This window comes from Caballeronia sp. SL1002 (assembly GCF_057814995.1).
In genome coordinates, this window is sequence record NZ_JBYMUW010000004.1 from 1 (window position 1) to 57,671 (window position 57,671).

43 protein-coding genes (1 of these 43 running past the window's edge) are annotated in these 57,671 nt (G+C 65.0%); 15 read left to right on the forward strand and 28 right to left on the reverse strand.

Annotation, left to right across the window (positions count from 1 at the left end; genetic code table 11):
* From AC3D25_RS21570 to AC3D25_RS21580, 3 genes are all read left to right on the forward strand, one after another.
* Nucleotides 1-507 (forward strand): hypothetical protein (locus AC3D25_RS21570; protein WP_488890511.1); only part of this gene is annotated, 507 nt, incomplete at its 5' end.
* Between the two features lie 69 nt (nucleotides 508-576).
* Nucleotides 577-1,623, forward strand: a complete 1,047-nt coding sequence (locus AC3D25_RS21575; RefSeq protein WP_488890512.1) for a M14 family zinc carboxypeptidase — start codon at nucleotides 577-579, stop codon at nucleotides 1,621-1,623.
* Nucleotides 1,620-2,387 carry an alpha/beta fold hydrolase gene (locus tag AC3D25_RS21580; RefSeq protein WP_488890513.1) on the forward strand — a complete coding sequence of 256 codons (768 nt, stop codon included), beginning with the start codon at nucleotides 1,620-1,622 and terminating at the stop codon, nucleotides 2,385-2,387. The genes AC3D25_RS21575 and AC3D25_RS21580 overlap by 4 nt, the downstream gene beginning before the upstream one ends.
* 5 nt (nucleotides 2,388-2,392) lie before the next feature.
* Here the strand turns inward: AC3D25_RS21580 and AC3D25_RS21585 are convergent, their stop codons facing one another.
* The 3 genes from AC3D25_RS21585 to AC3D25_RS21595 form a co-directional block, all read right to left on the reverse strand.
* Entirely contained in the window at nucleotides 2,393-3,289 is an 897-nt protein-coding gene (locus AC3D25_RS21585; protein WP_488890514.1) for a fructose bisphosphate aldolase, read from the reverse strand.
* 177 nt (nucleotides 3,290-3,466) lie between these two features.
* Nucleotides 3,467-4,351: a LysR substrate-binding domain-containing protein gene (locus AC3D25_RS21590; protein ID WP_488890515.1), complete on the reverse strand. Its 885-nt coding sequence runs from the start codon at nucleotides 4,349-4,351 to the stop codon at nucleotides 3,467-3,469.
* A gap of 156 nt (nucleotides 4,352-4,507) precedes the next feature.
* A complete protein-coding gene (locus tag AC3D25_RS21595) occupies nucleotides 4,508-4,861 on the reverse strand; it encodes a DUF1428 domain-containing protein (protein ID WP_488890516.1) in 354 nt (117 codons plus the stop codon).
* Between the two features lie 284 nt (nucleotides 4,862-5,145).
* Here AC3D25_RS21595 and AC3D25_RS21600 point away from each other — a divergent pair, with 284 nt between their 5' ends.
* The 3 genes from AC3D25_RS21600 (at nucleotide 5,146) to AC3D25_RS21610 (ending at nucleotide 9,526) form a co-directional block, all read left to right on the forward strand.
* Nucleotides 5,146-5,928, forward strand: a complete 783-nt coding sequence (locus AC3D25_RS21600; protein ID WP_488891051.1) for a class I SAM-dependent methyltransferase — start codon at nucleotides 5,146-5,148, stop codon at nucleotides 5,926-5,928.
* Between the two features lie 56 nt (nucleotides 5,929-5,984).
* On the forward strand, nucleotides 5,985-7,448 hold the full coding sequence (gene zwf, locus AC3D25_RS21605; protein ID WP_488890517.1) for a glucose-6-phosphate dehydrogenase: 1,464 nt from the start codon (nucleotides 5,985-5,987) through the stop codon (nucleotides 7,446-7,448).
* A 167-nt stretch (nucleotides 7,449-7,615) separates the two neighbouring features.
* On the forward strand, nucleotides 7,616-9,526 hold the full coding sequence (locus tag AC3D25_RS21610) for an MFS transporter (protein ID WP_488890518.1): 1,911 nt from the start codon (nucleotides 7,616-7,618) through the stop codon (nucleotides 9,524-9,526).
* Here AC3D25_RS21610 and AC3D25_RS21615 read toward each other — a convergent pair.
* From AC3D25_RS21615 to AC3D25_RS21630, 4 genes are all read right to left on the reverse strand, one after another.
* Nucleotides 9,523-10,944, reverse strand: a complete 1,422-nt coding sequence (locus tag AC3D25_RS21615; RefSeq protein ID WP_488890519.1) for an MFS transporter — start codon at nucleotides 10,942-10,944, stop codon at nucleotides 9,523-9,525. The two genes, AC3D25_RS21610 and AC3D25_RS21615, sit on opposite strands and share 4 nt — an antisense overlap.
* 99 nt (nucleotides 10,945-11,043) lie before the next feature.
* Complete coding sequence (locus tag AC3D25_RS21620) at nucleotides 11,044-11,859, reverse strand: shikimate dehydrogenase family protein (protein WP_488890520.1); 816 nt, start codon at nucleotides 11,857-11,859, stop codon at nucleotides 11,044-11,046.
* Nucleotides 11,860-11,884: 25 nt separating this feature from the next.
* Nucleotides 11,885-13,081 (reverse strand): YncE family protein, encoded by a 1,197-nt coding sequence (locus AC3D25_RS21625; protein WP_488890521.1) that lies wholly within the window; start codon nucleotides 13,079-13,081, stop codon nucleotides 11,885-11,887.
* Between the two features lie 32 nt (nucleotides 13,082-13,113).
* Nucleotides 13,114-13,887 carry an SDR family NAD(P)-dependent oxidoreductase gene (locus AC3D25_RS21630; RefSeq protein ID WP_488890522.1) on the reverse strand — a complete coding sequence of 258 codons (774 nt, stop codon included), beginning with the start codon at nucleotides 13,885-13,887 and terminating at the stop codon, nucleotides 13,114-13,116.
* A gap of 137 nt (nucleotides 13,888-14,024) precedes the next feature.
* Between AC3D25_RS21630 and AC3D25_RS21635 the strand changes: the two genes are divergently transcribed.
* On the forward strand, nucleotides 14,025-14,903 hold the full coding sequence (locus AC3D25_RS21635) for a LysR family transcriptional regulator (RefSeq protein WP_488890523.1): 879 nt from the start codon (nucleotides 14,025-14,027) through the stop codon (nucleotides 14,901-14,903).
* A 50-nt stretch (nucleotides 14,904-14,953) separates the two neighbouring features.
* Here AC3D25_RS21635 and AC3D25_RS21640 read toward each other — a convergent pair whose 3' ends face one another.
* A complete protein-coding gene (locus AC3D25_RS21640) occupies nucleotides 14,954-16,249 on the reverse strand; it encodes an MFS transporter (protein ID WP_488890524.1) in 1,296 nt (431 codons plus the stop codon).
* A gap of 64 nt (nucleotides 16,250-16,313) precedes the next feature.
* Nucleotides 16,314-17,498 carry a M20 aminoacylase family protein gene (locus AC3D25_RS21645; protein ID WP_488890525.1) on the reverse strand — a complete coding sequence of 395 codons (1,185 nt, stop codon included), beginning with the start codon at nucleotides 17,496-17,498 and terminating at the stop codon, nucleotides 16,314-16,316.
* A 112-nt stretch (nucleotides 17,499-17,610) separates the two neighbouring features.
* Between AC3D25_RS21645 and AC3D25_RS21650 the strand changes: the two genes are divergently transcribed.
* The 3 genes from AC3D25_RS21650 to AC3D25_RS21660 all read left to right on the forward strand — a co-directional run bounded on the left by AC3D25_RS21650 (nucleotide 17,611) and on the right by AC3D25_RS21660 (nucleotide 20,700).
* On the forward strand, nucleotides 17,611-18,549 hold the full coding sequence (locus AC3D25_RS21650; protein ID WP_488890526.1) for a LysR family transcriptional regulator: 939 nt from the start codon (nucleotides 17,611-17,613) through the stop codon (nucleotides 18,547-18,549).
* 94 nt (nucleotides 18,550-18,643) lie between these two features.
* Nucleotides 18,644-19,357: a response regulator gene (locus AC3D25_RS21655; protein ID WP_488890527.1), complete on the forward strand. Its 714-nt coding sequence runs from the start codon at nucleotides 18,644-18,646 to the stop codon at nucleotides 19,355-19,357.
* Nucleotides 19,354-20,700 (forward strand): ATP-binding protein, encoded by a 1,347-nt coding sequence (locus tag AC3D25_RS21660; protein ID WP_488890528.1) that lies wholly within the window; start codon nucleotides 19,354-19,356, stop codon nucleotides 20,698-20,700. The genes AC3D25_RS21655 and AC3D25_RS21660 overlap by 4 nt, the downstream gene beginning before the upstream one ends.
* A gap of 22 nt (nucleotides 20,701-20,722) precedes the next feature.
* On the opposite strand, the gene AC3D25_RS21665 is transcribed toward AC3D25_RS21660, so the two are convergent.
* Nucleotides 20,723-21,478: a DeoR/GlpR family DNA-binding transcription regulator gene (locus AC3D25_RS21665; RefSeq protein ID WP_488890529.1), complete on the reverse strand. Its 756-nt coding sequence runs from the start codon at nucleotides 21,476-21,478 to the stop codon at nucleotides 20,723-20,725.
* An 80-nt stretch (nucleotides 21,479-21,558) separates the two neighbouring features.
* On the opposite strand from AC3D25_RS21665, the gene AC3D25_RS21670 reads away from it, so the two are divergent.
* From AC3D25_RS21670 to AC3D25_RS21680, 3 genes are all read left to right on the forward strand, one after another.
* On the forward strand, nucleotides 21,559-22,143 hold the full coding sequence (locus tag AC3D25_RS21670) for an NUDIX domain-containing protein (protein WP_488890530.1): 585 nt from the start codon (nucleotides 21,559-21,561) through the stop codon (nucleotides 22,141-22,143).
* A 219-nt stretch (nucleotides 22,144-22,362) separates the two neighbouring features.
* The gene (locus tag AC3D25_RS21675; protein ID WP_488890531.1) at nucleotides 22,363-23,823 is read left to right on the forward strand and encodes an amino acid permease; all 1,461 of its coding nucleotides are present in this window, start codon (nucleotides 22,363-22,365) and stop codon (nucleotides 23,821-23,823) included.
* Between the two features lie 171 nt (nucleotides 23,824-23,994).
* Nucleotides 23,995-24,147: a hypothetical protein gene (locus AC3D25_RS21680; RefSeq protein ID WP_488890532.1), complete on the forward strand. Its 153-nt coding sequence runs from the start codon at nucleotides 23,995-23,997 to the stop codon at nucleotides 24,145-24,147.
* Between the two features lie 87 nt (nucleotides 24,148-24,234).
* Here AC3D25_RS21680 and AC3D25_RS21685 read toward each other — a convergent pair whose 3' ends face one another.
* The 3 genes from AC3D25_RS21685 to AC3D25_RS21695 all read right to left on the reverse strand — a co-directional run bounded on the left by AC3D25_RS21685 (nucleotide 24,235) and on the right by AC3D25_RS21695 (nucleotide 26,908).
* Nucleotides 24,235-24,585, reverse strand: a complete 351-nt coding sequence (locus tag AC3D25_RS21685) for a hypothetical protein (RefSeq protein WP_488890533.1) — start codon at nucleotides 24,583-24,585, stop codon at nucleotides 24,235-24,237.
* A 20-nt stretch (nucleotides 24,586-24,605) separates the two neighbouring features.
* Nucleotides 24,606-25,175 (reverse strand): BPSL1445 family SYLF domain-containing lipoprotein, encoded by a 570-nt coding sequence (locus AC3D25_RS21690; protein WP_488890534.1) that lies wholly within the window; start codon nucleotides 25,173-25,175, stop codon nucleotides 24,606-24,608.
* Nucleotides 25,176-26,179: 1,004 nt separating this feature from the next.
* A complete protein-coding gene (locus AC3D25_RS21695) occupies nucleotides 26,180-26,908 on the reverse strand; it encodes an OmpW/AlkL family protein (RefSeq protein ID WP_488890535.1) in 729 nt (242 codons plus the stop codon).
* A gap of 367 nt (nucleotides 26,909-27,275) precedes the next feature.
* Here AC3D25_RS21695 and AC3D25_RS21700 point away from each other — a divergent pair, with 367 nt between their 5' ends.
* Nucleotides 27,276-29,177 carry an AAA family ATPase gene (locus tag AC3D25_RS21700; protein WP_488890536.1) on the forward strand — a complete coding sequence of 634 codons (1,902 nt, stop codon included), beginning with the start codon at nucleotides 27,276-27,278 and terminating at the stop codon, nucleotides 29,175-29,177.
* Here AC3D25_RS21700 and AC3D25_RS21705 read toward each other — a convergent pair.
* From AC3D25_RS21705 to AC3D25_RS21730, 6 genes are all read right to left on the reverse strand, one after another.
* Nucleotides 29,114-29,803, reverse strand: a complete 690-nt coding sequence (locus AC3D25_RS21705; protein WP_488890537.1) for a 4'-phosphopantetheinyl transferase family protein — start codon at nucleotides 29,801-29,803, stop codon at nucleotides 29,114-29,116. The genes AC3D25_RS21700 and AC3D25_RS21705 overlap by 64 nt on opposite strands.
* Nucleotides 29,804-29,870: 67 nt before the next feature.
* Nucleotides 29,871-30,812: a GNAT family N-acetyltransferase gene (locus AC3D25_RS21710; protein WP_488890538.1), complete on the reverse strand. Its 942-nt coding sequence runs from the start codon at nucleotides 30,810-30,812 to the stop codon at nucleotides 29,871-29,873.
* 33 nt (nucleotides 30,813-30,845) lie between these two features.
* Entirely contained in the window at nucleotides 30,846-31,688 is an 843-nt protein-coding gene (locus tag AC3D25_RS21715; RefSeq protein ID WP_488890539.1) for a N(5)-hydroxyornithine transformylase PvdF, read from the reverse strand.
* A gap of 24 nt (nucleotides 31,689-31,712) precedes the next feature.
* Nucleotides 31,713-33,071, reverse strand: coding sequence for a lysine N(6)-hydroxylase/L-ornithine N(5)-oxygenase family protein (locus AC3D25_RS21720; RefSeq protein WP_488890540.1), 1,359 nt, complete (start codon nucleotides 33,069-33,071; stop codon nucleotides 31,713-31,715).
* A 70-nt stretch (nucleotides 33,072-33,141) separates the two neighbouring features.
* Complete coding sequence (locus tag AC3D25_RS21725; protein WP_488890541.1) at nucleotides 33,142-38,148, reverse strand: amino acid adenylation domain-containing protein; 5,007 nt, start codon at nucleotides 38,146-38,148, stop codon at nucleotides 33,142-33,144.
* A gap of 10 nt (nucleotides 38,149-38,158) precedes the next feature.
* A complete protein-coding gene (locus AC3D25_RS21730) occupies nucleotides 38,159-47,743 on the reverse strand; it encodes an amino acid adenylation domain-containing protein (protein WP_488890542.1) in 9,585 nt (3,194 codons plus the stop codon).
* A 234-nt stretch (nucleotides 47,744-47,977) separates the two neighbouring features.
* Here AC3D25_RS21730 and AC3D25_RS21735 point away from each other — a divergent pair, with 234 nt between their 5' ends.
* Complete coding sequence (locus AC3D25_RS21735; RefSeq protein WP_488890543.1) at nucleotides 47,978-49,747, forward strand: cyclic peptide export ABC transporter; 1,770 nt, start codon at nucleotides 47,978-47,980, stop codon at nucleotides 49,745-49,747.
* Nucleotides 49,748-49,762: 15 nt separating this feature from the next.
* On the opposite strand, the gene AC3D25_RS21740 is transcribed toward AC3D25_RS21735, so the two are convergent.
* The 9 genes from AC3D25_RS21740 to hcp all read right to left on the reverse strand — a co-directional run.
* On the reverse strand, nucleotides 49,763-50,812 hold the full coding sequence (locus tag AC3D25_RS21740) for an ABC transporter substrate-binding protein (RefSeq protein ID WP_488890544.1): 1,050 nt from the start codon (nucleotides 50,810-50,812) through the stop codon (nucleotides 49,763-49,765).
* Entirely contained in the window at nucleotides 50,743-51,528 is a 786-nt protein-coding gene (fhuF, locus tag AC3D25_RS21745; RefSeq protein ID WP_488890545.1) for a siderophore-iron reductase FhuF, read from the reverse strand. Before fhuF ends, AC3D25_RS21740 begins: the two co-directional genes overlap by 70 nt.
* A complete protein-coding gene (gene fhuB / locus AC3D25_RS21750; RefSeq protein WP_488890546.1) occupies nucleotides 51,525-53,630 on the reverse strand; it encodes a Fe(3+)-hydroxamate ABC transporter permease FhuB in 2,106 nt (701 codons plus the stop codon). Before fhuB ends, fhuF begins: the two co-directional genes overlap by 4 nt.
* Complete coding sequence (locus AC3D25_RS21755; protein ID WP_488890547.1) at nucleotides 53,627-54,478, reverse strand: ABC transporter ATP-binding protein; 852 nt, start codon at nucleotides 54,476-54,478, stop codon at nucleotides 53,627-53,629. The genes fhuB and AC3D25_RS21755 overlap by 4 nt, the downstream gene beginning before the upstream one ends.
* The gene (locus AC3D25_RS21760) at nucleotides 54,475-55,497 is read right to left on the reverse strand and encodes a TauD/TfdA family dioxygenase (RefSeq protein ID WP_488890548.1); all 1,023 of its coding nucleotides are present in this window, start codon (nucleotides 55,495-55,497) and stop codon (nucleotides 54,475-54,477) included. The genes AC3D25_RS21755 and AC3D25_RS21760 overlap by 4 nt, the downstream gene beginning before the upstream one ends.
* 63 nt (nucleotides 55,498-55,560) lie before the next feature.
* Nucleotides 55,561-55,779: an MbtH family protein gene (locus tag AC3D25_RS21765; RefSeq protein ID WP_488890549.1), complete on the reverse strand. Its 219-nt coding sequence runs from the start codon at nucleotides 55,777-55,779 to the stop codon at nucleotides 55,561-55,563.
* Between the two features lie 86 nt (nucleotides 55,780-55,865).
* A complete protein-coding gene (locus AC3D25_RS21770; RefSeq protein ID WP_488891052.1) occupies nucleotides 55,866-56,474 on the reverse strand; it encodes an RNA polymerase factor sigma-70 in 609 nt (202 codons plus the stop codon).
* Nucleotides 56,475-56,614: 140 nt separating this feature from the next.
* A complete protein-coding gene (locus AC3D25_RS21775; RefSeq protein ID WP_488890550.1) occupies nucleotides 56,615-56,839 on the reverse strand; it encodes a DUF3079 domain-containing protein in 225 nt (74 codons plus the stop codon).
* Nucleotides 56,840-56,906: 67 nt separating this feature from the next.
* On the reverse strand, nucleotides 56,907-57,671 hold the 3' end of the coding sequence (gene hcp / locus AC3D25_RS21780) for a hydroxylamine reductase (protein ID WP_488890551.1). The gene runs 888 nt beyond the window's last position; only the last 765 of its 1,653 coding nucleotides appear in the window; the start codon falls outside the window, past its right edge; it ends in the stop codon at nucleotides 56,907-56,909.

Here is a 57,671-nt window from a genome sequence, read left to right on the forward strand (position 1 = left end):
ATGACGACCAAAGCTCAGGCAAAATCCGCCGCCACCGCCGCCAGGAAAGCCGCGCCGATTCCCCAAGCGCCTAAAACCACGGACGCCGCAAACGCGGAATCTGCCGTTCCCGCACGAAAAACGAAGGCGAGCGTCGCCGTCGGTGCAGCGCTCGATCCGAAACCGGTCGATGCACCGCGTCCTGCGCGCACCAAAAAGACGGTGGTGGAAGACCTGGCGGCCAGCGCCGCGCCGGCCAAAGCAGCCAAGAGCGCCCGTCCGTCCGCCGATAAAAGCACGCGCGCGAAGAAGGAAAAAGTGGTCCGCGACAGCTTCACGATGCCGAAGTCCGACTACGCGCGCATCGCCACGCTCAAGCAGAAATGTCTCGCCAATGGCGTGCATATCAAGAAGAGCGAGCTGCTGCGCGCGGGTCTCGTGATGCTCGAAAACGCGACGGTCAAGAATCTGCTCGGCGTGGTCGGCGGGCTCGAAGCGGTCAAGACCGGCCGGCCGGTGAAAGGGTAACGCGATGCCGCGAGGCGGCAACGCCAGTTAGCCAACCGATACGCCAAACGCAAACGAGGGGCGCGTTCCATGAGTACGATAAGGATTGCCTCTCGCGAGACATCGACGCGCTTTGCCGAACTCGATCAACTCGACGCCATCCTCAACGCGGGCGCGCGGCATTTCCGCACGCGAACGGTCTGCGAAGTCCGCGCTGGAGCCGCGACCTTTCCGGTGATCACCGCCTCGATCGGCTCGACCGATCCGCAAGCGCCCACCATCGGCTTCTTCGGCGGCGTGCATGGGCTTGAGAGGATCGGCACGCAGTTGATCCTCGATTACATGCGCTCGCTCCTCTCGCGTCTCGAATGGGACGAACTGCTCGACGAGCAACTGCGTTCGGTGCGCCTCGTATTCATGCCGATCGTCAATCCGGGCGGCATGTGGGCGAAGACGCGTTCGAACCCGAACGGCGTCGACCTGATGCGCAACGCGCCGCAAAGCGCGACCGGCCGCGTGCCCTTTCTCGCGGGCGGCCAGCGTGTCGGCCCGTGGCTGCCGTGGTATCGCGGCTCGGGACGCGGGCCGCTCGAAGCGGAAAGCGCCGCCCTTCTGCAAGTGGTGAAAGACGAACTGCTGACGCGGCCGCTCAGTCTCGCGCTCGACTGTCATTCGGGCTATGGCTGGGACGACAGCATCTGGTTTCCCTACGCGAAGAGTCGCGAGCCGATGCCGCATCTTCCGGAAATGTTCCAGCTCAAGACGATGTTCGAGCAGTCGCATCCGCATCACGGCTATGCGTTCGAGCCGCAAAGCCACCAGTATCTGCTGCACGGCGATCTTTGGGACTGTGCCTACGATCAAGCCCGCGCACCCAACATCTTCCTGCCGATGACGCTTGAACTCGGCTCATGGCGCTGGATCCGGAAGAACCCGAGCCAACTGTTTTCGCGGCTCGGCATGTTCAATCCAGTGAAAGCGCATCGCGTCGAACGCGTGCTGCGTCGCCATACCCATTTCCTCGATTTCTTGACCCGCGCCGCGTTCGCCTCGCCGCGCTGGCTGCCGCAAGGCGACCAGCGCGGCGCGATCCACCTGCGCGCCATGGAACACTGGCATCGCCAGCCGTCGCGATGAGCCACTGGATCCTTTTGCGCGGCCTCACGCGGGAACAACGTCACTGGGGCGAATTCCCGGAGCGATTCCGCGCGACGTTCTCGGACTACGACGCGACCGGCGTCGTTTGCATCGACCTGCCCGGCAACGGCTGCGAAGCGAACGTGCGGAGTCCGGAAAACGTCCGGGAAATGACGGCGTGGTTGCGTGACAAGGCGCTCGGGCTGAATCTGCAACCGCCGTACCGGCTGCTCGCGATGTCGCTCGGCGGCATGGTCGCGACCGATTGGGCGCAGCGCCATCCTGAAGAGATCGACGCGCTCGTGCTCATCAACACCAGCATGCGTCCGTTTTGCGCCGTGACCGAGCGGCTGCGGCCGTCGGCGTGGCCGAATCTCGCACGCGTGGCCGCTTCGTGGACCGAGCGGATGCGATGCGAAGGGTTGATCCACGAACTGACCTGCAATCGCGTCGATACGCTGTCGGACGATCTCATTCAGTGGCGCGCGATACGCGCGGGCGCGCCTGTGAGCGCGCGCAATGCGCTGCGTCAGTTGTGGGCGGCGGCGCGCTTCACCGCCGATGCCGCGCCGCCGCGCTGTCCGGCGCTGCTGCTTTCGTCACAGGCCGATGCGCTCGTGGACCCGCGCTGTTCCACCCGCGTCGCCGCGCGCTGGCAGGCAGCGCACGCGACCCATCCGTGGGCGGGCCACGATCTTCCGCACGACGATCCTCAATGGACCGCCGACGCGATCCTCGCCTGGCAGCGGGCGCGCGTCGGTTAGAAACTTCAGACTTTATCCACCGACGCCTGATAGATTTCGTCGATCGACGTTGCCAGCGTTTTGTCGAATTCGCTGTCGCTCATCGGCTCTTTCAGCTCGTTGATCAGCGCGCGCGAGAAGCTCGCGATCATGCCGTGATTGTGCGAGAGACGCTCGCACGCGTCGGCCCGCGTATAACCGCCCGACAGCGCGACCACGCGGACCACGCGCGGATGCTCGATCAGCGGACGATAAAAATCGGCGACATCGGGAATGGTCAGCTTGAGCATCACGCGGCTGCTTTCCGGGAGCGCGTCCAAACCCTTGAGCAGTTCGTCGCGCAGGATGGCTTCCGCTCCAGCCTTATCCGGGCTCTTGATCGATACTTCGGGTTCGAGAATCGGCACCAGTCCGGCCGCCACGATCTGCGCGCCCAGTTCGAACTGCTGCTTGGCGACCGCCGCAATGCCTTCCTTCGACGCCAGTTTGATCACCGAACGCATCTTCGTCCCGAAGATGCCGAGCGTCACCGCGCGCGATAGCAACGCGTCGAGGCCGGGAATCGGCTTCATGAGTTGCACGCCGTCGGCCTCGGTTTCAAGCCCTTTATCGACCTTCAGGAACGGCACCACGCCACGGTCTTCCCAAAGGAAAGCCGGCACCGGCTTGCCTTGCGCCTGCCCGTCCATCGTGGCCTCGAACAGAATTGCACCGATGATCTTCTCGCCGTTGAACGCGGGCGCGGAAATGATCCGCACGCGCATTTCGTGCATCAGACGGAACATCGCGGCGTCGCCGTCGTAGGCACTTTCCGGAATGCCGTACTGCTTCAGGGCGCCGGGCGTCGAGCCACCGCTCTGGTCGAGCGCCGCAATAAATCCTTGTCCTTCCGACATCTGCACCAGCATCTTTTCATTTGCCACGATTGCTCCCCCTTTTCAACGATCAAACACCGGCAGCACGCAATTTCGATGCCAAACCAGCGCCCTGGATCGCCTTAGTGTAGGGGCTTTTTCGTGCAAGCCGGCGCAAAGTGCGCCATTTTGGCGGCGTAATCCTGCACGTCGGCGGGCTTTTTCGTGTCGCGACGCCCGGTTGCGTCATTTCAGGCGCGCTTCCATGAAGTCAAGAAAGCACTGGATTCGGGATGCGAGCGTGCTGTTGCGGTAATAGACGGCGCGGATCGGCTGCAAATGCGGGACGAGCCGCGCCGTCAGAACCGGCACAAGCCGCCCGCTTTCGATATCCCCCGCCGTCATGAACCCCGCGAGGCACGCGATGCCCTGATCCGCGAGCGCCAATTGCCGGATCGTCTCTCCGCTCGACGCGGCGAGGTCGGGCCGGATCGGCCATGACTCGCCGCCGTCGTGGCGCAACGGCCACGCATTCAGCGCTTCCGGCTCGGTAAAGCCGAGCAGCGTATGCGATGCGAGCGCGTCGACCGTTTCCGGCGCGCCGTGCTTCGCGAGATAGCCGGGACTTGCCAGCACGTTGAGCGCGCTCGCCCCGAGCGAGCGCGCGTGCAGCGTCGAGTCGCTGAGCGGGCCGATCCGAATGGCGATATCCGTGCTCTCGGCGAGCAGATCGATGTTCAGTTCGTTCGTGTTCAGTTGCAGTTCGATTTCGGGAAACTGCGCCCGGAAGGCGTCGATATGCGGCACGATCGCATGCAGCATGAACGGCGTCGCGGCATTGATGCGCAACCGTCCCGCGGGCCGTTGCTGGCGCGACACGAGGCGCTCTTCAAGCGCTTCCATCCGTTGCAGGATGTCCTTCGCCTGCTCGAAGAAAAAGCTGCCTTCCTCGGTCAGGTTCATCCGCCGCGTGGTGCGGTTGATGAGCGTCGCGCCGAGTTTTTCTTCGAGCCGCGACAAGGTTCGGCTCACCGCCGAGGGCGCGAGATCAAGTTGCTGCGAGGCAGCGGTGATCGAACCCGATTCGACGACGGCGACGAACACGCCGAGTTCGTCGGAATGAGCTTTCATAAGGGATCCGGTGAGGTTCAAGGCGCCGCGCAATGGCCCAAGCGAGCACGCGCGGGCGCACAGGCGCCATCATGCCCTGCTTTTGCGACGCGAGCCCTCATGTGAGCCTCCAAGTGAGCCCGCAAGTGAGCCCGCATGTGAGCCGCATGTGTGCCTTCAGGCATCCACGATCACCTCGAATCCGCCGTAGATCAGCCGCGTGCCGTCGAAAGGCATCGGATTCGTTTCCGGCTGCAACCTCGGGTCTTCCATGACCGCTTTCATCCCCTCGTCGCGCGCTTGCCGCGACGGCCAGACGACCCATGAAAACACCACGGTTTCGTCGTCCTTGCGCTTCACGGCCATCGGAAACGAAGTCAACTTTCCTTCGGGCACATCGTCGCCCCAGCACTCGACCACCCTCGACGCGCCGTGCTCCTTGAATACCACCGCCGCCGCCCCGGCATGGCGCACATAGCTTTCCCGATCCTCCGTGCGCACCGCGACGACAAAACCCTCGACATAGTCCATGAACGTTCTCCATTGGCTGACCGACTGCGGGCCGCGCGACGTGGCCGCCCTGCCGATACGACGAACTCCGCCCGCCGGAATCGACACCGGCCGGAAATTTTCCGGTCACGCGGAAAAATTTCCACGGCATTTAGCCGGTTATCATGCTCGTGCGCCAATTTCCGCCCGGCGGCCCGGAGGCTCTCTTGATCGACCGTTTTCCCGATTGCCCGCGACCGCTACGCAAGCGGCCGAAGCTTGCGATCCGCGTCGCGGGCATTCTCGCAATTGCGCTCGCGGGCTGCATGACCGCGCCGCAGCCGACGCCGCCGTCCGCCGCGGACACCGCCGCGCTAACGTCCGCTATCGCCGGAACGCAGCGCAGCGAGAAAGCGCGGGCGCGCGATGTTTATCGCCATCCGCTCGAAACCCTACAGTTCCTCGACATCCGCCCGACTCAAACGGTGCTGGAAATCGCGCCCGGCGGCGGCTGGTACACCGATATTCTCGCGCCGTATCTGCGTGAGCGCGGCCATCTTGCCGAGGCGCAGTACGCAAGCCCACTGGCCGACCTGGCCGCCGAAGACGCCCCGACCGATACCGCCTACCGCGCCAAGCTCGCAGGCGCACCGGATGTCTACGGACCGGTCGCGATCGGCACCTTGCGCGACGGACGCTTCGAGGGATTCGACTCGCAAGGGCGGTTCGACCGCATCCTCACGTTTCGCAATATCCACAACTGGATCAAGGACGGCCAGCTCGACGCCAACTTGCGCGCCTTCTACGCCGCGCTGAAACCGGGCGGCTCGCTCGGCGTCGAAGAACATCGCGCGGCGCCCGGCACCTCTCTTCAGCAGATGATCGACACGGGTTACGTGACCGAGGCATTCGTGATCGAGCACGCGCAACAAGCCGGCTTCGCACTCGCCGCGACGAGCGAAGTCAACGCGAACCCGCTCGACACGAAGAATTATCCCCATGGCGTGTGGTCGCTTCCGCCGACCTACAAGGGCGGCGATACCGACCGCGCGCGCTACGCGGCGATCGGCGAATCCGACCGGATGACGCTCAGGTTCGTCAGGCGCTAGCGTCGTTTCGGCGGACATCTGCAACGCAGGCATTCAACTCAGGAAGGACGGTCGCGATGGCAAAGATAGCTCCCGGAGTCGGTCCGCAGTTCCCGCAAGTCGTTGTCCTGTTCGGCGCCACCGGCGACCTCGCCCGGCGAAAACTCCTGCCGGGTCTTTTTCATCTGTCGAACGCGGGCTTCATTCCGGGCTGCCGGATCATCGCGGTCGCACTCGACGACATCGACCTCGACACGTTCCGGCGTTCCGCGCGCGAAGCGCTCGACGAGTTTTCCTCGCGCAAGATCACGGAAAAAGAATGGGATGACTTCGCGTCCCACCTCGATTACCTGTCGCTCGCCGCTGGCGCGGGCGCGCTGAGAGCGGCCGTCGAGAATGCCGAGGCGACCTTCGGCAGCGAGTGCCGGCGTCTGCATTACTTGAGCGTGCCGCCGAGCGCCGCGCTGTCGGCTGTCCAGATGCTGAGGGAAGCGGGACTGGTCGAGCGTTCGCGCATCATCATGGAAAAGCCGTTCGGGACGAACCTTGCTTCGTCGGTGTCGCTGAACGCGAAGCTCCACGAGGTGTTCGACGAAGAGCAGATTTTCCGTATCGACCATTTTCTCGGCAAGGAACCGGCGCAGAACATTCTGGCGTTCCGTTTCGCCAACGGCTTGTTCGAGCCCATCTGGAACCGCAACTTTATCGATCACGTGCAGATCGACGTGCCGGAAACGCTAGGGCTCGGCAAGCGCGCGGGTTTCTACGAGCAGACCGGCGCGTTCCGCGACATGGTGGTCACGCACCTGTTCCAGATTCTGGCGTTCATGGCGATGGAGCCGCCGACGTCGCTCGAACCTTCGCCCATCAGCGAGGAAAAGAACAAGGTTTTTCGCAGCATGGTGCCGATCCAGCCGACCGACGTGGTGCGCGGCCAATACACCGGCTATCGCGCCGAGGAAGGCGTCAGCCCCGAATCGGAAACCGAGACGTTCATCGCGCTGAAATGCTCGATCGACAACTGGCGATGGGCGGGCGTGCCGTTCTATCTGCGCACCGGCAAGCGCCTCGCCGAAGGACAGCGGATCATCTCGATCGCCTTTCGCGAACCGCCGAAGAGCATGTTTCCGGCGGGTTCCGGCGTGGGATCGCAAGGCCCGGACCACTTGACCTTCGATCTCGCGGATGCATCGAAGATGTCGCTCTCGTTCTATGGCAAGCGTCCCGGTCCCGGCATGCGGCTCGACAAACTCAGCCTGCAGTTCGCGATGCGGGACACTGGGTTGATCGGCGATGTGCTCGAAGCCTACGAGCGTTTGATTCTCGACGCGATGCGCGGCGACCGCACGCTCTTCACCACGGCGGAAGGGATCGAGCGGCTGTGGCAGGTGTCCACCGCGCTGATCGAATCGCCGCCGCCGGTTCGCTTTTACGCGCCCGGTTCGTGGGGGCCGAACGCGATTCATCAACTGGTCGCGCCGCGTGCATGGCGTCTGCCGTTCGAGCGCGCGTGGCGCGATCCGAACAAGCTCGGCAGTTAAGGCGCGCGCCCGGCGCGACGGCATTGTCCGCGCGCCGGGTCCGTCTTGCGTTGCGCGAATTATCGCCTTTACATCCGCGCTTTTCTCGCCTTTGATTAACCATCAAGCGAGCGCGGACGCTCGCTCTCACATCCGACCCAAGCACGCAGCCGACGAGGCCCGAGGTCATGGTCACGACAGATTCCCCGGCCGCCGCGCCGAAGAAAAAGATCATCGTTGCGATTCATGGTGTCGGCAATCAGCAGCGCAGCGCCACCATCCGTTCCGTCGTGCGTCGTCTGGGCAGCTTGTCCGACCCGCCGCTGCCGATCATGCCGCTGGGGTTTTTCAATATCGGTGAGGTGGGCGAAGTCAGCTTCCGCGAACTCGCGGTCGAAAAGGACCATCCGCTGAAGGGAATCGGCTTCGCCGAGGTCTACTGGGCAGACGTGCCGAGGGGCGTGGTCACGCAAGGCGACACGCTGGAGGAAAGCAAGGCGTGGGGCAAAACGATCGTCGGTCATGCGCAGGCGCTTTACAACAGCACGGTGAAATCAGAGCCGCGGCAACTCGACGATGTGGATTTCAATCTCACGGCGGGCGTGGTGGAGGAGATCGTCGAAGCGGTGGCCGTCATGCAGAACCTCTTGTGGATCGTCGGTAAGGCGGGCCTCTTCAAGTTCGACCTGGCGCCGATCCTGACCGACTATGTCGGCGACGTGCAACTGGTGGCTGAATTTCAGGGCTATCGCAAGACGATCGTGAATCGCTTTCACGACGCGATGACGCAAATACTGAAACAGGCCGGCACCGACGATGCAGAAATCTACATCGTCGCGCACAGCGAAGGGACGGTGGTCAGTTTTGTCGCGATGCTGCAGGCGCTCGGCGCTCCGGTGGACACCACGGTTGCCGTCGAGCACGGCCGCACGGCGAACTACGACTGGATCAAGAACGTCAGGGGATTCATGACGTTCGGCTCTCCCATCGACAAACATTTGCTGCTCTGGTCGGCGCTCTGGCCGGCCAAAGGCACGCTGAAAACGCAATTGCAGCCTGACGGCTCGGTCACGACCGCGTCGACAAACGGCAAGAACCGCGTATTGCCGTCGCGAATCCAGTGGCGCAACTATTACGACTTCGGCGACCCGATCGGCTTTCAGCTCGACACCGCGCGCCAGTATCTCAGCGACCACGAGTGCACGGCTTTCGACTTCGAAATGCAGCACGATTACGGATTCAGCCGATATATCCTGCCGGGCGCGGCGCATATCGGTTACTGGAACGACCGGCAAGTCTTCGAGCACTTCGTCAGCAACGTCGTGTTCGCGGACCGGCCGGCTTACGCAGAGAAAAAAATCAGGCCGCCGAAGACAAAACTGATCGCCAGTGTCGCGAGTCTCGCGATCCCGTACCTCTTGTGTTTCGCGTTGCATCTCGCCGCCGTGTACGCGATGTTCAAGGGCATCATCACGTTCTTCAAGGAGCAAGGCGGACCGATTACGCAAACCACGCTCTGCGTCGTCGCGCTCGCGACCCTGCTTGCCAGCGCGACGGTATGCGGACGCTTGCCGCGCCTTGCCAACCGACGCCGTCCGGGCTGGACCGTCCTTGCGCTCGTGATCTTCATCGCGGGCGCGTTTATCACGGTCGAATTGCTGCCCGACGGCGCCGCCGAGTTCCTGGCCGGCCCGCTTTCTCGCGCGACGGCGGCTGGCTCGCCTCATCCGACGCCGAGCGAATTTATCTGCATCGCGGCGGCAGCCATTATCGCGATGTCGGGCTGGCTTGCCCCGCGCGAGCCGAAATGGGGCCGCTGGCTGATGATCGGTCTGGGTTCGATCTTCGTCGTCGTGGCGATCGGGTATGCGTTTGCGTTGCGCCAGAACGAGGGCGCGCAGCACGACGCGCTCTGGCCGCTGGTCCTCGCGGGCGGGATGTTCGTCTATCTGTGGTGGCTCGCCATTTTGCTGTTCGACCTCACGTTCGTGTGGCATCGCTATATCCGCAACTCGGTCGCGCCCGACACGCTGCGCGATTGGCGCAGCGGAAAGGACGCCGAGTTGCGCACCTTCTCGATGCGCAAGCCGAAGAGTTAGGCGCGCGCGTCGGCGACGACGGCCGCATCGGCCGCATCGCGCAGATCGTCCAGATCGCGGCCGCGCGTCTCGGGCGTGTAATACGTCGTCACCACGCCGATCAAACTCAGCACCACGACATACGAAGCGAGCGGAATCCACGAGAGGATCGTGCCTTCCTTGCCGCCCCAGTGGCTCGTGGTCCACGCAATGATCGACGCGCCGATCAGCGGCGCCACGCCGCCCGCGATCACCGCCGATACCTCCCGCCCCGTCGCGACCCCGGCATAGCGATGCTGCGCGCCGAAAAGTTCGGGCAGCAGCGCGCCCTGCGTCGCGAACATGCCCCACACGCCGACCAGCGCGACGCAGAGCGCGGCGATGCTCGCGGTCGCGTTGCCGTGGCTCAGCACCCACCAGACCGGATACGCCATCACCAACTGATAGATCGCGAAGCCGCGATACACCGGAATCCGCCCGAGCCGGTCGCTGAGAAGGCCGGTCACCGGAATCACCAGCGCGCCGGATGCGCCCGCGAGCAACAGCGCCATCGGGCCGATGGATCCCTTGAGACCCGTCGCGGTCGCCATGTAGCTGATCGCGAGCGACTGATAGATCGACGATCCGCCGTTCTCCGCCATCCGCAATCCGATCACCTTCAGCAAGGTCGGCCGCGAATGGGCGACCAGCGATGCGAGCGGATTCTTCTTGACCTGATCGCGTGCTTCGAGCTTCGTGAACGACGGCGACTCTTTCAGCTTGAGCCGGATCCACATCGCCACCGCGATAATCACGACGCTCAACAGGAACGGCACGCGCCACAGCCAGCTCGGCGACGTGTCCTCCATGCGCACGAGCGCAAAGTAGATCGCCGCCGCCATCACCGTGCCGAGCAGCACGCCCATGAACGGCAGCGCGGCGAAATAGCCGCGCCGTTTCGCGGGCGCGTATTCGGCCATCAACACCGCCGCGCCGGCCTGTTCCGCACCCGCGCCGAAGCCTTGCAGCAGACGGCAGCCGACCAGCAGGATCGGCGCCCAGACACCGGCTGTCGCATAGGTCGGCAGCGCGCCGATCAGCGTGCTTGCAATGCCCATCAGCAGAATGGTCGCCATCAGCACGAACTTGCGTCCGTAGCGGTCGCCAAGCACACCGAACACGATCCCGCCGACAGGCCGGATCGCGAAGCCGACGAAGTACGCGCCGAAGCTCGCGATAAGTCCGATGCTCGGATCGGCGGAAGGGAAGAACAACGGCCCGAAAATCAGCGCCGACGCGAGGTTGTACAGCGCGAAATCGTAGTATTCGAGCGCGCTGCCGAGCGACGCCGCCCACGCCGCGCGATAGAGATCGGCGGTCGTTACCGCGCCGTCCGCTGGCTTGTCTGCCGCGATCGCGTCGATATTGCCGGGCTGACCGGCCTGATAAACGTGTTTCATGGTGTCTCCTGAAACCCCGATTGGTTTGCACAGCAAAGAGCCGAGGCGCGTTCCCGTCTGATCGCGGGAATCGCTTTGCCTGAGCTTCGTGTGAGTCAGCTATCCGACGCGCGCGATCTCGTCGAGCAGCGCCGCGCTCATCGCGTCGAGCGGCGCGGGCTTGCCGGTGTACAACTCCACTTGACCGCAGAACTGATGCAGCAACATGCGCGTTCCATCGACTGTGCGGCAGCCCAGTTCGGCGGCATCGCGGATCAGCTTCGTGCGTACCGGGATAAACGCTGCGTCCATCACGACCAGATGCGCCGCCAGTTGGTCCGGGCGCAACGGGCTCGCATCGGGCGCGCGAAAACCCGCCGCCGTCGCGTTCACCACGCAGTCGTAGGCGGCGGGATCGAACTCCGCTGGCGTGCCGCCGAACGCGAGACCGAAGCCCTGCGCGAGCGCGTCGCCGCGCGCCGCCGTGCGATTGAACACGGTGATTTTCGCGCCCGCGCGGCGCGTGCCCCACGCGATCGCCCGTGCCGCGCCGCCCGCGCCGAGCAACGCGATGCGCAGGCCGTCGAGCGGCGTCGCTTCTTCCAGCGCACGCACCGCGCCGATGCAGTCGGTGTTGTAGCCGGTCAAAACGCCATCGCGGTTATCGATCGTGTTCACCGCGCCGATCTCGCGCGCGGTTTCGTCGAGTGCATCGAGATGCGCGATGACCGCCTGCTTGTGCGGCATCGTCACGTTCAGGCCGCGAATGCCGAGCGTGCGCATCGCCTTGACGCCGCCCGCGGCGTCCTCGACACCGAAGCTCACGAACGTATAGTCGACGCCGAGCGTCCGGTACGCCGCGTTATGCACGCGCACGTTGAAGGTGAACGGCTGGCCCGCGAGCGAGCCGCAGAGCGTGGGAATCGAATGTGGCATTTCGGTAAGATCCTCGGTGAAGCGCCTAGCGCGGCGTCGTGCGCAGCGACGAAGGTGCGCCGGTGAGCGCGATCCGGCGGCCCGTATCGCGCAAATGACCGCCGTCCACGGCGTAGAACGCGAGTTGCTTTTCCACGTTGAACTGGACGATCAGATAGCGGCTGTCCGCCGCAAACACGATGCCTTGCGACGCTTCGCCACCCGCGACTTCGGCGGCCTTCACGGCTTGTCCATTGCGGATCGCGAACAGCACGATCTTGCCGCGCGCGCGCCGGCCGGGGTTGTCGGGCGTGAGATTGGAGCCGTCCATCGACTGCACGCCGATCCATTTGCCATCGGGCGAGATCGCCACGCCTTCCGGCAGCGACGGCACGCTCACATGCTGAACGGCGCGGAACGGTTCGTGCGAAACGTCGATCAGCGTAATGGCGTCGGCGTCGCCCGCGAGCTTGCCCGTGTAACCCGCGAGGCCCGCTAATCCCACGTCGCTCACCACGGCCCATTTGCCGTCGCTCGACACATCGATGGTGTACGGCGCGACGCCGCTCGAAAGACGCACGCCGCTGTCGGTCAAGTGGCCGTCGGTTATGTCCAGCACGGCGACGCCCTGCTCGTCGCGCAAACCGACCAGCGCATGTTTGCCGTCGTGCGTGAAGCTCACGCCGGAGAGGCGCTTCTGCGCGATCTTCAGCTTGTCGCCGAGCGTCACGCGATTCCCGTCGATATCCACCGGCGTCACGGTGCCGTCCACGCACGTCACGAGCGCAAGGCGGCCGGGCCGGTCGATGGCGATGCCTTGCGGATGACAACCCAGTTCCAGCCGTGTCGGCGCGGTTCCGGGCGCGGCCTTCAGATCCACGACCTGCAGGAACGTATCGAGCAGCAACTGCTTGGCGGCGAGGTCGTAGCGCGTAGGCGCGGCGACGAGCGCCACGCTCGCGTCGGGCGTCACGGCGACGGCTTGCGGCGGCCCTTGAATGCCGTTCTCCACCTCCACTTGCAGCTTCACTTCGGGCGGGAAATGGCTTGCATCGAGCAGCGTCAGCGTGTCCGGATGCGGATCGGCGGGATACGTGTCGCGGCCTTCCACGCGCTGATATTTACCGTCGTTGCCCGAAACGATCCAGTCGGCCGCCTGCGCGCCGCCCGCCACCGACGCGAGCGTGAGCGTGAAACCCAAGAGCGCGCCCAAACGGCGCGTGCGATGAACGAACGAATGCATGTCGATGTCTCCAGTTTTAGTTTTTGACGGCGTCAGACCACGCTGGTCAGTCCGCCATCGACGAACAAAGTCTGCCCGTTCACGAAGTCCGACGCGCCGGACGCAAGAAACACCGCCGCACCGCACAATTCCTCGACCTTGCCCCAGCGGCCCGCTGGCGTGCGCTTGCAGAGCCAGTCGGAAAAGGCGGCATCGTCGACGAGCGCGCGGTTCAACTCGGTCGCGAAATAGCCGGGTGCAAGTCCATTTGCCTGGATGCCGTGGCGCGCCCATTCGGCGCACATGCCCTTGGTCAGCATCCGCACCGCGCCCTTCGACGCCGCGTAGGGCGCGATGCTCGGGCGCGCCAGTTCGCTTTGCACCGAGCAGATATTGATGATCTTGCCGCGCCCGCGCGCGATCATGTGACGCGCGAGCGCCTGCGAGACGTGAAACACGCCGTCGAGATTGACGCGCATGAGTTCCGACCAGTCGTCGGCGGGGAAATCTTCGAGCGGCGCGCGGCGCTGGATGCCCGCGTTATTGATCAGAATATCGATCGCGCCGATATTCGCCTCGGCCTCGTCGATCGCGGCGCGCGCCGCTGCGCGGTCGGCCACGTCGAACACGGCGATGTCAGCGCTAAAACCCTCGTCGCGCAGATTCCTCGCAGCCGCTTCGGCTTGCGCCTCGCTGCGAGCGTTGATCACGATACTCGCGCCCGCCTTCGCCAGCCCGCGCGCCAGCGTCAAGCCGATCCCGCGTGCCGAGCCGGTGATCAGCGCCCGGCGTCCTGCAAGACTGAACAATGTCTGCGACTCAATCACGCCTGTCTCCTTTATGCGTGCCCGCGCAGTGTCCAGACGCGGGCGTTTTCCGTACTTCAACGCACCCGGGACAATCGCGCCAATGTTGTTTCGTGACCTTGTTATCATGGCTCGTGATAACCGCTAACCGCCTCGCCATGGAACTCAAGCATCTGCGCGCGTTCGTCGCGCTCGCCGACGAACTGCACTTCGGGCGCGCCGCGCAGCGCCTGTGCATCGTGCAGCCTGCGCTCAGTATGCAGATCAAAGGGCTCGAAGACGAACTGGGCGTGCGTTTGTTCGAACGCGACCGGCATAAGGTGGCGTTGAGCGAAACCGGCCGCCTCTTTCTGCCCGAAGCCCGCGCGACGCTCCATCAGGCCACGCGCGCCGAAGAAACCGCGCGGCTGTCCGCGCGCGGGGAAATCGGGACGCTGCGGATCGCGTTCGTTTCGTCCGTGTTGCCGAAGCTGCTGCCCGCGCTGATTCGCGGGATGCACGAGCGGTATCCGCGCATCGTGCTGGAGTTGAAGGACATGCCGACGCCGGATCAGATCGCCGCGCTCCACGACGACAAGCTCGATTTCGGGCTGGTGCGCATGCCGGTGGTCAACGCGGGGCTTGAGACGCGCCTCGTGTTCGACGAACCGTTTGTCGTCGCGTTGCCGGACGCGCATCCGCTCACGCGGCTGGACGCGATCCGTCCGGCCGATCTGCGCGGGCATCCGGCGTTCGTGCTGGCGCGCCGCTACGCGCCCGGCTTCCACGATGAAATGCTGCTTGCGCTGAGCCGTCAGGGACTGACGCTCGACATCGCCGGCGAACTGGGCGAATTCACGACGATGCTCGCGCTCGTCGCCGCCGGTCTCGGCATCGGCTTGATCGCCGCTGAAGCCGCGCGCGCGTTGCCGCCGAACGTGGTCGCGCGGCCGCTGGAGTTGCCCGATCTGCGCGCCGGGATCGGGCTTGCGTGGACGGGGCTCGACAGCGCCGTGAAGCGAGCGTTGTTCGGCGAAATGGAACGGCTCGCGATGTAAACGCGAAAGGCCCGCTTATAGCGGGCCTTGATGAACAGCGAGCAAACGCGTTACTCCAGTTCGCGCCCGCCGGTTTCGTCGAGTTTCGAGACTGCGATCAGGGAAATGATCACGCACGCGATCATGTACCACGACGGCGCCATCGTGTTGCCCGTCACCTTGATCAGCCACGCCACCACGAGTTGCGCGGTGCCGCCGAATACCGACACCGCCACCGCGTAGGCGCTCGCGAGATAACCGGCGCGCACGTGCTTCGGAAAATTCTCTGGCATCAGCGCGTAGGCCGGAGCCGAGCCCATCGTGTAGAAAATCATCAAGAGGACGATCAGGCTGATCACCACCGGCAGCGTCGGAAACTGGTTCATCAGCCAGAACGCCGGATATAGCAACGCGATCAGCACGACGCGCCCGATCACCGTCAGCGGCTTGCGGCGCTGCATCTTGTCGGAGAGCGCGCCCCACACCGGGCACAAGGTCAGCGAGACGAGCGCCGCGCCGATCGACACGAGCATCGAGAGCTTGGCCGGCAGTTTCAGATACTGGATCGAATAGGTCGGGATGTAGTACATCAGCACGTAGGTCGCGACCGTCATGCCCATGATCGCGAACACGGTGAGGAACCACTTGCGCACGAGCGCCGGTTCGAGACGCGAACGCGGGGCCTTGGCGGCCGACGGTTCCTCGACGATATGCCGCCGCAGATAGACGCCAACCGGCATGATGAGCGTGCCGGCCAGAAACGGTACGCGCCATCCCCAGTCCAGAAGTTGCTCGCTCGTCAGCAGGAAACTCAGCAAGGCGGCGAGTCCCGATCCGAGCAGCGCGGCCGCGCCCTGGCTCGCCAGTTGCCAGCTTGCGCGAAAGCCGCGGCCTTTGGCCGTGCCGGTTTCGAGCAAGGTCGCGGTGGCCGCGCCAAACTCACCGCCCTGCGCGAAGCCCTGCAACAACCGGGCAAAAATGATGAGCGCGGGCGCGGCCAGACCGATGGTCGCGTAGACCGGCGCGCAGCCGATCAGCGCCGATCCCACCGCCATCAGGAAGATGGTGAGCGTGAGCGCGGCGCGGCGTCCGTGCTTGTCGGCGTAATGGCCGAGCACGAAACCGCCGACCGGCCGCGCGACAAAGCCGATCGCGAACGCGGACAACGCCAGCAGCGTGGAGACGACCGGATCGTGCGACGGAAAGAACAGCTTCGCGATGGTCAGCGCGAAAAAACTATAGACGGTGAAATCGAAGAATTCGAGCAGATTGCCGATCACGGCGGCAATCACGATCCTTGTTTGCGAGACGGACGCGGTCATGTGCCGCGGCGCAGCGACGGGTGAAGCGACAGGCTTGACGGACATGTTGATCCCTTCTGTGCTTGAAACGTACTGGGTGACGCTTGATTGTGCGATGCGGTTCCGACGCTCACGCCGCGAGAAACCGCTCGACCAGCCGCGTCCAGTACGCCGCGCCGACCGTCAGGTTGTCGTCGTTGAAATCGTAGGACGCGTTGTGCAGCATCGGCGCACCTTCGCCATTTCCGAGGCGCAGGAAACAACCCGGCTTTTCCTGCAGGTAATAGGCAAAGTCCTCGCTGCCCGCGATCGGGCCGAACTGGTCGACTACCCGCTCGTCGCCCACGAGTTCGCGCGCCACCTGCAACGCGAATTGCGTCTCGGCTTCGCTATTGACCACGACCGGATAACCCGGCACGTAGTCGATCTCGACCGTCGCGCCGTGTGCGTCGGCGTGCGCGTTCGCCAACGCGCGGATGCGTGTTTCCAGCAGCGTGCGGACGCCGGCGTCGAACGAGCGCACGCTGATCTGAAGGCGCGCGCTCTCGGGAATCACGTTCGCCGCGTGACCCGCGTTGAACGCGCCGACTGTGACCACGGCGGTCTGCATCGGGTCGACACTGCGCGCCACGACGGTCTGGAGCGCCGTCACGAGTCCCGCGCCGATCACGACCGGATCAATCGCGAGATGCGGGCGCGCCGCATGGCCGCCGCGTCCGTGGATCGTCAGATAGACCGTATCGCACGCCGCCATGAACGGGCCGCTGCGGAACATGAACGTGCCCGCCGGATAGCCGGGATGGTTGTGAAGACCGAAAATCGCATCGCACGGAAAACGCTCGAACAAGCCATCTTCGATCATCCGTTTCGCGCCGCTATCCGCGCCGATTTCCTCGGCGGGCTGGAACACGAGGTGCACCGTGCCGTCGAAGCGCCGCGTGCGCGCGAGATGCCGGGCGGCGCCGAGCGCCATGGTCGTGTGGCCGTCGTGCCCGCAGGCGTGCATCAATCCGGACTCGGCGCTGGCGTAAGGCAAGCCGGTTTCCTCGGTGATCGGCAACGCATCCATGTCCGCGCGGACCGCCACGGCGCGGGTTCCCGTGCCTGCTTTCAGCGTCGCCACCATGCCCGTGCCGCCGAGTCCGCGCGTCACATCGAAGCCCCAGCTTTTCAGACTATTCGCGACGAAATCGGAGGTCTTGAACTCCTGATAAGCCAGTTCCGGATGCTGGTGAAGATGATGGCGGATGCCGCTCAGTTCGTCGCGGAGATCCCGGGTGTCGTCGAGACTGCAAAAGGCCTGGGTAGTGGGCATGGTCGTTGAGCGCGTGCGTTTCGAGGAAAGAGCTCAGTATTTAACCGCAAAATCCGTCTATCAATGACGTTCCTTCACCGATAATGTTGACTTAAATGTCAACATTTGCGTCATGACGAACGACCACTCGCTGAACGCCCGCAGCCTGCGTTATCTCCACGAAATCGACGCGCGCGGCGGCGTGCGCGCCGCCGCCGACGCACTCTCGATCAACGCGTCCGTCATCAGCCGTCAGGTTGCGCAACTCGAACGCCTGCACGGCGTCGCGCTGCTGGAAAGGCACGGCCGCCGTGTCAGCCTGACCGAGATCGGCCTGAGTCTGGTCGAGCATTTCCGCGAGAGCCATCGGCGCGACGCCGAAATGCTCGCGCAACTGGAGGACTACCGGGGATTGCGCCGGGGACGGCTGGGAATTGGCGTGGGCGAGGGTTTCGTCGAGAATCTGCTCGCGACCGTGCTCGAAAAATTCAGCCTTCAGTTTCCTGACATCGTGGTGGAACTGCGCAGCGGCGCGACGGCGGAAATCGTCGCGATGGTGCGCAACGACGACGTCGATCTCGGCTTGTGCGCGGGCGGCGGCAGCGACCCGGCCGTGCGCGCGCGGACCTTCCGCGCCGCGCCGTTTTGCGCGCTCGTGAGTCCGCGTCACGCGCTCGCCGGCGAGCGGCGCGTGCGCTTCGAACAACTGGGCGAGCATCGGCTGATCTTCATGCCCGCGCGATTCGGCGTGCAACAGTATGTGGATTCCATCATCCGCGCCGAGCGCCTGAATGTGACGCCCGCGTATCGCTGCGACCTGTTTTCGGCGGCGCAGGCCATCGCCGCCGCCGGTCTCGGCGTCGCGTTCATGTCGACGGACGCGGCGCGGCAATATCTCGACGCGGGCAAACTGGTCGCGCTGGAACTCGATCACCCGATCGCCCGCGAGTTCAGCAGCCAGGTCGTCCGGCGCGTCGGGCGGCGTCTCTCGCCCGCCGCCGAATTCCTCTGGGGACAAACCGTGCAGGCGATGCAGGCGCGCTGGTCGGCGACGACAAAAAGCGCGTCCTGACTAGCGATCACGAACAGTTCGTGCCATCGTGCTACGTGTTGCGGCAACGGCCCGCCAAACGCGGCGGCGCGCCACTTTTCGAAGGAGACCGGAGATGGAGCGTCTGCCGAAGATCATCGTCCTCGACGACGAAGCCGAACTGCGCAACATGCTGCAGCGGTTTCTGACCGGACACGGTTTCGAGGTACGTGTTGTCGCCGATAGCAAGCAACTCGACCGCTATCTGCACCGCGAACCGTATGACCTGCTCGTGCTCGACCTGATGATGGAACCCGAGGACGGCCTGTCGGTCTGCCGGCGTCTCAGAGCCGAAGGCCAGACCTTGCCGATCCTGATCCTCACGGCCAAAGGCGATCCTGTAGACAAGGTGATCGGCCTGGAAACGGGCGCGGACGACTACCTCGCCAAACCTTTCCTGCCGAACGAACTCGTGGCGCGCGTGCGTGCGCTGCTGCGTCGCCAGAAGATGGCGTCGGGCGCGCCTGTCGCCACTTCGCAGACTTTGCGCTTCGGCGACTACAGCCTCGACATCGCGCGCCAACAGCTTTTCCGCGCGGGCGAACCGGTCGACATGCACTCCACGCAGATGCTGCTGCTCAACGCGCTCGGCGCGACGCCGAACCGGCCGGTCAGCCGCGACAACCTCATTGCGCGCTCGCGCGGACGCGATCACGACGCGCTGGACCGGAGTATCGACGTGCAGATCCTGCGGCTGCGGCAGATCGTCGAAGCCGATCCGTCGAAGCCGCGTTTCATCAAGACGGTCTGGGGCATGGGCTACATGCTGGTCGCGGAAGCGGACGCATGAGCCGCGCCGGCCGTCTTGCGTGGCCGCGTTCCCTCTTCGCGCGCAATGTCGCGCTGCTTGTCGTGCTGGCGGTGATCGGTCAGGCCGGATCGCTCGCCGTGCTGCTCCACTTCGTGCAGCGGCCGCGCATCGAGCGTGCGGCGGAAACCTTCGCGCTCTACGTGAAAACGCTCGATACGCTTCTGAGCGCGCTGCCGCCCGAGGCGCGCGAGCGCGTCGGCGCGCCGCTGCTCGCGAGCCGCGATTTGCCGCCGGGCGCGGACGCCGCGCCGCCCGCGCCCGGCCTTCGCAACTTCTACCGGACCTATCAGCGCGATGTATTCGTCGATGCGTTGCGGCGCTCGCTGCCCGCCGAGTTACTCGTGCGTTGGGAATCGTCGGTTGCGAACGAACAGCGGCTGTGGATTCGCGCGCATCTCGGCCCCAAGCCCTACTGGATCGCGCTGCCGGTGCCGGACGCCGCCAATAATCAGGGCATGGCGTCGGCGTTGCTGCTGTCGCTCGCGCTCGGCGTGCTCGCCATCGCGGCGGCGTATGTGATCCAGCGGCACATCAACCAGCCGCTGCGCGATCTCGCCGATGCCGCGCGCGGCCTCGGCACCGGCGACGCGCCCGAGGCGCTGCGCGTGGACGGCCCGACGGAGATCGCGCAAGTCAGCGTCGCGTTCAACGACATGCTGTCGGCGCTGCGCGACGCCGATGCCACGCGCTCGCTGATGCTCGCGGGCATCTCGCACGACATCCGCACGCCGCTGACGAAGTTGCGTCTCGCGGTCGCGATGACGAGCGCATCGGCGGAAAACACGGCGCTCGCGGCATCGACGGATCATTACCTCGACCAGATCGACGCCATCCTCCAGCAGTTCATGGACTACGCGGGCGCGGGCACGCGCGAGGTGCCGGAAATGGCCGACCTGAACGCGCTGGTCGAGAGTCTCGTCGCCGATTTCGCCGGGCTCGGCCATGTGTTCGACGTCTCGCTCGGCAACTTGCCGCCATTCGCGTATCGCCCGATCAGCATCCTGCGCATTTTGATGAATCTGATGCAGAACGCCGTGCTGTACGGACGCGTCGGGCTTGCCGTGCGGACGTGGGACGACGGCGCAGGCTTCGTGCATGTGGAGGTGGCCGATCGCGGAACGGAAAGCGCGGGCGGCGACGATCTGGACGCACTCAAGGCACCCTTTCGGCGTGGAAGATCGGAACATGCGCAGCCGGGCGGCACGGGACTCGGCCTCGCAATCGTCGACAGGATCGCGAAACTGCATGGCGGCGGCCTTCGGCTTTCGCGACGCGAAGGCGGCGGATTTTCGGCGGTCGTGACGCTGCGGACTGACCGTTAAAAGCGTGGCATGGCGCCCTTCGTCAGGCGCGCACGATCGCGACGCCCGCCTCTTCCAGCGGCTGCGTCAATGCGATATCGGCCGCGCGCTCGACGATGATCGTCTGCGCCAGCGTGATATCGCCGATCGCATACGCCGACGCCGCGTTGAGCTTGTCCGTGGACGCGAGCACTACCGTTTCCGCTGCGCGCGCGGCGAGCGCGCGCTTGACATAGGCCTCTTCGAGATCGCCGGTGCTCAAGCCGGCGCGCGCGTGAACGCCCGTCACGCCCATGAAATACAGGTCGGCGCGGATATGCGACATCGCCTCGATAGCTGCCGCGCCGACCGTCACGATCGAATGCTTGTACAGCCGCCCGCCGATCACGATCACGTCGATGCTCGGGTGATCGGCGAGCGCCACCGCGACGCTCGGACTGTGCGTGACGACCGTCGCCGACAACGCGCGCGGGATGTGCGCGACGAGTTCCGCCGAAGTCGTCCCGCCGTCGACGATCACGATCTGGCCGGTCCCGATCATTGCCGCGGCCGCCGCGCCGATCGCGCGCTTTCCCGCCGATTCGAGTCCGCGCCGCTCGGCGAACGGCACGACGGCAGACGACGCGGGCAATGCGCCGCCGTGGACCCGTTGCAGCAAACCCTCGGACGCGAGTTCGCGCAAGTCACGCCGGACCGTATCTTCCGAGACACCGAAAAGCACCGCGAGCGGCGCGGCCAGCACCTGCCCATCGCGGGCGAGCTGGTCGAGAATCGCTTTCTTGCGTTGGGTGGTCAACATGGTGATTGCACGTTTTTTCTTGATATTGCACGAATATGCACGATACCATGATTGCTCTTTTCCCACCAACAGGAGTGCGCATGGCCGCAACGAAAGACCGGGTTCGAATCGTCGATACAACCGTGCTGTCCGATGACTGGTACGTGCTGAAAAAGACTACCTTCGACTTCCAGCGGCGCGACGGCACCTGGCAACGCCAGAGCCGCGAGACCTACGACCGGGGCAACGGCGCGACCGTGCTGCTGTTCAACCGCGAGCAGCAGACCGTCGTCCTCACGCGGCAATTTCGCCTGCCGGCCTTCGTCAACGGCCATGACGGCATGCTGGTGGAAGCGGCGGCGGGATTGCTGGACAACGCCTCGCCGGAAGCGCGCATCCGCGCCGAGGTGGAGGAGGAAACGGGTTATCGCGTGCAGGACGTGACGAAGATTTTCGAGGCGTTCATGAGTCCGGGATCGGTCACGGAGAAGCTGCATTTTTTCATCGCGCACTACGATGCATCGACACGCATCGGGCACGGCGGCGGCGTCGAAGCCGAAGGCGAGGATCTCGAAGTCATCGAATTGCCGTTGAGCGAGGCGCTGGCCGCGATTACGCGCGGCGAGATCGTCGATGGCAAGACCATCATGCTTCTGCAGTACGCGGCATTGCACCATCGGGCTTAAGCGCTGCACTTTTCGCGCCATTCCTCAGACGCATCGCGCGCCCTTTGCACGAACCCATGCATCCACAAAGCTTTTAATTCGGGATAGACTGAATTCAGCACTCCGCTCATCTCAACGCTTGTCCAACTTTTCGGTAACAGTCGCTTTTGTCGTGCTCCACGAGCCGAGGCAAGCTGCGTCGGTCCGTGTCCAAAACTCATTTGAACAGGACGACTCATCATGGCCGACACCAGTTACATGGCGCGGAAGTCCGTCGCCGACATCGTGGGAAGCGCCGACGCGGAGGGCGGGCACTCGTTATCGAAAACGCTGGGGGCGACGAGCATCACGGCGATGGGCATCGGCGCGATCATCGGCGCGGGCATTTTCGTGCTGACCGGCACGGCGGCCGCACAGTTCGCCGGGCCGAGCATCATCTTGTCCTTCGTGCTCGGCGGGATCGCGTGCGCGTTCGTCGGCCTGTGTTACTCGGAACTCGCGGCCATGCTGCCGGTGTGCGGCAGCAGCTACACGTACACCTACGCGACGCTGGGCGAGATCTTCGCGTGGATCATCGGCTGGGACTTGATCCTCGAATACGCGATGGGCGCGGCGACCGTCGCGGTGGGTTGGTCGGGCTATATCGTGAGCTTGCTGCATAACGTCGGCATCAACATTCCGCCGATCCTCGCCGCCGCGCCCGGCACCGTCATCAAACTCGCGGACGGCACGACGGCGACAGGCGTCATCAATCTCCCGGCCATCCTCATCATCGCGATCCTGACGACCATGCTCGTGCTCGGCACCAAGGAGTCCGCGAGGCTCAACAACATCATGGTCGCGGTGAAACTGGTCGTGGTGGTGGCGTTCATCGCGCTCGGCGTGTTCTTCGTGAAGCCGGCGAACTGGCACCCGTTCATTCCCGCGAACACGGGCGAGTTCGGCAACTTCGGCATGAGCGGAATCTTGCGCGGCTCGGCGGTGGTGTTCTTTGCGTTCATCGGCTTCGACGCGGTATCGACGGCCGCGCAGGAGGCGAAAAAGCCGCAACGCGACATGCCGATCGGCATTCTCGGCTCGCTCGTGATCTGCACCGTGCTCTACATTCTGGTCGCGGGCGTTTTGACGGGCCTCGTGCCGTATGCCCAACTGAACGTGCCGGACCCGATCGCCAAGGGCGTGGATGCAATCGGCCTCAACTGGTTCTCGATCCTCATCAAGATCGGCGCGCTGACGGGCCTGACCACGGTGATTCTCGTGCTGCTCTACGGCCAGAGCCGCATCTTCTTCACGATGTCGCAAGACGGCTTGCTGCCGCGGATGTTCGCGCGCGTGCATCCGCGCCTTCAGACGCCGCACCTGAGCCAGATCATGATCGGCTCCATTGTCGCGATTGTGGCGGCGCTGACGCCGATCAACGTGCTGGGCGAGATGGTCAGCATCGGCACGCTGTTCGCGTTCATCCTCGTGTGCGGCGCCGTGATCTACCTCCGACGCAGCGATTCGGGCGCATCGCGGCCGTTCCGCGTGCCGGGCGTGCCGATCGTGCCGATTCTCGGCATCCTGTTCTGCCTGCTGCTGATGGCGGGATTGCCGCTCGTGACGTGGGTGCGGCTCGTGGTGTGGCTCGTGATCGGCATGGTGATTTATCTTTCTTATGGCCGGAATCACTCTAAGCTGCGGTTTCCGGAACGGCAGTAACCGGTTACTTTGTTGCTACTCGAAGTAAGCGCAATATTTCTCACATAGCCGTGAAAAATGCTCGTTTGGCGCACGCGCCACGCGGCTCTACCATGAAGACGTCTCCTGCCGACCGGACCCGGGTGTTTTTGCCCGGGCGCACCGGCGGCACCCAACGTTTCGGAGCTTTTCATGGACCAGACTATCCTGGAGATTCCAGCGGTCATTCTAATTTTGAGCTTTATCGGTATCGTGCTGATTCGCGCGTTCACGTCGGGTCGCGGCGACGATATCGACGTTTTCATGCGGCGTCACGGCCCGTCGGATCGTCCGACGCGCCGCTGAAGCGCAGCGAGCGCGCGACGCGATTCAGCGTGGCGGCTTAAGCCTTTTCAGCACCGATCAATTCGGCGATCTCGTGCACGTCGATAGTCAGGCCGTGCTTCGTCTTCGCGCCGTTTCCCACGCCTCGACATGCGCGCCGCGCGCGAGATACGCACTCAGTTCGGCGGCGGCGTGCGGCGGCACGCGCAACGACGTGCCGTCATCGAGCAACGCGCCGCGCGGTTCGCCCTTCTGCCCATAGAGCGGCAACACGACTTCACCGCGCACGTTCATCGGACGGCCTTCCGCTTTGGGACGCTTAGGTGCCCCGTGATCGGGGCCGTGGTCGACACTTTCCACGCCCTCTTTCGAGCGCAGCAAGACGGCGGCGAACCTATCCGCTAGCGTCGCGATGAACAAATCGACCCCGCTGCGCGCGACGTTCGCGCACAGCGGCATGGATCGCCGAATGGGACAGATTAGATGTCGAGCTTGCTGACCTTCGTACCTTGCAGCGAAAGATTCGCCATCAGTCCAGCGTTGTTGAGCACGAAACCAAGCACGGGGGCCGAAATGCTGCTGGTATCGATACTCCCGTCCGCGCCCATTTTCGCGAGCGCCACGTTGGCGTCGACGCCCGCAGTCCAGCCCTTGCTGGCGCGGAATTTATCGAATGCGTCCTTGGTCATGAACATGAAGATCACCGCCTTGGACTGCGCGCCGATCTGCAGCCCGAACGACCCGGTCGCGGTGCTGTAATAGCCTGCGGTCGAACCGGCTGCCTGTAGCGAACCTTCGCCGTATTCGCCTCCGATCACGAGACCGGCGGCGAGGACATTCGGAAATACGAGGATGCCCTGCGCTTTGCCTGCGAGTTCGCGGGATCCTTTCACGGATGCATAGAGCTTGTTGAGCGCGGCCGACACGCCCGCGTCGATTTCCTGACGTTTGCTTGCGGCATCGGTTTTTGAACCGCTGGTCGTGCTGCAACCGGTGATCGCCATTGTCAGCGCAACGGCGGAAAGCGATGTAAAGCGACGGCGTTTCATATAGCGCTCCCGAGATAGGATTGTTTGACGCAGGCGCTGGCCGCTTGCGCCAGCAGAACCGGCGCGCACCGAGGGACGCGCACCGTCACGGCTTACAGTCGTTCTGCACAGATACCATAAATTGACGTCATGCGGCGGTTCTGTTGTTGGACGGTGGTGGCGGCCTGCGCGGTGCGCCTCCGATTCCGAACTTCGTTGGTGGAGCGCGCGGGTTGCGGGTTGCTTGGTGTTGATCGCTTTGGTCGTCTGGCGGTTTCTGGGAACTTGCTTTCGTGTCGGTTTATTAGCTCGCCGCTGTGCGCGGCAGCAGTCACTTTCTTTGGCTAGCTGCAAGGAAAGTAACCAAAGAAAGCACGGGATTCGGCGCCGTGGGGCGGCTTGAGGGTGGTCGGGGTAAACCGTCTGATGCTCCGGCGCTCTCTGGGAACTTGCTTTCGTGCAGGCTTATTAGCACGCCGCTGTGCGCGGCAGCAGTCACTTTCTTTGCTGCTGCAAAGAAAGTAACCAAAGAAAGCAGCTTGTCCGTCTAAGTGTCCACCACGAACCGTAACCGGGAGTGGCGCGCAAGCTGATTCGGCCATCGCACCACAAGACAGAGTGGAGCCGCTCATCCACCCCCGCAGGCACGAAGTGCCTGCCGGAACGGCATAACAAAAAAACAAACCCAGCGAACCATACCGACCGCTGGTTGTTAAATACGCCCATCGTCCGAGCGCAGCGAGGATGGACCTGACAAGTGCTGTGCCAATACCAACGAATACGAGTTGCCATAGTCAGCCTGCGTGCCTATCCGCAAGGTTATTCGAGGTGGACACTTAGGCGGATAAGCTGCTTTCTTTGGTTACTTTCTTTGCAGCAGCAAAGAAAGTGACTGCTGCCGCGCATAGCGGCGTGCTAATAAACCTACACGAAAGCAAGTTCAAAAGAAGCGGCCGAACATCAGACGGTGTAACCCACCCACCCTCAAGCCGCCCCACGGCGCCAAACCACCGTGCGCCAGCAAATCAAAACCGATACCCCACCGAAACAAACGAAACGATCGGATTAAGCTTGATCTTCGACGTACTGCTGACAGTCCCAACAGCGGACTGCGTAGTAAGCGTAGCGCGCGTGGAGATCCACATGTAGGACACCGACACCCCCGCTGACCAGTGCTTGTCGAAGTTATACGCGAACCCCGCATTAACGACCGGCGCGAATGAACTGCTCAGCTTGGCGGTAGTCGGGCCTTCGAGCGCGGTCCGATACACAGGCGAATACAGAAACGATCCGCTCGACATCGCCGAACTCAATTTCACGCCGCTATACCAGACATACGCGCCGCCCGCACCGATGAACGGTCGAAAACGGCTCTGCGCGTCGTTGAAGTAATACTTCAGCAACAGCGTCGGACTCCATTCGTACGCCGTGCCCATTTCGCCAAGCCCCGAAAGCGTCCCCGTGCCGTCGAGCGAGAACTTGGGCGGCACGCCAAGAACGGCCTCAAGCGCAACGTGATCGGTAACGAAATACGTTGCGGTCAAGCCGAATGTATCCGCGCCCTCGACCGTCGCCCCGGAACCCGCCGACGTCGTGCTCGCCCCGAGTGCGTTGATCGAAAACGGCTGGCTGGACACCTGCGGGGCAAGATGGAACCAGCCGACGTTCGCCACCCAATTGCCGGCGCTCTGTGCATGAACGGTTGTCGCCATCAACAATCCGCCGGCAATGCCGGCCACCTGTGCGTACTTCATGTGTCTCCTCCATTTTTTTATCAGTCTGGAGACGATTCTATGCGCACGATCGTTCGAATCGCGGTGTCGGCAATGGACGGTTTCCTCTGGAAATTGGTAAGGGTTTGCGCACGCGAAACGGGAAAAATTTCCGTGTCCTTAGCGCGGCGCCAAGGCTTCAAACCGTTGGATTAGCACGCAAACAGGCGCTTTTCCGCCGCTTGGAATGCAGGGGGCGCAAAGCATAATCGTGACGTATCGGAAATTTCGCGCGCCGCGCCGCTCGGCTTTAGCACGCGATCTTGCGCTGTTCGTTCGACGACACCGCTCAGCCGACCTCTATCACGTATCAGGCCGAAAAGAGATTCGGCTGTTTTGGAAGCGACAGATGAAATCGGGCAAGAAATCGTTTTGGGGCAAACACCGCCGTAAAGTCATCATCGGTGCAGCGAGTGCGGCCGTGGTGATGTTGATGGCGCTCGTGCTTTGGCGTTACGTGCAGCACGACGCACGCGCGCCGGAATTGACAGGCGTCGCGAGCCGGATGCGAAGCGATACGACGCTCTGGACGCACCGCGAAAAAGACGCATCGCAGATGCTCGGCGACATTCGCGACGGCAACATCGTTGCAGTCGGCGTAAGTCCGAATGCGATTCTCGTTTCGACGCGGGACGGTCAGCGTTATTTCGTCACCGATCACAACGCGACCTTCTCGCACGCGCTCCTGCTTAGCGAACCGAACGCTCAGGAACGCGCGCCTTATCAACTCGTGTGGCTCCCGGACGCGAACATCCGTTCCGCAAACGCGAAGTGGGCGGGCATCGTGGATCACGCGCGCGACGTGTGCAGCGTACTCTTTCCGCTGCTGATGATCGGCGGCCTCGCGTGGTTCATGCGGCGCGAAATGACCGGCGGCGCGAAGCTGCTCGGCCGCGCGCCCGACATGACCTTCGACGACGTGATCGGTGCCAGCGAAGCCAAGGCGGCGCTCGCGGATATCCGCGCGTATCTCACCGATCCCGCGCAATTTACCGCGCTGGGCGTGCGCGCGCCGTGCGGCATTCTGATGGCGGGCGGCCCGGGCGTCGGCAAGACGCGGCTCGCTCAGGCGCTAGCCGGCGAATGCAATGCGAACTTCATCTCCATCACCGGAAGCTACTTCAGCGCGAAGTATTACGGCGTCGGTATTCAGAAGGTCAAGCATCTGTTCGAACTTGCACGCAAGAATGCACCGACGGTCATCTTTATCGACGAAGCCGACGGTCTTGCCAAGCGTACGGATACGAATAGCGGTCCGGTCGAAGCCGAGAGCAACCGGATCATCAATCAGTTGCTCGCGGAAATGGACGGTTTCGAGTCGAACGAAGGCGTCATCATCGTCGCGGCGACCAACCATCCGGACAATCTCGACGAAGCCTTGCGCCGCCCGGGCCGTTTCGACCGTACCGTGCAGGTGCGGTTGCCCGACCTCGAAGACCGCGCGAAAATTTTCCGCTTCTACGCGGCGAAGCTGACGTCGAAAGCCGACGACATCGACTACACGCAGATGGCGCGCCTGACCACCGGGCTCTCGCCCGCAACGCTCGCGATGGTCGTCAATCAGGCGGGCCTCGTGGCACGCAAGGCGGGTGAAAAGTGCGTGACGTCACAGCACTTTCTCGAAGCAATCAAGATTGCGCGGATCGGCGATGTAAGCGGTGCCGAACGCGCGCTCGACGAAGACGAGCGTGCCCGCATCGCGATCCATGAAGCGGGCCACGGACTGATCGCCGCCTTGCTCGGCACCGGCGTGCTGGAAGAAGTGACCATTCTGCCGCGCGGCGGCGCGCTCGGCGTCGCGTTGATCACCAAACCGCGCGACAAGCATCTCTACCGCGAAACCGAAATGCGCAACGAGATTCAGGTCCTGCTCGGCGGCCGCAACGCCGAACTGCTCGCCCTCTCCGAAGCATCGAGCGGCGCGGCACAGGATCTGCAGGAGGCATCGCGTATCGGACTGGACATGGTGTCGAAATTCGGCTTTAACCGCGATGGAAACTTGTTCAGCCTTGCAGCGCTGCCGACCCAATACGCCGGACTTCAGTTAAAGAATGCCATCGACCACGCCAATATTCTGCTGAAGGAACTCGACGAACAATGCTATGCGCTATTGCATGAGTACGAGCCGGTTCTGCGTGCGATTGCGGAGCAATTGCTCGCTCGCGAAACGGTACCGGGCGAAGCGGTTTATCGGCTGATCGAGGCGCATCGGGGCGTGCCGCAAGTCTCATTCGATTCGATCGCGGCCTGATAGCGCGCAACGTTTAGCTGCGTCCCGAACGCAAGGCAAGCGGAGTATCCGGCGACCCAAGGCAGCCAGTCGAACTGCAAGCCGTGCGCGTCGCCGGGTCGAGTGTCGCTGACAACCGGCGCCTTTAGCGCGCCCATTTCGCCATCGACGGCAAGCGCCACCATGCCGTCGATAATGCCCACGCCTAACGTCTTCAGCAAAGCTTCCTTGGCAGTCCAGCAGCGAAAGAACGCGTCACGCTGTAACGTGGACTGCATGCGCGCGAGCTTGTCCTGCTCCTCCTTCGTGCAGACGATGTCGAGCAACGCGCGCCAATCCACGGCAGCATCGATGCGCTCGATATCCACGCCGACCCGCCGCACATTCGACATCGCGATCAACGCATGCTCACCCGCATGCGAGACGTTGAACGACAGCGCGGGCGCATCGGCCAATTCCGGACGCCCGTGGTGCGACACCGCGAATCGCACCGCTTGCGGGTCGATGCCGAGCCGAACGCCCAGCAACTCGCGCAACGCCGAACGCGTCACGGCGAACCTCACGCGATCTTCCATCCTCCGATAACGCGCGGCGCGCTGTTGCTCCGCCGAATCGAGATGAAGCGTACCCGGCAGCAAGCGGGGCATACGCACATGCCATACGCTCACATCGGAAGGCCAGGTGTCGCTTAGCGGCAAGCGAACCGCAGCGTACCTAGAACCTGAAGTCATTGAAGAACTTCTCGCGCTCGATCACTGTCAATGCCGCGCGTTTGTGCGGGAAATCGAATTCCTTCAGCGTGTGAAATCCCATCCGGTGCATGTACGCGATATGACGCACATGATCGACGCGCGGCTCGCCGACGAGCCGCTGCGTGCGAGGCTCGTCGATAAACATGTAGTGCAGCACGCCGCTCCACCACGCCTTGAGTTTTCCTGCGCTCTGGAACTGCGGATCGCCGATCAAAAGATGCAGCCCACGGTCGAAATCGCCCGCGTCGTAGAACGGCGCGATGCGGTCTTCCTTCGCCCAATAGAACTCGAAGTAACCGAACGGCGTGTCGTCGAAATAGCCGATCATCGGATGCATGTGCGGGTCCGCGAGCCGTTCTGCCAGATAAGCCGCGTGCTCGGCGCGGGTGCCTCGCTGGTCCCAGAACTCGGCAACGCGATCGAGGTTCATCCAGCCGCTGAAGACGTCGGCGTCCGCTTCGGGGTCGACGGTGCGCAGGCTCAACGTCATGTCGATTTGCGGAAAGTAGCGCTCGTAAATCGTGCCGTGCGCGTTCGGCGGGCGCACCGGATGACGCCGCTCCTGCGTGCTCGTGTACTGCAACGGCATCTCGCTCGACGCGGCCGCCTTCAGCCACGGACGCGGCAGCGACCAAAACGTTTGCCGCGACGTCGTCGTCAACATGACGCCATCTTCGACCACAGCGCTGTCGATCACGCCCGTGGCGACAGCGCGTTCCGTGAACGCACGAACCGCCGACGCATCGGCGACACTCAACGGAAGCGCGAGCGTCGCCGACGTGCGCCGTCCATCGTCGCAAAACAGCTCGGCGAGCGCGGGCAACAACGCATCCGGCGCGAGATCGGGACGCCACACGTCAAGCGTGCGATCCGCAATGTCGAGAGGATGGAAGCCGGTATTCATGATCGTGTCTCCAGCGTTTCGTAGGTTCAGCATTCAGGCCGTCTCTTTCGCGAAGCGCGCGGCCATCGTCGCGAGGCCGCCAACGAGCGCGGGAAAGAGGCTCCGATTGAAATTGTTCCAGCGCAATTCGAGGATCGTGTCCGCGACGTCGATCGGCGTATCGAGCACGTCGAAGATCACCTCGCCGGAATCGATACCGTTGTCCACGTAATGGAACGACGCACCCGTCATATCGACACGCGGCGCCGGCCGCGTTTCCATCGTGCGCCAGTCCACGACTTTCTCGCCGCGCGCGCCGTACATCGCATCCAGCGTCGCCCACGCGCCACGCCGTTCGTACGGGGAATCGAGACGCGTAATGCCCGGATGAATATTGGCAATGCGACGATGAAATCGCGCGCCCGGACGCACCAGTTCATCGAGGATCACGAGCAGTCCGTCGAGCACCACGACATCCGCTTCGAGCGCGAGCAGTTTGTCGAGCAAATGCCGTTCGAATACGCTCTTTTGCGCAGGACGCGCGCTCGCGCCAATCGGCAGGCGGCGATACGTCGAAGGAATTGCATGTAGCAAACTGGTGACGCGTTTGCCCTGTACGGTGAGCGCGGCCGGATGGATCCACTGCTTGCCCGGTTGGCACGAAAAGCCGTAATGCTGCAGCTTTTCACGGTCGGCGGACGACTCTTCGTCGTCGTCGTAGATCACGCCCGCGAGCGAATACGTGTCGCCCAAACTGGAATTGTCGAGCCGCTCAACGAGAAATTCAAGCGGCGACTTCATGTAGCGCAGACCGCCCTTGTACTCGATGTCTTGCCCTGCCCGATCGGCTGCGGCGTTTCTTAGCGACAAAATATAGACGAGTTTTTTCTTCGACATAGAGGTTAGATTTCAGGCTCGATTTCAGACCGCGAACGCCATGCGGCCGCCGTGTGCTTTCTTCTGTTGCGACCCGGCAGAACGTCGCGCCGAATGCTCCGCGAGCGACGCCGCGATTTCATCGGATCGAAGCGCGAGCACGGACAATAACGTGTCCGACAAGCCGTGCGACTCTTCGCAGCAGCCCTGAAGATAGATCCGCGGCTTGAAGTGATCCGGCGTCGAGAGCCGATAGTCGCGTTCGACATTGCCCTCGGACAGCGCTTCATCCAGATGGGGCGACAGTCCATTCAGCAACGCGATATGCGTATCGCGCCGATAACCCGTCGCCAGCACGATCGCATCGAAACGTTCGGCCCGCGCATGACCGTTAAGCCGGTCGCGCAACGTCAATTCGATCTGTCCGCTCGCGGTGCGCGCGGCGGCTTCGATGCCGGTGTTCGCAAGCAGCCGATGACGCGAGTCGTCGGAGACGTTCTGCAGATACAGCATCTCGTAGATCTGTTCGATAAGCGGACGATCGACCACCGCGTAGTTCGTATCGCGAAAGCGCTCGATCAGCGAACGGCGCGCGTCTCGCGTCTGCGAATACATTACGTCGGTGAACGCGGGGCTGAAAATTTCATTCACGAAGGGCGTGTCGTCGGCGGGCTTGAGCGCGCCCGAACGAATGACGAGGCTCGCGTCCACCTGCGGAAAACGCCGCGACAGATCGACGAATACCTCCGCCGCACTCTGCCCCGCGCCGATCACGGCAACGCGCTTGCGCGGCCCGTCGGCAGGCTTGCCCACGACGTGATCGATCGACGTGAGATAGCGCGACGAATGAATCACGTTGTGCGGTCCGAGCGCTTCGAAGGCCTCAGGCACCTGCGCCGCACCACCGATCCCGATCGACAATGCACGCGTGACGCGCTGCCATTCGCGGCCTTCCTGATCGCAGGAAAACACGCGCAGCGCGCCGATCTCGTCGCTGTTATCCGCGACGAAAACCGGTTCGACCGCGGTCACGGAATGTCCGTAATGAACGCGCTCGTCGAACGTGTCCGCCACCCAGCGCAAATAGTCGTGGAACTCGATTCGCGTCGGATAAAAACTCTTTAAATTGACGAAATCGTTGAGACGTCCTCGCTCGAACAGATAATTGATGAACGTGAAACGGCTTTTCGGATCGCGCTGTGTGACGAGATCCTTGAGGAAGGAAATCTGCATCCGGCAATCGTCCAGCAGCATGCCGCGATGCCAGCCGAACTCCGGCTGGCGTTCGATAAAGCAATGCGCAAGATGCGATGCTCCCGCCTCTTCGGCAAGCCGAACGGCCAGCGAAAGATTCGACGGCCCAAAGCCAACGCCGATCAGATCGAATACAGGTTCTCTCTGCATGTCTCAGGTCCTTTATTGGATGACGGCTGCGCGCGGCACGCGCAGTCCGGGAAAAATGAACCGCGAACGTTCAGCCGGCATCGCGCGTCTCCGTGCACGCCGATGCGCGCGCCGAGAGTTGCCCGCCGAGGCCCGCGAAGTTCGGCGTATCGAACACGTTGGCGATGGACAGCGAGAATCCCGCAGCCTGCGCCGCGTCGACAAACCGCACGACGTCGAACGATGTCGCGCCCGCTTCGAACAGGTTCTCGTCGTGCGCGACCGTCTGGCCATCGAACAGATCGCGCCAGATTCGCGCGAGTCGCGCGGCTGTTGCGGCGTCGCGCTTTTCCAGCGGCTGTTCAGGATGCGGTGTGACCGCGAAGCGCGCCTGCGCTGTGCCGAGCGTCTCGTGCGGTGTATCGACGAAATGCGCCACGACCGCGAGATAGTCGGCCGCGAGCGTCTCGACGAACACGCGGTCCACCAGCTCGTTCGCGTAGGAAAACGCGCCGGTCACGCGGCCATCGGGATGCTCGACCAGATCGAGTTCCAGTTCGAAGACCACGCGATGCCGCACATCGTTGAACGCGTCGAGCGCGAGTCCCGCCCATTCGCGTTCGGCCGCGCCCGCCGGGCGCAAATAGTTGAACATCACCTGAAACAGCGGATTGGCAAGCCCCGAGCGCGACGCGCCGAGCGCGGCCACGACATCGGCGAACGGCGTATCCGCGTGGGCGTAGGCCGCGAGCGCCGCATCGCGCACGGCGCTCACGACCGTTGCGGGCGAATCGCGCGGCCCGAGCCGCGTGCGCACCACCACCGAATTGATGAAGAGCCCGAGCGCGTCGCGCGCGGCTTCACCGGTCAGCTCGCGGGTCGAAGCCAGCACGCCGATGGGTTGATCGGCGGCGCCGGTCAGCCGATACAGCGCGACATTCAGTGCGGCGTGCAGCAGCATCGGCAGAGTTGCCTGCGCGTCGAGCGACAGCGCGCGGGCGCGGCGCACCAGCGCTTTATCGAGCGCGAACGCGATCCGGCTTGCCTTCCACTGCGGCGCGGCAAAGCGGCCCGACGCGGGCGGCGGCAAGATATTCGCGGGCGCGGCGTCGAGCGCCTCGCGCCAGAACGCGAGACGCGCGGCGCTCGCGGCACCCGGCAACGCAGGCAGCACCGGAAGCGCATCAGAGGGCGTCGGGACCGTGCGTCCAGGCGCCGCGCCCGATTCGAGCGCAACGTAGGTCGCGCGGATGTCGTCAAGCCACACGTCGATGGAATGGCCGTCCGAAACGATGTGATGAACCACGAGCGAGAGGACGTGATCGTCGGTGGCGAGACGAATCAAACGCGCGCGCCAGAGCGGCGATGCGGCGAGCAGATCGAACGGCGTCAGCGCGTCGTCGTCGGTGAGCGATGCGGCCCGCGTGCTACGCGCGTTCGCGTCCGGCTCATTGGTGAGGTCGGTCACCGGCAAGTGGACCGCGACCATCGGCTCGATACGCTGGCCCGGCACGCCATTCGTGCCATCGACAAAGCGCGTGCGCAGCGCCGGATGACGCGCCGCGGCCTGAGCGATCGCTTCGCGCAACGCATCGGTCGCGAGCGTCCCGCGCAATCGCAATGCAACGGGAATGTTGTACGCGGCGCTGTCGGGTTGCGCGCGCCACAGGAACCACAGGCCGAGTTGCGCGGCAGAGAGCGGCAGCACACCAGCCGCATCGGGCGCGAGCGTACGATCGGTCACGACGCCCGCCGCATCCGCCATCGCGCCCGCATGCGGCGCGGCGACCACGCGCTGCGCGTATTGCGACAGGACCGGCGCTTCGAACAAACTGCGAACCGGCACGTCGCGCGCGAGCCGCTCGGCCACGCGCGTCGCCACGCGCACGGCCGCGAGCGAGTGGCCGCCGAGCTCGAAAAAGTGATCCGCACGGCCGATACGCTCGACACCGAGCACCTCGCGCCAGATTTGCGCGAGCGTCGCTTCGGTTCCTTCAGTGGGCGCTTCATAGGCGCGCTGCATGCGCTTCGGCTCCGGCAGCGCCGCGCGATCCACCTTGCTGTTTGCATTGCGCGGCAAAGCGTCGAGCACGACGATATGCGCCGGCACCATGTAATCGGGCAGCGTGTGACGCAGATGCGCGTCGAGTTCGGCGGCATCGGCGGCATGGCCGTGCAGCGCGCGTGCCTGCGCTTCCGCGTTCAGTTCGACATACGCGACGAGCGCCGCTTGCGCGCCACGCCCGTTCACCACCGCCACCGCTTCGCGCACATCGTCGTGCGCCGCGAGTTGTGCTTCGATCTCGCCCAGTTCGATCCGCAATCCGCGCAGTTTCACCTGATGATCGACGCGGCCGATGAAATCGAACACGCCATCGGCGCGCCGCTTGACCAGGTCGCCGGTTCGATACAGCCGCGCGCCCGGCACGCCGAACGGATCGGGCACGAAGCGCTCGGCTGTCAACCCAGGCCGGTCGAGATAACCGCGCGCCACGCCGACGCCTTCGCCGCCCAGATACAACTCGCCGATCACGCCGACCGGCAGCGGATTCAGCCGCGCGTCGAGCACATGCGCGGTGCGCGCGCCGACGAGCGTACCGATCGGCAGATACGCGCTGTCGGCCAGCTTGGCGGGATCGTCGTTCGGGTAGAACATCCAGAGCATCGGCGTGATCACGGTTTCGGTCGGACCATAACCATTGACGATGCGCGCGTTCGGAAACGCGCGGCGCATCAGCGCGAATGCCTCGCGCGAGGTCGCTTCGCCGCCGACCGTCAGCGAACGGAGCGTCGGCGGCGCACCATGAGCGAGCGCCCATTCCGCAAGCTGGGTCGCGCAACCGGGCGGCACGTAGGTCATCGTCACGCCTTCGCGCACCATCAGCCTGCACGTGAGCGCGGGCGGCCAGAGCGTGTCGGCGGTCACCGCCACCGCCGCGCCCGACAGATATTGCGAGAACCAGCCTTCGTGCGCGCCGTCGAAATTGACCGACTGGAACAGCAGGAACACATCGTTTTCGCTCGCGCCGTAGCGCTTCGCGATGGCCGCGCAATGCCGCGCGAACGAGCCGTGATCGACGATCACGCCTTTCGGCCTGCCCGTCGAACCGGACGTGTAGATTGCATAGGCGGCTTGCGTCGGCACGACGGCGGGCAGCGCGACCGCGCTTGTTTCGTCGTCGTGGAAGAGACTTTCATCGCCGATCAGCCACACGCGCATGTGATCCGAAACCGGCAGCGCGGCGAGACTCGCGCGCTCGGTGACGATATGCTCGATCCGCGCGTCGTCGATGATTTGCGCGAGCCGTTCGCGAGGATGGCTCGGGTCGAGCGGCACGAATACGCCGCCCGATTTCAGCACGGCAATCAACCCGACGAGCAGATCCACCGAGCGCCCGAGCGCCACGCCGACGCGCATTTCGGCACGCACGCCCGCCGCGATGAGCCGCTGTGCAAGCCGCGTCGCGCGCGCATCGACTTCGCCACGCGTGAGCGAGCGATCCGTATCGGCGACACCTCGCGCCTCCGGCCGCGCGCGCGCGTGCGCCGCGATGCGTTCGTGTACGGGCGTGAACGTGCCGTCTTCATCGGGCGGATTGCAATTCCATGCTGCGAGCTGATCGCGCTCCGCAGCGGGCAACCATTGCAGATCGGCGACGAGCGTAGCGGGTGCGTCGAGCGCGTTCGTCAGCAATTCGATGAAGCGGCGAGCGAGCCGTTCGGCCGCATCCGCTTCGAACAAATCGAGCGCATAGATCAGACCCGCGTCGATCGATCCGTCGTCGCGCTCCTCGAAATTCAAGGTCAGGTCGAACTTGGCAAACGGCGTCCCGGACGGCAACTCGGTCATGCGCACGTCGGCGAGCAGCGGCAGCGGACGACGCGCGCCGTATGCGGCCATCACCTGAAACAGCGGATGATGACTCGCGCTGCGCACCACGCCGAGCGCCTCGACAACCTGCTCGAACGGCACGTCCTGATGCGATTGCACATCCACCAGACCGCGCTGCGTTGCATCGACTAGCGCCGCAAACGAATCCGTCGCGGCGACACGCGTTGCGAGGGTCAACGTGTTCACAAAAAAGCCGATAAGACCGGCCGTTTCGCCGCGCTCGCGATTCGCGGACGGCACGCCGATCTGAATAGGCGACTCGCCGGAAGCACGCGCGAAGAGCGCGTTGAGCGTCGCGAGCAAGACCGCGAAGGGCGTCGCGCGCTGCGCATGGGCGAACGCCTTCACGCGCTGCGCGAAGGCGGCATCGAGCCGGAAATGGTGACGCGCGGCGCGTGCGCTGCGCTGCGCGGGACGCGATGCGGCGTCCGGCAACATCAGCACATCGCGGGCTGGATCGAGTTGCGCGCGCCAGAATTGCAGTTGACGCTCGCGTTCGCCCGCGTCGAGCCAGCGGCGTTGCCAGGCCGCGTAATCGGCGTATTGAATCGGCAACGGAGCGAGCGTCACGGCTTCGTTCTTCGCATACGAGCGATAAAACGAGGCGAGTTCAGCGAGCGCGACATCGCCCGACCAGCCGTCCGACACGATGTGATGCGTCGTCAGCGCGAGCCAGTGCGTCGTTGCATCGAAGCGGATCAGATGCGCGCGCATCATTGGCCCGTGCGTCAGATCGAAGGGCAGCGCCTCGTCGGCCAGCGCGATCTCCCGCGCGCGCTTTTCACGCTCGCTCGCGGGCAATCCGCTCAGATCCACCGAATGCCACCGGCAGCGCGCAGGCGCATGAACCGTTTGCAGCACACCATCCGCACTTTCGCTAAATGTCGTGCGTAACGCTTCGTGACGCGCAATCAGCGCATCGCAGGAAAGACGCAACGCGTTTGCGTCGAGCGTACCGTCGAGCCGTAGACGCTCGGTGATGTGATAGGCCGCCGGCTCGTCGATCATCCGCGCGTGCAGCCAGAGCCGCGTCTGAGCGAACGAAGCCGGCACGCTCGCCGTACGGTCCGCGCGAGGTGGAATCGGCAGCATACGAAAGTCGATACCCGCCGCGCCGAGTTTGTCGATGAACACCTTGCGCTGCGCGTCGGGTAGCTGCGCGAAGCGAGTCGCGAAAGAAAGCAGATCGGTTTTCTGTGTCGTCATGCGTGCGTCCTTATTGCGCTTCCAGTTCGCCGAGCAGCGCGTCGATTGCGCTCGCGGCGTCTTGTCCGGCGTTCGATTCGCGTTCGAGCAACGCGCGGTCGATGCACGCCGCCACGCGTTCCAGCGTGCGTTCGTCGAAGAGCGTGCGAAGCGGCAGCGTCAGCGACCAATGAAGATTCACTTGAGCGTTCGCTTGCGTCGCGAGCAGCGAATGACCACCGAGCGCGAAGAAATCGTCGTCACGTCCCAATGCATTTTCGGTTTCGATACGAAGCACCCGCTGCCAGATGATGGCGAGTTCGTGTTCGGTCGCGGTGTGCGGCGCATTCACCGAACGCGCCTCGCGCGCCGGTGCAGGCAACGCGTTACGGTCGCACTTGCCGTTGGGCGTGATCGGCAGCGCATCGAGTTCGATCAGATGCGCGGGCACCATGTATGCGGGCAATTGCGTGCGTAACGTATAAAGCAGCGCGGCGGGATCGAGCGTCGCGTCGCCACCGCGCGCCACGTAACCAATCAATTGCTCGTCACGCACGACCACCACCGCGTCATGCACGCCCGGCGCTGCACGCAGCAGCGCTTCTATCTCACCCGGCTCGATACGCTGGCCGCGCAGCTTCACTTGCGTATCGACCCGGCCGAGATAATCGAGCGCACCATCGGCGCGGCGGCGCGCGAGATCGCCCGTTCGATAAAGCCGCGCGCCCGGCACGAACGGGTCCGGCACGAATCGTTCGGCCGTGAGCGCGGGTCGTCTGAGATAGCCGCGCGCGAGTCCCGCGCCGCCGAGATACAGTTCGCCCATTGCGCCTTGTGGCACCGGATGCAGCGCGCTGTCGAGCACATGCAGTTGCAGGTTCGCGATCGGATGGCCGATCGGCACCGCCGCGGCCTCGCCGTCGCGCGGCGTGCAGGTCCAGTGCGACACATCGATTGCGGCCTCGGTCGGACCGTACAGGTTGTACAGGCGCGCGTTAGGCAGCAATTGCGCCACGCGCGTGACGAGTTCCGGCGCGAGCGCTTCGCCGCTCGCCACGATCCGCTCGATACTCGCGCAGCGCGCCGCTGCGTTGAAATCGCCGAGATGCGCGACGAAGGCCGCGAGCATCGACGGTACAAAATGCAGCGTAGTGACGCGAAAAGCCTCGATCGCAGCGACGAGCCGCGCAGGATCGCGATGATCGCCGGGCGCGGCAATCGCGAGCTTCGCGCCGATGGCGAGCGGCCACACGAACTCCCACACGGAGACATCGAAACCGAACGGCGTCTTGTGCAACACCACGTCGTCTTGCGTGAGCGCGTAGGCGTCCTGCATCCACGCGATCCGGTTCGCGAGCGCGCCGTGCGTGTTGCCCGCGCCTTTCGGCTTGCCGGTCGAACCGGACGTGTAGATCAGATACGCGAGTTGTTCGCGCTCGACCTCAGCCGGTTCGTACGCTGCATCGCCGCGCATCAGTTCGTCAACCGTCACGATGCGCACGCGCTCGCCTTGCACTGCGGATGCAACCCGCCCGCGCAAATGTTCCTGCGTCAACACGACCGCCGGCTTCGCGTCGTTCAGCACATACGCGATACGATCGGCCGGATAATCCGGATCGATGGGCAGATACGCGGCGCCTGCCTTCAACACGCCGAGCAGCGCGACCACCATGTCGAACGAGCGCTCAACGCACAGCGCCACGGCCGTATCCGGCCGCACGCCCGACGCGCGCAATGCGGCGGCCACGCAGTTGGCATGCGCGTCGAGTTCGCCGTAATGCATCTGCCGGCGGTTGCCGTCTTCATCGGCGCATTCGAGCGCGATGGCATCCGGCGTCGCTCTTGCAACACGCTCGAACTGGCGATGCAGCGGCCATTGCTGTTCGACGGTCCAGTCTCGCGCGGTGGCGTTGTATGTCGCGAGGGAGGCAAGATCGTCCGCGTTTGAAATTGAAATCGTGCCGAGCGGTGCATCCGGATTCGCGACAAACGCATCGAGACACGCCGCGAACGCACGATGCAAAGCCGCGACGCGCGCTTCGTCGACGCGCACCGCGTCGTAGCCATAGTCGATCGTCATCGACGCGCCCGCCTCGATCACCAGCGTGACCGCGAAATCGGTCGCCTCGATATTGCGAAGGTCGCGCATTTTTAGCGCCCGTTCATCGCGTCCGGCCCACGCTTCATCGACGGGATAGTTCTCGAAAACGACGAGCGTGTCGAACAGCACGCCGCCGCTCGGACGCGCCAGCCGCTGGATATCCGGAAGCGGCGTGTGCGCGAATTCGGCAGCGGCGGCGTTGTCGCTTTGCAATTCGCGCAGCCATGCCGATGCCACGCGCTGCGACGCGGGCGAGGCAATAACCGGCACCGTGTTGATGAAAAGTCCCAGCACGGTATCGACATCCGGCAACGCGTCTGGACGGCCCGCCACGGTCGCGCCGAACGCGACCGTGGGCTGATGCGTCAAGCGTTGCAACGCAAGCGCCCAGGCGCCCTGCACGAGCGTGTTGACCGTGACATGCAGGCGGCGCGCCGTTTCGGTGATGCGGGTCATCGCGTCGGGGTCGAACGACGCGCGCCAGGTTCGATGCTCGGCGTGTGTACCCGCCTCGCGTTGCGCGACGCGTGTCGGTTCGTCGAGATGCGCGAGACGTCCGCGCCAGAATTCGTGCTCCACGTCGATATCGCGCGCCGCGAGCCACGCGATGAAATCGCGATAACGCGCCTTGGCCGGAACGGCGAACGGCTGTGCACGTGGCGGTTCGATGTAGTCGCGCAACACGTCGGCGAAGAGGCGCGCGGTGCTCCAGCCATCGAGCAGCAAATGATGCCGCGTCCAGACGAGCCGCCATTCGTCGCCGGTCGTGCGGATCAGCGTGACACGCATCAATGGCGGCGTTCCTAGATCGAAGCCGCGTGCGCGATCGGCGACGAGCCATTCGTCGAGCGTGGCCGGGGCATGCTCGCGCCAGTCGAGTACTTCAACCGGCATGCGCGCCTGCCGATGCACGATCTGCATCGGCGCGGCTTCGTCGGCGGTGAAACTCGTGCGCAGGATATCGTGACGCGGGACCGCCGCTTCGAAGGCTGCGCATAGCCGGGGCACATCCGGCGAAGCCAGCGTCGCGACGAGCTGGTTCACGTAAGTGGCCTGTTCGGGCGCGAGCAGCGAGTGAAACAGGATGCCCTGTTGCATCGGCGACAACGGATAAATATCGTCGATCATGCGCAGGTCCTGCGGCAAGCGATCGAGCGCCGCTTGCGTCAGCCCTGCGTCACGCGCGAGCGGGTAATCGCCGGGCGTCGCGCCGCCGCCGCGCTGCGCGACACGTTCCGCACATGCCGCGAGCAAATCCGCCAGCGCCGTTTCGAAACCTCGCGCCAGCGCTTCGACGGTCGAGCGATCGAATTGCCGCGTGGAATAAACCCAGTGCAACTTGAGCGTGCGCTCGCTGCCAGCATCGACGTAAGCATGAATCGCGAGCGCATTGCCTAGCGGACCCGCAGGATCGCGTTCGCAACCCGCGCCGCCGAAACGCGGCGTCAATGCGGCATCGCGCAGGGTATCGAACTGACCGAGGTAGTTGAACGTCACGCGCGGTCGCGGAACGGCGGCAAGCGAAGCGCGCGTCTCGTCGTCGCCGTAGTGGCGCAGTACGCCGAAGCCGAGTCCCTTGTTCGGCACTGCGCGCAACGCGTCCTTCACGGCGACAAGCGTCTGCGACGGTTCTGCACCAACCGTCAGCGCGACCGGATAATGACTCGTCAGCCAGCCGAGCGTGCGGCTTGCGTCGATATCGTCGAATAGCGGCTCCCGGCCGTGGCCTTCCAGTTCTACACGGCAGGAGGAACCACGCGTCTGTTCGCCAAGCGCGTGCGCCAGCGACGCGATCAGCAGTTCGACCGTCTGCGTGCGGAACGCCGCGTTTGCATCGGTAAGCGCCGCGCGGGTCGCCTCCACGCCGAGCGTCTGCATGATCACGGCGGCATCCGCATTCGTTGCCGCGCCTGCGGGGTGATCGAGCGGCAGGTCGTCATGAGGCGCGGCGAGTGCGCTCCAGTACGGCACTTCGTGCGCGAACGGCGAAAACGGCTCGCGCGCAGCGAGCGCAAGGCGCGCGGCCCACGCCTGCGAGGAAGCGCCCGCACGACTCAGCCGCACGCTGCGGCGCTCGCAAGCGGCGCGATAAGCGCTATCGAGATCGTCGATCAACACGCGCCACGACACGCCATCCACGATCACATGATGAATCGCGAGATACAGCTTCGTGCGGCCGTCCGGCAACGCGGCGGCAAGCGCGCAGACGAGCGGCCCGCGCGTCAGATCGAGCGTGCGTTGGAGCGCGTCGAACTGCGCGAGCGCATCGGCTTCGTCGTGTGCGGACACCGCCGCGAGCGGCAACGTGTCGAATGCTTGCGCCGCCTCGATCATCCGCCACGCGTCCTGCACGCCGGACGGCTCGAAACGCTGGCGGAAGATGTCGTGATGCTTGAGCAGCGCATCGAATGCGCGAGCGAAAGCATCGAGATCGAATGGCGTCTGCGTGTCGAATTCGATCGACTGATTCCAGTGCCCGCGCTGCGGAATATCCAGCGCGAAGAAGCGCATTTGCGCGGGCGTCAGCGTGGCTTCGGCTTCTTTTTTCGCGACAGGAACAACAACGGCTGCGGCGCTTATCGCAGTTGCCACCCGCGCGATTTGTGCGACCGTGGGACCGTCGAATAGCTGCTTCGGCGTGAAGCGAAAGCCGCGCTTGCGCGACCGCGCGATGACCTGCAATACGAGAATCGAATCGCCGCCGAGTTCGAAGAAGTTGTCCTCGCGGCCCACTCGCGGCGCTTTCAGCACCTCCGCCCAAACGGCTGCCAGCGCTTCCTCGATCTCGCCGCGCGGCGCATCGCTGGTCGAAGTGACCGGCGCGGGCGCGGCGGCCAGCGCCCGCAACCTGGCGCGGTCGATCTTGCCGTTCGACGTCACCGGCAACGCGTCGAGCACGGCGATCACAGAAGGCAGCATGTAGTCGGGCAGCACAGCGGCAAGCGCGTCGCGCAACGCGCTGTCCGTCAATCGGGCGCAATCGGCGCGCATCGTCACGAACGACGCGAGACGCAGACGCCCTTCATGCTCGATCGCAAGCGTCTCGGCCTGAGCCACGCCGTCGATCGCGCGCAACGCCGCGCTCACTTCGCCCGGTTCGACGCGATAGCCGCGAATCTTCACTTGATCGTCGAGACGGCCGAGAAAATCCAGCCGACGATCGGCGCGCAAACGCACGCGGTCGCCCGTCCGATAAACGCGTTCGCCATGCGCGAACGGATGCGGCACGAAGCGTTCGGCGGTCGCGGCGGCGCGGCCGAGATAGCCGCGCGCGACGCCTGGCCCGCCGAGATAAAGCTCGCCGGTCGCACCGGGCGGAACGCTCGATCCAACCGCGTCGAGCACGAGCGCGCAGGCGTTCGGTAACGGGCGGCCAAGCGGGACGCCCTGCTGGTCGTGCACGAGACTAGCCGTATCGCAGGTCAGCGCGCCGATGGTCGCTTCGGTCGGACCATAGTGATTGATGACGCGGCAATCCGCTTTAAGCGCGGCGATCCGCTCGACCAGCGTCCACGGCAGCATCTCGCCGCCCATCACAAGCGCGTGAGAAGGCAGGACATCGGCGGGATGCTGCGCGTCGAGCAGCGCATGCAGATGGCTCGGCACGATCTTCAGCACGCCCACTTCGCGCGCGCGCATTTCCTGCGCGAAGCGGTCGGGATCGAAGGCACATTGCGCCGGCAGCAGATGCAGCGTGCGCCCCGAACACAACGCGCCGAACAGCGTGGTGTGCCCGAGATCGGCGGCGACTGTCGAGACCATCGCCATCGAAACATCGGGCGCGAACGCGAGTTCGTCGAGCATGCCTTGCACGTAATCGGCCAACGCGCGATGCGAGACGGCGACGCCTTTCGGCGTACCCGTCGATCCCGACGTGAAGATCAGATACGCGGTTTGCTCGGGCAGAGGGTTCACGCGCGCGACGAACGGCGCGGCGGAGGCGGCGAGCGTGTCGATATCGAGCACGTGCGTCTTCCCGAGCGTGTCCGGTCCGCTTTCGCGCTCGGCCAACGTCCATCGCGCGCCGCATGCATCGGCTGCGGCGGCGAGCCGATCACGCGGCATCGCGGGATCGAGCGGCACGGCATACGCGCCCGTTTTGAGCGCGCCGAGCAGCGCCACAACGAACCGCACCGACCGTTCGATACACACCACGACCGCTTGTTCCGCCCCGACGCCGCGCTGCTGCAACGCGAACGCGACACGGCTGGATGCGTCGTCGAGTTCGGCGAAGCTCAGTTGCGACGATGCATCGGCGAGCGCCACGCGATGCGGCGTCGCGCTCACATGCCGCAGGAAAAGCGCGAGCACGTCGTGATCGGCGAAATCGAGCGCGCGGCCGTGTTGCGCCTCGCGATACGCCGCGCAATCGGCGCAATCGAGCGACGCGGGCGGTTGCTGCGGATCGCGCACCGCATCGGCCGCGAGCGTCGCGAAACTCGCGAGCCATGCTTCGGCCGTCGCCGGATCGAAACAGTCGAGCGCATAAGCGGCCACGAGTTCAATGCCGTTAGCGTCGTCGGTGAAATCGAGCGCGAAATCGAAGCGCGCTGCGAGGTCCGGTCCAGGCGTCGCGACCGCCGACGCCCCCGGCAATTCCGCTTTGATCGCCGTATCGAACTGTTGCGCGAATTTCACGCGCAGCCATTCCTCGCCGCGACGCACGGGCGGCCTCACGGCGTCCAGCACCTGATCGAACGGCACGTCCTGATGCGTGAACGCAGCGAGCGACGCGTTGCGCACCGCCTCCACGAGCGCCGCAAACGGCTTCAACGGATCGACCTTAGCGCGCAACGCGAGCGTGTTCAGAAACAGCCCGACGAGCGGCGCAGTCTCGGGCCGCTGACGATGCGCGACCGGCACCGCGATCACCAGATCGGTCGCCCCCGTCAGTCGATAAAGCCACGCGTCGAACGCGGTGAGCAGCACCGCGAACGGCGACGTATGCGCGCGCCGTGCGAGTTCGCGCACATCGGCCGATGTTTGCGCGTCGAGCCGCTGCGAGACGCGTGCGCCGCGATGATCGCGCTTGGCGGGCCGCGCGCGGTCGTAGGGCAATTCGAGCGGCGCGGGTGCGTCGCGGAGTGCCTCGCGCCAGTAGCCAAGCTGACGCACGCCTTCGCCGCCCGCGATCAGTTCGCGCTGCCACTGCGCGTAATCGGCGTATTGGATCGGCAAGACGGGGAGCGCCGGCGCCCGGCCCGTCACGAACGCGCTGTACGCAGTCGCCAGTTCGTCGAACACGCAGCGCGAACTCCAGCCGTCCGTGATCGCGTGATGCGCGGTGAGCATGAGTCGGTGGCTGTCGTCGGCGAGCGTGACGAGCGTTGCGCGCAACAACGGTCCCGCCGACAAATCGAACGCAGCGCTTGCATGGCGTTCGGCCAGGTCGGCTGCGTGTTGGCCGCCTGCATGATCGCGTAAATCCACACGTTCGATCCGCACCGGCAACGCCGCGTGAATGCGCTGCACCACGACGCCCTCGTCGTTCTCGACAAGCGTCGTGCGCCACGCTTCGTGCCGCTCGATCACGCGATCGAGCGCGCGTTGCAGCGCGTCTGCATCAACCGTGCCGCTGATGTTCCAATGTCCGGCGATGTGATAGGCCGACCCCGCGTCCTGCGTCTGCGCCAGCACCCAGAAGCGCTGCTGCGCGAACGAAGCCGCACGATCGACAAAAGCGGCGCGAGTCGGCGCCGCCGTGCGGATTTCGAGTGTCGCGTCTTCGCGCTCGCTGCACTCGATCAGCGCGGACAACCCGGCGAGCGTCGGGTCGTCGAATAACGTGTCGAGACGCAGGTTCACGCACCATTCGCGACGAATCGCAGCTTGAAGCTGCATCGCCGCGAGCGAGTCGCCGCCGCGTTCGAAGAAGCGATCGGTGCGGCCCAGCGGCGCGCGTTCATTCAGAATCCGCTGCCAGCATTCGGCCAGCCAGCGCTCCGTGTCGCTTTCGGGCGCGACGTAATCCTCAGCGGGCGCAGCGTCCGCGACGAGAGACTTCGTCAGCGCGTCGCGATCCAGCTTGCCATTCAACGTGTACGGCAAGCTGCTCAAACGCCGGTAACGATGCGGCTGCCAAGCGTCCGGCAAACGCGCGGCGAGATAGGTTTTCAGCAGGGCATTGTCAAGCGACGCGTCCAGCGCCACGATGCAAGCGGTCAGTTGCGTGCGGCCATCGGCGGTATCGGCGAGAACGGCTGCATCGCGGATGGCCGGATGCGCGCGCAGACACGCCGCGATCTCTCCCGGCTCGACGCGCACGCCGCGAATCTGCACTTGATCGTCGATCCGCCCAAGGTAATCGTAAGCACCGTCCGCGCGTTCTCGCGCAAGGTCGCCGGTGCGATAGATCCGAGCGCCCGGCTCGCCCGATGCGTCCGGCTGGAAGCGTTCCGCCGTCAGCGCCGCGCGTCCGTGATAACCGCGCGCGATGCAAATGCCGCCGAGCAGCAGTTCGCCCGCGTCGCCCGGCTCCGCCGCACCGTCGATACGCGCGACACGCGGCCCGATCGGCTTTCCGATCGGTAGCGCCGCATACGCGTCGCCGCCTGCGAGTTGCGGCGTCGTGCCGGGCGCGACCGGCCACAGCAACGGCGATATCACCGCTTCGGTCGGACCGTATCCGTTCACGAGACGCACCGCCGGAAACACACGGCGGATCGACTCGAACGCGCGTTGCGACAGCGCTTCGCCACCGAACGCGAGCACGCGCAACGATGGCGGAACGCCCGCGCGCTTGGCTACATCCGCGAACTCGCGCAGATACGCGGGCGGGAACGCCGCGACCGTCACGCCTTCGCGCACGATCAACGCATGTGCGGCTTCGGGCGCGAACGGCGGCGGGCCGGAGATCACGATATCCGCGCCCATCGCTAGCGGCGCGAGCCAGCATTCGTGCGCGGCATCGAAATTCACCGACGCAAAATGCAGCAGCCGATCATCCGGCCCAACCGGCAGCGCGGCGGCGAGCGCATCGCAATGTGCGGCAAGTGGACCATGCTCGACCACCACGGCTTTCGGCGTGCCGGTCGAACCGGACGTGTAGATCATGTAGGCCGCCGCGCGCGGATGCACGGGCCGATCGTCCAGCTCTGGCGAGCTCGCCGGCACGGCATCGCGCGAGACCTCGAAGCATTGCGTGAAGCGAGCGCGCATCGCATCGTCGGCGGACGCATCGACGATACCGTGCGAAAGCGCCGCGTCCTTCGCGATCCAGTCGAGCCGCTCGGCCGGATGACGCGGGTCCAGCGGCAGGAACACGCCGCCCGCCTTCAGCACGGCCAGCAATGCGACGAACAGCCCGCACGATCGCTCGACACACACGCCGACCCGCACTTCCGTCGTCACGCCCGACGCCCGCAGCCGCGCGGCAAGATGCGACGCGCGGGCATCGAGTTCACCGCGCGACATGTGTGTGTCGGCATGGTGAGAGAACGCCAGCGCGGGCGCGTCGGGTGCGTGGAGCGCCAGTGCGCGGATGCGCAGATGCAGCGCAGTGGGGAAACTCGTCATAAGCGTGTGATCCTTCGATTCGGGCCGCCGTGGCCGTTTCGCGGGCCGCAGGAGTTGCAGCTTCATTGGGATGACGAACCGTGCTCGCGAATATTTACCGTTCTTTTGCATTCCTTCATTCGGCGTGTCGCCGCGCGAATCGCGCGGTAAATATTCCGCCCGGCCATCCGTCTAAGAGACAAGAGGTGCATCCCGCGCCGCGTTTTTTCTCTCCCTACCCGTGACCTCCTGCCGATGACCGCTGCCAACGAGCGTTTCGACGCCCCGTCTTCAAACGATCCCGCCGCGCCCGCCAAACCGGCCGCGCGCCTGATCCTCGCGCTGCTCAGGCGTTCACGCGGCGCGTTCGCGCTGGCGCTCGCCGCGTGCGTGTTGAATGGCATCGCGAGCGTGATGCTCGTGGCCACGCTCAACCGCGCGCTCTCGCAGCCGTCGTCGGCCGATAGCGCGCTTGCATGGCGCTTCGCGCTCTGCGCGGTGATCGCGCTGGCGACACGTGTGCTGTCGGGCGTGCTGTTCGCCCGCCTCTCGCAGGACACGATGGCGCAGTTGCGCGAACACGTCGCGCGCCGCGTCGCCACGGCCGAGCTGCTCGATGTCGAGCGCATCGGCGCCGCGCCCGTGCAGTCGGTGCTGACCGACGACGCCACCAACGTCTCGATGCTGTTCTTCGCGCTGCCCAACATCGTGATGCACGGCTCGATCGTGTTCGGATGCCTCGGCTATCTGGCGTGGCTGTCGTGGCCGGTGTGCCTGCTCGCACTCGCCGCCATCGTGATCGGCTCGTTCGGCTATCACACCGGCGACAAGCGCGCGATCGCCTCGCTCGAAGCCGCCGGCCAGTCGCAGGACAAACTGTTCGGCTATCTCGGCGCACTGTTCGCCGGGGCCAAGGAACTGAAGCTGCATCAGGCGCGCGCCCGCCAGTTCGTCGACGGTCAGTTGGGTTCCGCGATCGGCGAAGTGCGCGACCATCGACGCCGCGCGTTCAGTGCGTATGCGGTCGGGGTCGGCTGGATCATCTTCTTGTTCTACGTGTTCCTCGGCGCGGCGGCGTTCTGGCCGACGCTCGGCGTGCGCGCCGATGCACCCGCCGCCGCGGGCTACGTGATCGTGTTCCTGTTCATGCTCGTGCCGCTCGACGGTCTGCTGAACAACTTGCCGACCGTCAACGCCGCGCGCGTGTCGCTCGACCGGATCGAAAAGGTGATGGCCGAATTCGGCGGCATGGCGAGCGCGCCGCCGCCCGCCGCGAGCGCCTCGCACGCGCCGTTCGGCACGCTCACGCTTGCAGGCGTCACGCATTCGTATTTTCATGAACGCGACGAACGCATGTTCCGCGTCGGGCCGGTCAACCTGACGTTCAGGCCGGGCGAGATGGTGTTTATCGTGGGCGGGAACGGCAGCGGCAAGACCACGCTGGCGAAGGTGCTGACGGGTCTTTACGAACCGGAAGACGGCGTGATCGAAGTGGACGGAAAGCCGGTCGATGCAGCCGGGCGCGTGGCGTATCGCGAGCGCTTTACGGCGGTGTTCAACGATTTTTATCTGTTCGACGGCCTGCTCGGTATCGTCGATCCGAACGACCCGGCGCGCGGTCACGCCGATGCGCGGGCGAACGCGTTGATCGCAAAGCTCGCGCTCGATCACAAGGTTCAGGTGGTGGACGGAGCGTTCTCGACGCGTGCGTTATCGACCGGGCAGCGTAAGCGGCTCGCGCTCGTGATCGCGTATCTGGAGGACCGGCCGTTTTATCTCTTCGACGAGTGGGCCGCCGATCAGGACCCCGCGTTCAAAGCAGTCTTCTACGAGCAGCTTCTCCCGGAACTGCGCGCGCGCGGCAAAACAGTGGTGGTCATCACGCACGACGACCGCTACTTCCCGCTCGCCGACCGCGTGCTCAAACTCGACAACGGCAGTATCGTGAGCGAGACGCATGGTGCCGGCGCGCCGCTGACGGTGGCCACGAAAGCGATGCAGACGCCGAACGGCACGCAGGGGTAAAGCCTTCCGCCCGCGCTAGTTTTCCGGCGCGGGCGGCAGCGCCAGGAGTTTGTCGGTGATCATGTCGGCGAGACGCAGCGCCGACATCGGCCCGCCAAAGCCCCAGATATTCGGCTCGACCAGCGACACGCGCGACGCGCGCAGCGCCGGGACGAAGCGCCACACGGGCGAATCGAGTCTCGAAGCGACGGGAACGTCCGCGCCCGAGGCCGTCACGAACAGCACCGAAAGATCGCGCTTCTTGAGCAAATCCGACGAAGTCACATAGGTCGTCCCTTCCCGCGTCGGCTCGCTCGGCCACAACTTAACGCCGAGTACCCGCGCGACGCCCGCCGCCGTGCTGTTGCCGGTATACGCCCAATATCGGTCGGGCAGTCCGAGTTCCTGCAACAACGCGAATTGCTGGCCGGTGCGGCCCGCTTGCGCGAGCCGCTGGGCGTCGCGTGCGAGACCGGCGTCGAGTTTCGCTTCCACCGCTTGGGTCGCATCGCTACGTCCGGTGAGACATCCGATCGTGCGGAAAACCGTGCGCGTCCAGTCCAGTTGCGTCTGGTCGCCGCGCCCCTCACCGACATCGGGGCTGAACCGAAACAGCACGGTCGGTGCAATACGATCGAGCGCGTCGAAGATCGGCGCATGCCGATAACCCACGCCGATAATCAGATCCGGCCGTGTCGCGGCAATCGCTTCCAGGCTCGGCTCCTGCCGCGTGCCGACTTCAGGCACATGCGCGAGCCGCTCGCTGTCATAGCCGATCCAGCCCGCGTAGTACGCCGGATCGACGAGACCGACCGGCGTCATGTCGAGCGCGGCCAGATCTTCGGCAAACATGAATTCGAGCACGACGACGCGCTTCGGATGCGAAGGCATCGCCCGGCTGAACTGGGAGACAGTCGGATTCGCGCCGAGCGGCCCGCAGACGGGCGTCGCCGCCTGCGCCGCGCCGCTCGCGCATACCGCCGAAGTCAGCGCACACAGCACGCACAGGGCGCGTTTCAGCGGATGGCGTCCTGCAGCGCGAGCTCCTCGTCGCGCATCGTCAATAGTAGTGGGCAGCTTGCGCACAGTTGCGTCTCTCCGGGAATTTCATAGCGCACGCAACACACGCGGCGCGCGCGGAACGGGTTGGGCAGGAGCGCCGAGCGCGGGGTCGTGTCGCGGATCGGCATTCGCAACGGATTGGGTTCGCCTGCGGCGTCGGTCGGGCCGAAAAGCCACGCGGCGTCGGTGTTCGTGTCCTCGTGGCTGGGCAGCAGCGCGCATTGTTCGAGCAGATAGTCCAGCAAATTGCCGACGTTGCTCCACAGCACGCGCGGCGCGATCCGCGTCATTGCGCCGAGCATGCCGATCACCGCGTCCAGATGCGCGATGAGTCCGGCGTAGCGGATCGCGGCGGTATTGGCGGGAGGCTGGAGGGCATCGGCGGCAAAGTAAAGCGCGGCCGGCATGCCGTCGCGCAGCACGAGTTGCGTGCGCGCCGGCGACATATCGAGCGGACGGCGCAGCAGCCGCGCCGCGACGACACCCGCCGGCGCGGCCAGCCCGAAATAGTATTTACTCCATTGCGACAGCAGCGCGCGCGCATGCAGTTCGGCATCGCCGCCGTAATGACGGACCATCGCGCGGAGCAATGCCTCACGCTCGCCGGTGAGCGCCGCGAGCGGAATCACCCTGTCGTCGGGCGTGCCCTCTGGAACGCCGAGCCACACATTCGCGAGATAAGGCGCAAACGGCTCGGGCGCGAAATCCGCGAAACACTGCGCGCGCGGCGGCGCGGTCATCGTCCGCTCCGCCTGTCCCGCCGCGCTTCGATCACCAGCAGCGCCAGCAGATACGGCGCGCCGATCAGCGCGGTCAGCACACCCGCCGGAATCTCGCGCGGCGCGAGCAACGTACGCGCCGCGATATCCGCCGCCACGAGCACCAAAGCCCCGAGCGCGGCCGCGAGCCAGAGACGCGTGCCGTGGGTCCGCGCGCCGAGCATCGCGGCGAGATGCGGCGCCATCAGCCCGATAAACCCGACCGGGCCGACCGCCGCCACCGCCGCGCACGCAGCAAGCGTCGCGACGGTCAGCACGAGCGGACGCAGCACGGCGATCGGCAAGCCGAGCGCGTTCGCCTGATCGTCGCCGAGGGCGAGCAGATCGAGCGGCCGCGCGAGCAGTGCGAATACGGGCAATGCCACTGCGCACCACGGCAGGATCGTCGCCACTTCGCCCCAGCTTCGCCCGTACGTGCCGCCCACCAGCCACACGACAAACCGCGCCGGCTGCACGCTCTGCTGCGTGATGAGCCACTGCGAGAGCGTCGTCCACAACGTACCGATCACGATGCCCGTCAACGCCACGGCCAGCGGCGCATATTGATGTCGCCGGTTGAGCAGCAGCGTCAGTGCGAGCGTCACGCCACCGCCGACCAGCGCCGCGCCCGCGAGCGCCGAATGACCGGCGAGCGGCCAGATCATCAGCACGACGAGCGTCGTCAGCCCCGCGCCTTGCGTCACGCCGAGCACTTCCGGCCCGGCGAGCGGATTGCGCACAATGCTCTGCATCAGCACGCCGCTCGCTGCCAGCAGCGCGCCCGCCAAAAGCGCGCACACAAGACGCGGCGCGCGCAGGTCGAGCAGCATCCGCGCGACGTCGTCGTGACCGTTCAGCGCGGCGATCCAGCGACTGGCGCCGAGCCACACCGGACCGGCCGACGCCCCGGCGATTCCCACGAGCGCGCCCGCCAAAAGCAGGATCGCGGCGATGACGGGCCACGGCTGCGCGGCCAGCGCGCGCACGAGCCGCGTGCCACTGCGCGCGGCGGCGCGCTCCTGGCCCGCGTGCAGCACGCCTGACCACGCCGCGCCGCTGCGGATCATCGCGAGCATCAGCGGCGTGCCGACGAAGGCAATCGCGACGCCCGTCGATAAAGTCGCGTCGAGATCGAGCCATTGCACGGCGCTGTCGGTCAGCAACACGAGCGCGCCGCCCGCGAGCGCCGACAGCGGCACCAGCGCGCCAAGCTTCGACGCCTTCGCGCCGCGCACCTGCCGCAGCAGATTCGGCGCGATCAGCCCGACATACGACAACGGCCCGGCGATGCTCACCGCGACGCTCGCAAAGCCGACGGCGACTGTCATCGCGGCGAGGCGCGTCGTATCGACGGGGACGCCCGCGGCGGCGGCGGCATCGTCGCCGAGCGCCAGCGGGTTGAGCGGACGAAGCACGAACGGCAGCGCGGCAAGCGGCACGACGAGCCACGCGAGCGCGGTCATGAGCCCCGCCGCGCCCGGCTGATACAGGCTGCCGCTTGCCCATAACGACGCGCCGACGACGGTCTGCTCGAAGAACGCCAGCAACAGCGTGGTGATCGCGGAAAAGAGCAGCATAGAGACGCTGCCGGCCAGCACGAGCCGCAGCGGCGTCGCCCGCCAGCCGCCCGCCGCCGCCGCGACACAGGCCGCCGCCGCAAGACCGCAGACGAACAGCAGCGGCACGGAGGCCGCGCCGAAAATCTCCGGCAGGATCATCGCGGCGACGAGGCCGAGTTGCGCGCCGCCCGTAATGCCGAGCAAATCCGGCGACGCCAGCGGATTGCGCGTCAACGCCTGAAACAGCGTTCCGGCAACCGCGAGACAGCCGCCCGCGACGAGCGCCGCCACGATACGCGGCAGGTTGAGATCGAAGAGGTAAATATGCGCGAGTTGCGCGGCGTCGCTACCGGCGGGCGCCGCGAGCCACGCGCGCAGATCGGGCGCGACGCGCAGCAGCGCAATCGCGACGATCAACGCGACGAAACCCGCGCCCAGCGCGCCCGTCCGGTTCGCCACGACCGCGGCGGGCCGATTACGGCGCGTATTGCCCTGTCTGCGTTTGCGCGCGGCAAGCGTGGTCATGCGACGAGATCCTTTCCCGCGCGTCTGGCCGAAAGCGCGTCCGGCGCGGTGTCGCCTTCATAGGCGGGAACGCACATCGGCGCGCCGGTCTGCGGATGCGCGATCCTGAGCATCGGCACGCCGAACGTGTCGTGCAGATGACGCGGATCGAGCATCGCGTCGGGCGCACCGTGCGCCACGATCCGGCCCGCGCGCATCAGCACGATGTCGTCGCTATAGGCGGCGGCCTGGTTGAGGTCGTGCAACACCCACACGATCGTCAGGCCGCGCTCGCGATTCAGACGCCGCAGTTCGCGCAGGATATCGAGTTGATGATGAATATCGAGGTAGGTGGTCGGTTCGTCGAGCAGCACGATCGGCGCCTGTTGCGCCAGCGCCATCGCGATCCACGCGCGTTGACGCTCGCCGCCCGAGAGCGCGGCGACATCGCGCGCGGCGTCTGCTCCGAGCCCGCTCGCGGCGAGCGCTTCGTCGATGGCCGCGTGATCCTCGCGCGACAGCCCGCGCAGCCAGCCGCCATACGCGTAACGTCCATACGCGACCAGTTCGCGCACGGTCAGTCCCGCCGGTATCTGGTTGAACTGTGCGAGCATCGTGAGCGTTCGCGCGAGCGCACGCCGGCGGAACGAACCGAGCGGCGCGCCGTTCACTTCGACATGACCCGATAACGCCGGCTGCAACCCCGCGAGCGTGCGCAAAAGCGTGCTCTTGCCGCAGCCGTTCGGCCCGCACAGCGCGGTCACGCGGCCCGCCGCAATCGTCAGATCGAGCTGGTCGAGCACGATGTGATCGCGATAGCCCACCGTCAGCGCGCGGGCGGCGAGCGCCACGCCCGTCGTGGTCGTCATTGCTGCGCCATCCGCTCGCCGTCTCTCGCCTCGCTGTAGCTTTGCGCCATCGCGACCACCACCTTGCGCGGACCGTCGAACGGATCGCGCGCGTGGGCGGTGAGCATATTGTCGAGCATCAGCACGTCGCCGGTGAGCCACGGAAACACGACGCGCTGCTGGTCGAGCACACCGCGAATCTCCGCGAGCGCCTCGGTTTCGAGCGGCTCGCCGTCGCCGTAGAACACGTTGCGCGGCACGTTTTCCAGCCCGACGGCATCGACGAGCGCGTCCTGCATGTCTTCGTCGAGCGCCGAGAGGTGAAAGAGATTTGCCTGGTTGAACCACGCGCGCTCGCCGGTGCGCGGATGGCGCGCGACCGCCTGACAGCGCTCCTGCGTGCGCAGCAGCCGTTCGCCGTCCTCGCCTTCGCGCCATTCGCACGCAATCCCGCGCGCCGCGCAAATGCGCTCGACCTCGCGCGGGTCTGCCGAGCCGAACGCCTGTTCCCACGGCAGATCCAGACCTTGGCCGAAGTTGCGCACATAAAGCAATTCGCGCTTTTCGAAGCGCGCCACCAGCGTCGGATCGAGCGCGCGATAAATCGCGCGGCTGTCGGCAATCGGCGTCGCGCCGCCCGAGCGGGCCGCGAGCGCGCAGTGGAACCAGATCCGCAGCGGCCATTCGCGCGTGTACGACTGCTCGTTGTGCAGCGGAATCGAGCGATGCGGCGGATATTCGGTCGAGGTGTACACCGCGCCTTCCACCTGGCTGCGCGGCGTCGACGCGAATTCATAGCCGATCAACGGATGCCCGAACGAAGCGGCGAAATGCTGGAACGCCTCGATCGACGGCACGCGAAAACCAGTGAAGAGCACGCCGCCCGAGCGTTCGAGCGTATCGCCAACGATGGTCTGAAGCAGCGCGGCGGCGTCCGCCAGCGATAAATCCGCGTCCGCTCTCGGCGAGACGACGGTCGGCAATCCCGGTTCGATGCGCAGATCGGCGAGCGTCGGGCGCGCGATGGAAAGCTGGGTCATTCGAAGTCCTCGTGCGGAAATGACACGGTCCGGCGACGCGTTGGAGCGCGCCGAAACGTGGAATTACGACGCGGCGGCGTCCATGTGCCGGCGCAGGCTCGCGGGACGCATGTCGGTCCACACGGCTTCGATATGCGCGAGACATTCGGCTTTCGGGCCGCTCACGCCCGCTTCGCGCCAGCCGGCCGGCACGGCGCGGAATGTCGGCCAGATCGAGTACTGTTCTTCGTCGTTGATGACGACCGTGTAGACGACGTCGTCGGAAGTGTCGGATGGGTTCATGGCTGATGGCTCGGTCGAAAAGGGTTTGGCGGGATGCAATTGCAAACGCCGTCTGTATTGACTAGACGCTTGGCGCGCGCGCTTTTTTACCGTCGACGCGCGCGGCCGTTGAAATACGCGGGACACGCGACCCCGCGATCTCGCGCATCGAGGCAATCGACGCAATGGCGTTCCGCATCGCGCACCATGAAATGCACGAGCGTTTGCGAGACGTTGAGCGCGCGCGCCGTGGTTTGCAGCGTTTCGTCGCCGAGGCGCACCATTTCGAACGCCGTGCGGCTGCGCGCGGGGAGTTGCGCGAGCGCATCGGCGACATGGCGCAGCGTGTCGCGCGCCTGCACCGCCGCCTCGGGCGTGCGCTCGGGCGACGGCACGTCGAGGCCATCGTCGGCGTCCGCGCGATACGTGTTCTCGAGCGTTTGGCGGCGGCACGCGTCGATGGACGCATTGCGGATCATTCGCGAAACATAGGCGAGCGGCTGCCGCACCGTTTCCGCATCCGAAAAGTCGATCAACTGGAGGAACACGTCGTGAACCACGTCTTCCGCCCGGCTCCCGCAACCGACGATCCCCCGCGCCATCCGAACCAGAAGCGGCCGATGCGCGACAGCGAAATCAAGCAGCGAACCGTGTTCGTGATTTCTAGGACGCGCGTTCCGGCGGGAAGCGTCAGCACTGAGTATCGACCACGACATTCGGGCGTTGGACAGCCCGGCCTGCATCTCCGCCATTTCACGGCTCCGTCGGTTTTGAGTAGACGCTAACCGTACCGTAAACGCGAATCATTCTCAACAATGCCGTTGACGTGGCTTTTTGGTCGTGGGTAAGACCGAGGCTAGGCCTGGGTCTTGGACGTGAGTTCAGCGGACGCTGCGGGTGTTTCGGGCGGCGCGATGTCCCAATCCCCGAAATCGAGCCAGTCGTCGCCGAGCAATTCGAGGGGATGCTGCGTGCGGCTCGATCCGTTCCCGCAATTCATCGAGTCCGCCGGACAGTAGCTGCCGCATCCCCAGCAAACGCGCTCGGGATGCGCCGGATGGAGTGGAAATTTCTTTCTCATGGATGACCGGCGCGCGGGTTACGCATTACGCGTTGAGAACGCTAAGCGCCCACCCGCCGGAACTCGCTTAAGCCGCCGCGAGCATCGTTGCCAGATCGGTATCGACGCCGCCGATCTGACGCAGTCCGAAACGCGATTCGAGGATAGCCAGCAGGTTTCCGCTGAGAAAGGCCGGTGCCGTCGGACCGGTGTAGACATTTCGCACGCCGAGCGCGAGCAGCGTCAGAAGCACCACAATGGCTTTCTGCTCGAACCACGACACCACAAGCGTCAACGGCAGATCGTTGACGCCGCAGCCCAGCTTCCCCGCAAGCGCGAGTGCCAGTTGGATCGCCGAATAGGAATCGTTGCATTGCCCCACGTCGATCAAGCGCGGCAACGGCCCGATCGACGCGAAATCATGTTTGTTGAAGCGGAACTTCCCGCAGCCGAGCGTCAGCACCGCGCAATCGTCCGGCACCTTCTGCGCGAATTCCGTGTAATAGCCGCGATCCTTCCGCCCGCCATCGCATCCGCCGATCAGAAACACACGGCGCAATTGCTTCGACGCAACCAGGTCGATCACGGTGTCCGCCGCGCCCAGCAACGTTTCGCGGCCGAAGCCCACCGTGATGTGCTGCGGCTTTACGGTCTCAGTGAAACCAGGCATCGTCAGGGCATGTGCGATCACTTCGGCAAAATCTTCATCGGCGATATGCGTCACGCCCGGCCAACCGACGATATTGCGCGTATAGATGCGGCCGGCATAGTCGCCCAAGGCGGGATCGACGATGCAGTTGGACGTCATCACGATCGGCCCCGGAAACGCCGCGAAATCGCGTTGCTGCTCATG

Coding starts and splice junctions, on each gene's coding strand:
- AC3D25_RS21685 (WP_488890533.1), bottom strand. CDS start 24,585: ATGCCGCTGTGCGCGAACGTCGCGCGCAGCGGGGTCGATTTGTTCATC.
- AC3D25_RS21625 (WP_488890521.1), bottom strand. CDS start 13,081: ATGCATTCGTTCGTTCATCGCACGCGCCGTTTGGGCGCGCTCTTGGGT.
- AC3D25_RS21765 (WP_488890549.1), bottom strand. CDS start 55,779: ATGAACCCATCCGACACTTCCGACGACGTCGTCTACACGGTCGTCATC.
- AC3D25_RS21760 (WP_488890548.1), bottom strand. CDS start 55,497: ATGACCCAGCTTTCCATCGCGCGCCCGACGCTCGCCGATCTGCGCATC.
- AC3D25_RS21710 (WP_488890538.1), bottom strand. CDS start 30,812: ATGAATACCGGCTTCCATCCTCTCGACATTGCGGATCGCACGCTTGAC.
- AC3D25_RS21725 (WP_488890541.1), bottom strand. CDS start 38,148: ATGACGACACAGAAAACCGATCTGCTTTCTTTCGCGACTCGCTTCGCG.
- AC3D25_RS21695 (WP_488890535.1), bottom strand. CDS start 26,908: ATGAAGTACGCACAGGTGGCCGGCATTGCCGGCGGATTGTTGATGGCG.
- AC3D25_RS21635 (WP_488890523.1), top strand. CDS start 14,025: ATGGAACTCAAGCATCTGCGCGCGTTCGTCGCGCTCGCCGACGAACTG.
- AC3D25_RS21575 (WP_488890512.1), top strand. CDS start 577: ATGAGTACGATAAGGATTGCCTCTCGCGAGACATCGACGCGCTTTGCC.
- AC3D25_RS21615 (WP_488890519.1), bottom strand. CDS start 10,944: ATGAAACACGTTTATCAGGCCGGTCAGCCCGGCAATATCGACGCGATC.
- AC3D25_RS21770 (WP_488891052.1), bottom strand. CDS start 56,474: ATGTCGTGGTCGATACTCAGTGCTGACGCTTCCCGCCGGAACGCGCGT.
- AC3D25_RS21675 (WP_488890531.1), top strand. CDS start 22,363: ATGGCCGACACCAGTTACATGGCGCGGAAGTCCGTCGCCGACATCGTG.
- AC3D25_RS21735 (WP_488890543.1), top strand. CDS start 47,978: ATGACCGCTGCCAACGAGCGTTTCGACGCCCCGTCTTCAAACGATCCC.
- AC3D25_RS21715 (WP_488890539.1), bottom strand. CDS start 31,688: ATGTCGAAGAAAAAACTCGTCTATATTTTGTCGCTAAGAAACGCCGCA.
- AC3D25_RS21590 (WP_488890515.1), bottom strand. CDS start 4,351: ATGAAAGCTCATTCCGACGAACTCGGCGTGTTCGTCGCCGTCGTCGAA.
- fhuF (WP_488890545.1), bottom strand. CDS start 51,528: ATGACCGCGCCGCCGCGCGCGCAGTGTTTCGCGGATTTCGCGCCCGAG.
- AC3D25_RS21580 (WP_488890513.1), top strand. CDS start 1,620: ATGAGCCACTGGATCCTTTTGCGCGGCCTCACGCGGGAACAACGTCAC.
- AC3D25_RS21640 (WP_488890524.1), bottom strand. CDS start 16,249: ATGTCCGTCAAGCCTGTCGCTTCACCCGTCGCTGCGCCGCGGCACATG.
- AC3D25_RS21655 (WP_488890527.1), top strand. CDS start 18,644: ATGGAGCGTCTGCCGAAGATCATCGTCCTCGACGACGAAGCCGAACTG.
- AC3D25_RS21680 (WP_488890532.1), top strand. CDS start 23,995: ATGGACCAGACTATCCTGGAGATTCCAGCGGTCATTCTAATTTTGAGC.
- AC3D25_RS21730 (WP_488890542.1), bottom strand. CDS start 47,743: ATGACGAGTTTCCCCACTGCGCTGCATCTGCGCATCCGCGCACTGGCG.
- AC3D25_RS21645 (WP_488890525.1), bottom strand. CDS start 17,498: ATGCCCACTACCCAGGCCTTTTGCAGTCTCGACGACACCCGGGATCTC.
- AC3D25_RS21775 (WP_488890550.1), bottom strand. CDS start 56,839: ATGAGAAAGAAATTTCCACTCCATCCGGCGCATCCCGAGCGCGTTTGC.
- AC3D25_RS21755 (WP_488890547.1), bottom strand. CDS start 54,478: ATGACGACCACGACGGGCGTGGCGCTCGCCGCCCGCGCGCTGACGGTG.
- AC3D25_RS21595 (WP_488890516.1), bottom strand. CDS start 4,861: ATGGACTATGTCGAGGGTTTTGTCGTCGCGGTGCGCACGGAGGATCGG.
- AC3D25_RS21660 (WP_488890528.1), top strand. CDS start 19,354: ATGAGCCGCGCCGGCCGTCTTGCGTGGCCGCGTTCCCTCTTCGCGCGC.
- AC3D25_RS21600 (WP_488891051.1), top strand. CDS start 5,146: ATGACCGCGCCGCAGCCGACGCCGCCGTCCGCCGCGGACACCGCCGCG.
- AC3D25_RS21670 (WP_488890530.1), top strand. CDS start 21,559: ATGGCCGCAACGAAAGACCGGGTTCGAATCGTCGATACAACCGTGCTG.
- AC3D25_RS21690 (WP_488890534.1), bottom strand. CDS start 25,175: ATGAAACGCCGTCGCTTTACATCGCTTTCCGCCGTTGCGCTGACAATG.
- fhuB (WP_488890546.1), bottom strand. CDS start 53,630: ATGACCACGCTTGCCGCGCGCAAACGCAGACAGGGCAATACGCGCCGT.
- AC3D25_RS21720 (WP_488890540.1), bottom strand. CDS start 33,071: ATGCAGAGAGAACCTGTATTCGATCTGATCGGCGTTGGCTTTGGGCCG.
- AC3D25_RS21620 (WP_488890520.1), bottom strand. CDS start 11,859: ATGCCACATTCGATTCCCACGCTCTGCGGCTCGCTCGCGGGCCAGCCG.
- AC3D25_RS21650 (WP_488890526.1), top strand. CDS start 17,611: ATGACGAACGACCACTCGCTGAACGCCCGCAGCCTGCGTTATCTCCAC.
- AC3D25_RS21665 (WP_488890529.1), bottom strand. CDS start 21,478: ATGTTGACCACCCAACGCAAGAAAGCGATTCTCGACCAGCTCGCCCGC.
- AC3D25_RS21705 (WP_488890537.1), bottom strand. CDS start 29,803: ATGCCCCGCTTGCTGCCGGGTACGCTTCATCTCGATTCGGCGGAGCAA.
- zwf (WP_488890517.1), top strand. CDS start 5,985: ATGGCAAAGATAGCTCCCGGAGTCGGTCCGCAGTTCCCGCAAGTCGTT.
- AC3D25_RS21610 (WP_488890518.1), top strand. CDS start 7,616: ATGGTCACGACAGATTCCCCGGCCGCCGCGCCGAAGAAAAAGATCATC.
- AC3D25_RS21700 (WP_488890536.1), top strand. CDS start 27,276: ATGAAATCGGGCAAGAAATCGTTTTGGGGCAAACACCGCCGTAAAGTC.